Source organism: Micromonospora sp. WMMD723, from assembly GCF_049863385.1.
In the GTDB taxonomy this organism is placed as follows: domain Bacteria; phylum Actinomycetota; class Actinomycetes; order Mycobacteriales; family Micromonosporaceae; genus Micromonospora; species Micromonospora wenchangensis.
This window is the reverse complement of sequence record NZ_JBMKNR010000001.1, coordinates 1091986-1147713: the sequence shown is the minus strand read 5'-3', so window position 1 is coordinate 1147713 and position 55728 is coordinate 1091986. Positions and strand designations below refer to the sequence as shown.

The window sequence follows — 55728 nt, the reverse complement described above, 5'->3', positions numbered from 1 at the left end:
CCGGGAGGTCCGGGACACCTCGCTGAAGGTGCCGCACGGCGAGACCGGCACGGTCATCGGGGTGCGGACCTTCTCCCGCGAGGACGGCGACGAACTGCCGCCGGGCGTCAACGAGCTGGTCCGGGTGTACGTCGCCCAGAAGCGCAAGATCCAGGACGGCGACAAGCTCGCCGGCCGGCACGGCAACAAGGGTGTCATCTCGAAGATCCTGCCGATCGAGGACATGCCGTTCCTGGAGGACGGCACCCCGGTCGACATCGTGCTGAACCCGCTGGGTGTGCCGTCCCGGATGAACATTGGCCAGGTCCTGGAGACCCACCTCGGGTGGGTGGCCAAGACCGGCTGGAGCGTGGACGGCGACGACACCGAGTGGAAGCGTCAGCTCCGCTCGATCGAGGCGCACGAGTCCGAGCCGGACACCAACGTGGCCACGCCGGTCTTCGACGGTGCCCGCGAGGAGGAGATCTCCGGTCTGCTCGCGTCGACCCTGCCCAACCGGGACGGCAAGCAGCTGATCGGTTCCTCCGGCAAGGCGCAGCTGTTCGACGGTCGTTCCGGCGAGCCGCTGCCCGACCCGATCGCGGTCGGCTACATCTACATCCTGAAGCTCAACCACCTGGTCGACGACAAGATCCACGCCCGGTCGACCGGACCGTACTCGATGATCACGCAGCAGCCGCTGGGTGGTAAGGCGCAGTTCGGTGGCCAGCGCTTCGGTGAGATGGAGTGCTGGGCCATGCAGGCGTACGGCGCCGCCTACGCCCTGCAGGAACTGCTGACCATCAAGTCCGATGACGTCCTGGGCCGGGTCAAGGTCTACGAGGCGATCGTCAAGGGCGAGAACATCCCCGAGCCGGGCATCCCGGAGTCGTTCAAGGTGCTGCTCAAGGAGCTCCAGTCGCTGTGCCTGAACGTCGAGGTGCTCAGCAGCGACGGGGTGGCCCTGGAGATGCGCGAGACCGACGACGAGGTGTTCCGGGCCGCGGAGGAGCTGGGCATCGACCTGTCCCGGCGCGAGCCGAGCTCGGTCGAAGAGGTGTAAGTGGTGCGGGTCGGGGGCCGGTTGTCCGGCTCCCGACCCCGCCCGTGATCTAGCTGTAAAGACGACGACATAGGGGACATAGTGCTCGACGTCAACTTCTTCGACGAGCTGCGCATCGGCCTCGCGACCGCGGACGACATCCGTCAGTGGTCGCACGGCGAGGTCAAGAAGCCCGAGACGATCAACTACCGCACCCTCAAGCCGGAGAAGGACGGGCTCTTCTGCGAGAAGATCTTCGGTCCTCAGCGGGACTGGGAGTGCTACTGCGGCAAGTACAAGCGGGTCCGGTTCAAGGGCATCATCTGTGAGCGCTGCGGCGTCGAGGTGACCCGCTCCAAGGTCCGTCGTGAGCGGATGGGGCACATCGAGCTGGCCGCTCCGGTGACCCACATCTGGTACTTCAAGGGCGTGCCGAGCCGGCTGGGCTACCTGCTGGACCTCGCCCCCAAGGATCTCGAAAAGATCATCTACTTCGCCTCGTACGTCGTGACGAGCGTGGACGCCGAGGCGCGTCACCGCGACCTCTCGACGATCGAGAACGAGATCCTCGCCGAGAAGCGGCAGTCCGAGAACAGCCGCGACTCGGAGATCGAGAAGCGGGCCGCCAAGCTGGAGGCCGACCTGGCCGAGCTGGAGGCCGAGGGTGCCAAGGCGGACGTCCGGCGCAAGGTCAAGGAGGGCGGAGAGCGCGAGATGCGCCAGATCCGCGACCGGGCCCAGCGCGAGATCGACCGCCTCGACGAGGTCCTCGACACCTTCCGCAAGCTCGACTCCAAGCAGCTGGTCACCGACGAGCTGCTCTACCGCGAGCTGCGTGACCGGTTCGGCGAGTACTTCACCGGTGGCATGGGCGCCGAGGCGATCAAGGCGCTGGTCCAGAACATGGACCTCGACGCCGAGGCGGAGAGCCTGCGCGAGACCATCCGCTCCGGCAAGGGCCAGCGCAAGATCCGCGCGCTCAAGCGGCTGAAGGTCGTCGCGGCGTTCCTGAACACCCGCAACTCGCCGCTGGGCATGGTGCTGGACTGCGTCCCGGTCATCCCGCCGGACCTGCGCCCGATGGTGCAGCTCGACGGTGGCCGCTTCGCGACCTCCGACCTGAACGACCTGTACCGCCGCGTGATCAACCGGAACAACCGGCTCAAGCGGCTGATCGACCTCGGTGCCCCCGAGATCATCGTCAACAACGAGAAGCGGATGCTCCAGGAGGCCGTCGACGCGCTGTTCGACAACGGCCGTCGCGGCCGGCCGGTCACCGGCCCGGGTAACCGCCCGCTCAAGTCGCTGTCCGACATGCTCAAGGGCAAGCAGGGCCGGTTCCGGCAGAACCTGCTCGGCAAGCGCGTCGACTACTCCGGCCGTTCGGTCATCGTGGTCGGCCCCAAGCTGAAGCTGCACCAGTGCGGCCTGCCCAAGCAGATGGCGCTGGAGCTGTTCAAGCCGTTCGTGATGAAGCGGCTGGTCGACCTCAACCACGCGCAGAACATCAAGTCCGCCAAGCGGATGGTCGAGCGGCAGCGCCCGGTCGTGTGGGACGTGCTGGAAGAGGTCATCGGCGAGCACCCGGTGCTGCTCAACCGCGCGCCGACGCTGCACCGCCTGGGCATCCAGGCCTTCGAGCCGCAGCTGGTCGAGGGCAAGGCGATCCAGATCCACCCGCTGGTCTGCACCGCGTTCAACGCCGACTTCGACGGTGACCAGATGGCGGTGCACGTGCCGCTGTCGGCCGAGGCCCAGGCCGAGGCGCGGATCCTGATGCTGTCGTCGAACAACATCCTCAAGCCGGCCGACGGCAAGCCCGTCACCATGCCCACCCAGGACATGGTCATCGGCCTCTACCACCTCACCCACCTGACCCCGGGCGGGGTCGGCGAGGGCCGGGCGTTCAGCTCGGACGCCGAGGCGCGGATGGCCTTCGACGCGGGCGAGCTGCACCTGCAGACCCCGGTCAAGATCCGGCTGCGGGACGTGATCGGTGTCGACAACGGCAACGGCGCCCAGCCCTGGGTCGCCCCGGAGGGCTGGGTCGAGGGCGAGCCGCTGACCGTGGAGACCACGCTCGGCCGGGTCCTGTTCAACGAGACGCTGCCGCAGGGCTACCGCTTCGTGAACTACGAGATCCGCAAGGGTCAGCTCTCCGCGATCGTCAACGACCTCGCCGAGCGCTTCCCCAAGGTGGCGCTGGCCGCCACCCTGGACGGTCTCAAGGAGGCCGGCTTCCACTGGGCCACCTGGTCCGGCGTCACCATCGGCATGGAGGACGTCATCGCTCCGCCGCGCAAGCGGGAGATCCTGGAGCGGTACGAGAAGGAAGCCGACCGGATCGACAAGCAGTACCAGCGTGGTCTGATGACCGCCGAGGAACGTCGCGGCGAACTCATCGAGATCTGGACCAAGGCGACCAACGAGGTCGCCAAGGAGATGGACACCGCGCTGCCGCAGGAGAACCCGCTGTGGAAGATGATCAACTCGGGCGCCCGCGGTAACCTGCTCCAGCTCCGGCAGATCGCGGCGATCCGTGGTCTGGTGGCCAACCCGAAGGGCGAGATCATCCCGCGACCCATCAAGGCGTCGTACCGGGAGGGTCTGTCCGTGCTGGAGTACTTCATCTCCACGCACGGTGCCCGTAAGGGTCTGGCGGACACCGCGCTGCGGACCGCCGACTCGGGTTACCTGACCCGTCGTCTGGTGGACGTCTCGCAGGACGTCATCATCCGCGAGGAGGACTGCGGCACCGACCGGGCGATCCCGATGCAGATCGGCGAGCGTCTGGAGGGTGGCCGGCTGGTCGTCCACGAGCACGCCGAGACCAGCGTGCACGCCCGTACCCTGGCCGACGACATCAAGGGGCCGGACGGCACCGTGGTGGCCCACCGGGGTCAGGACATCAACTCCATCGGGGTCGACAAGATCGTCGCCGCCGGGGTGGAGACGGTCCGGGTGCGCAGCGTGCTCACCTGCGAGTCGAAGCTGGGCGTCTGCGGTGCGTGCTACGGCCGTTCGCTGCCGACCGGCAAGACCGTGGACGTCGGCGAGGCGGTCGGCATCATCGCCGCCCAGTCGATCGGTGAGCCGGGTACCCAGCTGACGATGCGTACCTTCCACACCGGTGGTGTCGCGGGTGAGGACATCACCCAGGGTCTGCCGCGTGTCCAGGAGATCTTCGAGGCCCGTATCCCGAAGGGCAAGGCGCCCATCGCCGACACCCCGGGCCGGATCCGGATCGAGGACGGCGAGCGGTCCCGGAAGATCATCGTGGTGCCTGACGACGGCAGCGACGAGATCGTCTACGACAAGATCTCCAAGCGGGTCCGGCTGCGGACCCACGACGGGGACCACGTCGAGGTCGGCGAGAAGCTCACCGAGGGCACCATCGACCCGCACGAGCTGCTGCGCATCCTCGGCCCGCGCGCGGTTCAGGTCCACCTGACCCAGGAGGTCCAGGAGGTCTACCGCTCGCAGGGTGTGCTCATCCACGACAAGCACATCGAGATCATCATCCGCCAGATGCTCAAGCGGGTGACGGTCATCGACTCCGGCTCGACCGAGTTCCTGCCGGGTGTGCTGGTCGACCGGGCGCTGTTCGAGTCGGAGAACCGCCGGCTCGTCGGCGAGGGTGGCGAGCCCGCCGCCGGTCGTCCGGTGCTGATGGGTATCACCAAGGCCTCGCTGGCCACCGACTCCTGGCTCTCGGCGGCCTCCTTCCAGGAGACCACCCGGGTGCTGACCGACGCGGCGATCAACTCGCGCAGCGACTCGCTGGTCGGCCTCAAGGAGAACGTGATCATCGGTAAGCTCATCCCGGCCGGTACCGGCATCAGCAAGTACCGCAACGTCCGGGTCGAGCCGACCGAGGAGGCGAAGGCCAAGGTCTACTCGATGACCGGCTACCCGGAGACCGACTACGGCTTCGGGCCGGCCAGCGGCCAGGCGGTTCCGCTGGACGACTTCGACTTCGGGTCGTACCGCTGAGCACCAGCTGACGAGGAAGGCCCCCGGCGTCGTGCCGGGGGCCTTCCTCGTTTCGGGCCGGTGTCCGTCGGCGGCACGTGTCCGGTGCGGCCGGCGGCCGGGCATGATGGTGGGCATGACGACCGCTGCGGGGCAGGTGCCGTCGGCATACCAGCCACCACGTCATCCGCTCGACCCCGACCCGGTACGCGCCACCAAGGCACGGGCCGTCTTTGCGCTCGGGTTGATCGGGGCGCTGACCGGGCTCTTCGTCGGCGGGGTGGTGCCCGCCACGATCGCCCTCCAGTTGGCCCGGCAGGCCCGCCGGGAGGCGTACGCCTCGGGTGGGTTCCTCACCGGCGCGGCCTGGCTGCGGCGGGGGGAGCGGCTGGCCCGGGTGGGCCTGGTGCTGGTGGCGGTCGCGGTGGTGACGCTGGTGGTGATCGGCGTGGTCCGGCTGGCCGGTTCCCCGTATGGGCAGGACTTCGCCCCGAACGTCGACTGACCCGTCGGGGTGATGATCCGGCAGGGGGCACCCGCGGTGCGCGGCGGCGGTAGCCTGGCCGGTGTCCGTCGCGTGACGGTGGACCCACATCGCGACAGGAGGACCCCGTGACGGAACCGGCGCCGCCGTCGGGAGGCGACCCGGGCCGACCGCCCGCCGGCTCCCCGGAGCCGGCCGCGCCCGGCACCGACGCCGGAGCGAACCGCGCACCCGACCCGTGGGCCGCGGGCCCGTGGGGCGCGCCGTCCGAGCCCGGCCCGGTGCACGGTGCCGGCATCCCGCCGGAGGCCACCCCCCTCGGGTACGCCCCACCACCGACGTCCGGGGCCGGCGGCACACCATCGGGTGGCGGGCCGGCCAGCGCTGTTCCGTTCGGTGGTGGGCCGTTCGGCGGTGGGTCGCCGTCGGGTGGCGGGCCGTACGCCGGGGCCGGGGGACCGCCCGCCGGGCCGTCGTCGTATCCCGGCCCGGGTGCGGCGTACCCCGGGACGCCCGGGTCGCACCCGGGGCAGCCGGCGGCCGGGACGGGCTGGCCGGCGCCGTCGGGGCACGGGCACGGGCCGCTGCCCCCACCGCCGCCGGACGCCCCGCGCGCCCCCAAGCGGGTCGACGCCGTGCCGGGCACCCCCTTCGGGGTGGTGCACCTGGACGTGCCGGCGGTCACCTCCGGGCCGGCGGTGGGCTCGTTGATCGCCGGCATCGGGTCGATTCTGGTGTCGTTCCTGGTGATCTGCTTCGGCGTCGGGGGAGCGCAGCTCGGCGGGGCCTGGGCGGCCGGCGCGTTCACGGTGCCGGGGGTGCTGGCCGGTGCGGCGGCGATCGTCGCCGGGCTGCTGGCCCGCCGGCAGATCCGCCGGGCGGCACCACCGCCGGCGGTGCGGTTCACCGGCCGGGGGCTGGCGACGGCCGGGATCAGCTGCGGTGGCGTGGGGCTGGTGCTCAGCCTGCTGGGCCTGGGGCTGGCGTTGTTGGTGCAGTTGGCGTGACCCCCGTCGCCCGGGGGTGACGGGCTGCGGCGCACGGCAGCCGGTACACTGGACAGCCTAGGGGCCCGTCACGGGCGAGCAGGCAGGGCGCACGGCGCGACCGACGGGATCTGAGACCCGGCGGACCAGCCCGTTTTGACCTGCGAGGCTGTGGTAGGTACTCTTTCCCCTTGCGCCCGGGCATGCCCGGGCGACTCGTGCGTGCGCGGGATCCGGATTGATCCGGAGATCGAGCGGCCGTACGACACAGTCGACAGGACCCGGCGGGCGGACGACCACGCGCCGGTGACAGAAACCGGTGCCACCCGCGCGAGCGACGGCACCGGGACCGCGAACCGGGCGACACACCCGACCGCGGGTACCGGGACCGCCGCGAGGTGGATCCGGTCGGAATGTAGGAGAGCCGGCCATCAGGTCGGCTAACGAGCAGACGGCGCGGTCGCGTGACGCGGCCGAAGGGAGCGGAGAAACCCGGTGCCCACCATTCAGCAGCTGGTCCGAAAGGGCCGCCAGGCCAAGACGACCAAGACCAAGACCCCGGCGCTGAAGGGATCCCCTCAGCGGCGCGGTGTGTGCACCCGCGTGTACACCACCACCCCCAAGAAGCCGAACTCGGCGCTCCGCAAGGTCGCGCGTGTCAAGCTCAGCAGCCAGATCGAGGTGACCGCCTACATCCCGGGCGTGGGTCACAACCTCCAGGAGCACTCCATCGTGCTCGTTCGCGGCGGCCGGGTGAAGGACCTCCCCGGCGTGCGTTACAAGATCGTCCGCGGTTCGCTGGACACCCAGGGTGTCCGTAACCGCAAGCAGGCGCGCAGCCGGTACGGCGCGAAGAAGGAGAAGAGCTGACATGCCGCGTAAGGGACCCGCTCCGCGGAAGCCGCTGGTCGCTGACCCGGTGTACAACTCGCCGCTGGTCACCCAGCTGGTCAACAAGATCCTGATGCGCGGTAAGCGTCAGCTCGCCGAGCGCATCGTGTACGCCGCCCTGGAGGGCTGCCGCGAGAAGAGCGGCACCGACCCGGTCGTCACCCTCAAGCGCGCCATGGACAACGTCAAGCCGACCCTGGAGGTGCGCAGCCGCCGGGTCGGTGGCGCCACCTACCAGGTGCCGGTCGAGGTGCGTCCGGCCCGGGCGACCACCCTCGGTCTGCGCTGGCTGGTCACGTACTCCAAGGCCCGCCGCGAGAAGACCATGGTCGAGCGGCTGATGAACGAGCTGCTCGACGCGAGCAACGGTCTGGGCGCCGCCGTCAAGCGACGCGAGGACACCCACAAGATGGCGGAGTCCAACAAGGCCTTCGCGCACTACCGCTGGTAACAGCCTGGTTCCGGCGCCGGACCGGCGCCGGAACCGCCACCGGTCGAGTCGAGACGACGATAAGTAGGGATTGAAGTGGCCGCCGCAGACGCGCTCGCCAACGTACGCAACATCGGCATCATGGCGCACATCGATGCCGGTAAGACCACGACCACCGAGCGGATCCTGTTCTACACCGGTATCACCTACAAGATCGGTGAGGTCCACGAGGGCGCTGCCGTCATGGACTGGATGGAGCAGGAGCAGGAGCGTGGCATCACGATCACCTCCGCTGCCACCAAGTGTGAGTGGAAGGGCCACACGATCCAGATCATCGACACGCCCGGTCACGTCGACTTCACGGTCGAGGTCGAGCGGTCGCTGCGGGTGCTGGATGGTGCGGTCGCGGTCTACGACGGCGTCGCCGGCGTGGAGCCGCAGACGGAGAACGTCTGGCGGCAGGCCGACAAGTACCACGTCCCGCGGATGTGCTTCGTCAACAAGCTCGACCGCACGGGCGCGGACTTCTTCCGCTGCGTGCAGATGATGATCGACCGGCTCAACGCCACCCCGCTGGTGCTCCAGATCCCGATCGGGCTCGAGGGCGACCACATCGGTGTCGTCGACCTGATCGGCATGCGTGCCCTCACCTGGCGCGGGGAGACCCAGAAGGGTGAGGACTACGCGATCGAGGAGATCCCGGCCGACCTGGCCGACTCCGCGGCCGAGTGGCGCGAGAAGCTGATGGAGACCCTGGCCGACGTCGACGACGCGGTGATGGAGAAGTACCTGGAGGGCGAGGAGATCTCCGTCGAGGAGATCAAGGCCGCCATCCGGCGGGCCACCATCGCCAGCAAGGCCAACCCGGTGCTGTGCGGCTCGGCGTTCAAGAACAAGGGCGTGCAGCCCATGCTCGACGCCGTGGTCGACTTCCTGCCGTCGCCGCTGGACGTGCCGGCCATCGAGGGCACCGCGACCGACGGCGAGACGCCGTTGCAGCGCAAGCCGTCGAAGGCGGAGCCGTTCTCCGGCCTGGCCTTCAAGATCCAGACCGACAAGCACCTCGGCAAGCTCACCTACGTCCGGGTCTACTCGGGCGTGGTCGAGACCGGTAACCAGGTGGTGAACTCCACCAAGGACCGCAAGGAACGGATCGGCAAGATCTACCAGATGCACGCCAACAAGCGGGAAGAGCGCGGCTCGGCCCAGGCTGGCGACATCATCGCGGTGCAGGGTCTCAAGCAGACCACCACCGGTGACACCCTCTGCGACCCGGCGAACCCGGTCATCCTGGAGTCGATGACCTTCCCCGAGCCGGTCATCGAGGTCGCGATCGAGCCGAAGACCAAGGCCGACCAGGAGAAGCTCAGCACCGCCATCCAGCGGCTGGCCGAGGAGGACCCGACCTTCCGCGTCAAGCTGGACGAGGAGACCGGTCAGACGGTCATCGCCGGCATGGGCGAGCTGCACCTGGACATCCTGGTCGACCGGATGCGCCGCGAGTTCAACGTCGAGGCGAACATCGGCAAGCCGCAGGTGGCGTACCGTGAGACGATCCGCCGCAAGGTGGACAAGATCGAGTACACCCACAAGAAGCAGACCGGTGGTTCCGGCCAGTACGCCCGCGTCATCGTGAGCATCGAGCCGCTGCCGCTGGACAACGAGTCGCCGACCTACGAGTTCGCCAACGCCGTCACCGGTGGCCGCATCCCCCGGGAGTTCATCCCGTCGGTGGACGCCGGTGCGCAGGACGCCATGCAGTACGGCATCCTGGCGGGCTTCCCGCTGGTCGGTGTCAAGCTGACCCTGCTGGACGGCCAGTACCACGAGGTCGACTCGTCCGAAATGGCATTCAAGATCGCCGGCTCGATGGTGATGAAGGAGGCGGCCCGCAAGGCCGACCCCGCGCTCCTCGAACCGATGATGGCCGTTGAGGTCACCACTCCCGAGGAGAACATGGGTGACGTCATCGGCGACCTCAACTCCCGCCGCGGCATCATCCAGGCGATGGAGGAGCGCAGCGGCGCCCGCATCGTGAGGGCCCTGGTGCCGTTGTCGGAGATGTTCGGCTACGTCGGCGACCTGCGGTCGAAGACCCAGGGCCGGGCAAGCTACAGCATGCAGTTCGACTCCTACGCCGAGGTGCCGCAGAGCGTGGCGAAGGAGATCATCGCCAAGGCGACGGGTGAGTGACGCTCACCTGCTGCTGATCCGGTGAGCCGGGGCCGGTCGCGGACGGGAGTCCCGCCCGCGACCACCTCGGTCGGGTTGTGTGAATCCGGGCCTGTAGGCTTCATCGCCGCAGAACCCACCAAGCTCTCCGGCCGTTGGCCGGAAAGGCTGTCGACAGAGTCCTAAGCGCCGTCCGGCGCGCCGGGGCGCGAAGAACCAAGAAGTCCACAGGAGGACACCAGTGGCGAAGGCGAAGTTCGAGCGGACTAAGCCGCACGTCAACATCGGCACCATTGGTCACATCGACCACGGTAAGACGACGCTGACGGCGGCCATCACGAAGGTCCTGCACGACCAGTACCCGGACCTCAACCCGTACACGCCGTTCGACGAGATCGACAAGGCGCCGGAGGAGAAGGCCCGCGGCATCACGATCTCGATCGCGCACGTCGAGTACCAGACCGAGGCGCGGCACTACGCGCACGTCGACTGCCCCGGGCACGCCGACTACATCAAGAACATGATCACCGGTGCCGCCCAGATGGACGGCGCGATCCTGGTGGTCGCGGCGACCGACGGTCCGATGCCGCAGACCCGCGAGCACGTGCTGCTGGCCCGTCAGGTCGGTGTGCCGTACATCGTCGTGGCGCTCAACAAGAGCGACATGGTCGACGACGAGGAGCTCCTGGAGCTCGTCGAGCTCGAGGTCCGCGAGCTGCTGTCGGCGCAGGAGTACCCGGGTGACGACCTGCCGGTCGTCCGGGTCTCGGCGCTGAAGGCCCTCGAGGGTGACCCCGAGTGGACCGGCCGCCTGCTGGAGCTGATGAACGCGGTCGACACCGCGATCCCGCAGCCCGAGCGGGAGACCGAGAAGCCGTTCCTCATGCCGATCGAGGACGTCTTCACGATCACCGGTCGTGGCACCGTCGTCACCGGCCGCGCCGAGCGTGGCGTGCTCAAGCCGAACGAGGAGGTGGAGATCGTCGGTATCCGCGAGAAGTCGCAGAAGACGGTCTGCACCGGCATCGAGATGTTCCGCAAGCTGCTCGACGAGGCCCGCGCGGGCGAGAACGTCGGTCTGCTGCTGCGTGGCATCAAGCGCGAGGACGTCGAGCGCGGCATGGTGGTCGTCAAGCCGGGCACCAGCACCCCGCACACGGAGTTCGAAGCGACGGTCTACATCCTCTCCAAGGAGGAGGGCGGCCGGCACACCCCGTTCTTCCAGAACTACCGTCCGCAGTTCTACTTCCGCACCACCGACGTCACCGGTGTCGTCACCCTCCCCGAGGGCACCGAGATGGTCATGCCGGGCGACAACACCACGATGGCCGTCAAGCTCATCCAGCCCATCGCGATGGAGGACAACCTCAAGTTCGCGATCCGCGAGGGTGGTCGTACGGTCGGCGCGGGTCGCGTCACCAAGATCATCAAGTGACCCAGGTAACCCCGATTAGCGTCGCCGCCGGTCGTGCGGCATACTAGTCAGGTTGCGTAACGACGGTTAGTCGCCCGTGTCCGGCGAAAGCTGGACCTCCGGGAAGACCAACAGTCGCGCGTAGGGTGGTTGATCGCCCCTGGCGGTCAACCACCCTCGCACGGCGTCCAGATCGCTGTGATGCGATCGGCGCCTTGACCCACCGCGTGGTCAGAGGATCGCTCCGGAGTCCCGGGGCGGAGCCTGGTCCGAGGGCGCGACACGCCCGACCGCGGGGGTCGGCGAAGTGGGCCTGTACCAGCCGGTACAGGTGCCCGCAACACAGCGGCATCGAGAGAAGGAACAGAAGCCACCATGGCGGGACAGAAGATCCGCATCCGGCTCAAGGCCTATGACCACGAGGTCGTCGACTCCTCGGCGCGGAAGATCGTCGAGACGGTGACGCGCACCGGGGCGCAGGTCGCGGGCCCGGTGCCGCTGCCCACGGAGATCAACCGTTTCTGCGTCATCCGCTCGCCGCACAAGTACAAGGACTCGCGCGAGCACTTCGAGATGCGTACGCACAAGCGGCTGATCGACATCATCGACCCGACCCCGAAGACGGTCGACTCGCTCATGCGCCTCGACCTGCCGGCTGGCGTCGACATCGAGATCAAGCTGTAGGGACCGGACAAATGGACAGGCAAGTCAAGGGGATCCTGGGCGCAAAGCTCGGCATGACCCAGGTCTGGGACAACAACAAGGTTGTCCCCGTGACCGTGGTTCAGGCCGGCCCCTGCGTCGTCAGCCAGGTTCGTAGCGCCGAGAAGGACGGTTACTCCGCAGTCCAGCTCGCCTACGGCACGATCGACCCGCGCAAGGCCAAGAAGCCGCTCGCCGGGCACTACGCCAAGGCGGACGTGGCGCCGCGCCGGCACATCGTCGAGCTGCGCACCACCGACGCCGCGGACTACTCGCTCGGCCAGGAGGTCACGGTCGAGGAGTTCCCGGTCGGCGTGGTCATCGACGTCACCGGCAAGACCAAGGGCAAGGGCTACGCCGGCCCGATGAAGCGGCACGGCTTCCACGGTCTGCGCGCCAGCCACGGTGTCGAGCGCAAGCACCGCTCGCCGGGCTCCATCGGCGCCTGCGCGACCCCGGGTCGCGTCTTCAAGGGCACCCGGATGGCGGGTCGGATGGGTGGCGTGCGCTACACCGTTCAGAACCTGACCGTCCAGGCGGTCGACACCGAGAACAACCTCCTGCTCGTCCGTGGTGCCATTCCCGGCCCCAAGGGCGCGCTGGTCCTGGTCCGCACCGCGGCCAAGACGAAGGCGAAGAAGGGCGGTGTGGCCAAGTGACCACCGTTGACGTCCTCAACGTCGAAGGCGCCAAGAGCGGCTCCGTCGAGCTGCCGGCCGACATCTTCGACGTCCAGGCCAACATCGCGCTGATGCACCAGGTCGTGGTGGCTCAGCTCGCGGCGGCCCGGCAGGGCACCCACAAGGCCAAGTCCCGTGGCGAGGTCTCCGGCGGCGGCAAGAAGCCGTACAAGCAGAAGGGCACCGGTCGCGCCCGGCAGGGCTCGATCCGCGCGCCGCAGTTCGCCGGCGGTGGCGTGGTCCACGGCCCGGTGCCGCGCGACTACAGCCAGCGGACCCCGAAGAAGATGAAGGCCGCCGCCCTGCGTGGCGCCCTCTCCGACCGGGCCCGCGCCGGCCAGGTGCACGTCGTCGAGACCTTCGTCTCGGGCGAGAAGCCGTCGACCAAGGCGGCCCTGGCCACCCTGGCCAAGCTGACCGGGGCCCGGCGGGTGCTTGTCGTGCTGAGCAGCACCGACGAGCTGAACTGGGTGTCGCTGCGCAACGAGCCTCGGGTGCACCTGATCGAGTCCGGCCAGCTCAACACGTACGACGTGCTGGTGGCCGACGACGTGGTCTTCAGCAAGGACGCCCTGGACGAGTTCCTGGGCGTGCCCGCGGAGGCCGGCCCCGCGGCCGAGTCCGCCGAGACCACCGAGGAGGGTGGCAAGTGAGCACGATCGCCGACCCGCGGGACGTCATCGTCGCGCCGGTCGTCTCGGAGAAGAGCTACAGCGAGCTGAACCGGAACTGGTACACCTTCCTGGTGCACCCGGACGCGAACAAGACCGAGATCAAGATCGCTATCCAGCAGATCTTCAACGTCCGCGTCCTGACGGTCAACACGCTCAACCGCCAGGGCAAGCGCAAGCGCACCAAGACCGGCTTCGGTCAGCGCAAGGCGACCAAGCGGGCGATCGTGAAGCTGGCTGACGGTGACCGTATCGAGGCCTTCGGCGGCCCGGTCAGCTGAGGGGTGTAGACAATGGCTATCCGTAAGTACAAGCCGACGACGCCGGGCCGACGCGGCTCCAGCGTTGCCGACTTCGCCGAGATCACCCGGTCCACGCCGGAGAAGTCCCTGCTGGCCCCGCTGCCGAAGAAGGGCGGACGCAACGCCCACGGCCGGATCACCGCCCGGCACCACGGCGGCGGCCACAAGCGGCAGTACCGCCTGATCGACTTCAAGCGGGTCGACAAGGACGGCGTGCCGGCGAAGGTCGCGCACATCGAGTACGACCCGAACCGCACCGCGCGCATCGCGCTGCTGCACTACGCCGACGGCGAGAAGCGCTACATCCTCGCGCCGAAGGACCTGAAGCAGGGCGACCGGGTCGAGTCCGGGCCGGGCGCCGACATCAAGCCGGGCAACAACCTGCCGCTGCGCAACATCCCGGTCGGTACCACCGTCCACAACGTGGAGCTGCGTCCGGGCGGCGGCGCCAAGCTGGCCCGTTCGGCAGGCGTCGGCATCCAGCTGCTCGGCCGGGAGGGCGTGTACGCGACCCTGCGTATGCCGTCCGGTGAGATCCGGCGGGTCGACGTGCGCTGCCGCGCCAGCGTCGGCGAGATCGGCAACGCCGACCAGTCGAACATCAACTGGGGCAAGGCCGGCCGGATGCGGTGGAAGGGCAAGCGTCCGACCGTCCGTGGTGTCGCGATGAACCCGGTCGACCACCCGCACGGTGGTGGTGAGGGTAAGACCTCCGGTGGTCGCCACCCGGTGAACCCGCAGGGTAAGCCCGAGGGCCGCACCCGTCGTAAGGGCCAGCCGAGCGACCGGCTGATCGTCCGCCGCCGCTACGCCACGCGTAAGCGCGGCTGAGGGAGATAGAGCATGCCTCGCAGCCTGAAGAAGGGCCCGTTCATCGACGACCACCTGCTCAAGAAGGTGGAGACGCAGAACGACAAGGGCTCGAAGAACGTCATCAAGACCTGGTCGCGCCGCTCGACGATCATCCCCGAGATGCTCGGGCACACGATCGCCGTGCACGACGGACGCAAGCACGTCCCGGTGTTCGTGACCGAGGCCATGGTCGGGCACAAGCTCGGCGAGTTCGCGCTGACCCGCACGTTCAAGGGTCACGAGAAGGACGACCGGAAGAGCCGCCGGCGCTGACGCCGCGGGCATACGGATAGAGGAACAAGGGGTTACAGCGATGCCAGGAAAGGGCGACGCTCCGGTGCTTCCGGGCGCGCGGGCGGTTGCGCGACACGTGCGCATCTCGCCGATGAAGGCGCGCCGGGTGGTCAACCTCGTCCGCGGCCTGCCCGCGAAGGAGGCGCTCACGGTGCTGCAGTTCGCGCCGCAGGCGGCGAGCGAGCAGGTGTACAAGGTGCTCGCGAGCGCGATCGCCAACGCGGAGAACAACGAGCGGCTGGACCCTGACGCGCTGCTCGTCAGCGAGGCGTTCGTCGACGAGGGCCCGACCATGAAGCGGTTCCGGCCGCGGGCGCAGGGCCGGGCCTACCGGATCCGCAAGCGTACCTGCCACATCACCGTGGCGGTCGAGGCGGTCGCGCCGGCCGCGCCGAAGAAGTCCGCGGCGAAGAAGGCGGCACCGGCGCAGCAGGCCGAGCCCGCAGCGACCGAGAGCAAGACGGAGGGTGCCGAGTAATGGGTCAGAAGGTTCACCCCACTGGATTCCGGCTCGGCATCTCGACCGACTGGAAGTCCCGCTGGTTCGCGGACAAGCTCTACAAGGACTACATCGGCGAGGACGTCAAGATCCGCCGGATGATGTCCAAGGGCCTCGAGCGTGCCGGCATCTCCAAGGTCGACATCGAGCGCACCCGGGACCGTGTCCGGGTCGACATCCACACCGCCCGGCCGGGCATCGTCATCGGCCGTAAGGGTGCGGAGGCCGACCGGATCCGCGGCGAGCTGGAGAAGCTCACCGGCAAGCAGGTGCAGCTGAACATCATCGAGGTCAAGAACCCCGAGTCGGACGCGCAGCTGGTCGCCCAGGGCGTCGCCGAGCAGCTCTCCAGCCGGGTCAGCTTCCGTCGGGCCATGCGCAAGTCGATGCAGTCGGCGATGAAGAACCCCGTCTGCAAGGGCATCCGGGTGCAGGTCTCGGGCCGCCTCGGTGGCGCCGAGATGAGCCGGACGGAGTTCTACCGCGAGGGTCGGGTTCCGCTGCACACGCTGCGGGCCAACATCGAGTACGGCTTCTTCGAGGCGCGTACCACCTTCGGCCGGATCGGCGTGAAGGTCTGGATCTACAAGGGCGACGCCGTGCCGGGCCGGGAGGCTCCGGCCGAGGCCGGTCCGTCCCGCCCGCGTCGTGGTGAGCGCGGCGACCGGCCCGAGCGGCCGCGTCGTGGCCGGTCGGGTTCGTCGGGTACGACCGCCGGTGGTACCGAGGCCGGCCGGGCTGCCGCGACCACCATCGCGCAGCAGGCCGAGACGCCGAGTGGCGAGCCGGTCGACAGCTCCGCTGTCGCCGCGGCCGCCACCCAGCCGGCAGAAACGCAGCAGGAGGGCTGACAGATGCTGATGCCGCGCAAGCCCCCGAAGGGCTTCCGCAAGCCGCACCACCCGGACCGCCACGGCGCGTCCAAGGGCGGTAACCGGGTGGTGTTCGGCGAGTTCGGAATCCAGGCTCTCGAGCCGGCGTACGTGACCAACCGGCAGATCGAGTCGGCACGTATCGCCATGACCCGGCACATCAAGCGTGGCGGCAAGGTGTGGATCACGGTCTTCCCGGACCAGGCCCTCACCAAGAAGCCGGCCGAGACCCGGATGGGTTCCGGCAAGGGCTCGCCCGAGTGGTGGGTCGCGAACGTCAAGCCGGGGCGGGTTCTCTTCGAGATGTCCTTCCCCAACGAGCAGATCGCGCGAGAGGCGATGCGTCGCGCGATCCACAAGCTCCCGATGAAGTGCCGCATTGTTACGCGCGAAGTGGGTGAATCCTGATGGCAGCGGGCGTCAAGCCCTCCGAGCTGCGTGAACTCTCCGAGGAGGAGCTGGTCACGAAGCTGCGCGAGGCCAAGGCGGAGCTGTTCAACCTCCGCGTGCAGGCCGCGACCGGTCAGCTGGACAACAACCGGCGGCTGCAGGTCATCCGTCGGGAGATCGCCCGGATCTACACGATCATGCGTGAGCGCGAGCTGGGTCTCTCGGCCGCGCCGACTGAGGTGACTGCATCATGAGTGAGACCGAGAACACCGCCACCACCGTGCGGGCCCGCCGTAAGGTCCGTGAGGGCCTGGTGGTCAGCGACAAGATGGACAAGACCGTCGTGGTCGAGGTCGAGGACCGGGTCAAGCACGCGCTGTACGGCAAGATCATGCGCCGTACCAGCAAGCTGAAGGTCCACGACGAGCAGAACGCTGCAGGCATCGGTGACCGGGTCCTGATCATGGAGACCCGGCCGCTGTCCGCCACCAAGCGTTGGCGGATCGTGGAGATCCTCGAGAAGGCCAAGTAGCGAAGGCTCGAGCTCGGCCGGTTTCGGTCGGGCGCAGGTTCCGCCAGGCTCCGGCCGTCCGCGAGGGCGGCCGGAGAACCGGCAGACATAGGAGATAGACGTGATTCAGCAGGAGTCGCGACTGCGCGTCGCCGACAACACGGGTGCCCGGGAGATCCTGTGCATCCGGGTTCTCGGTGGCTCCGGTCGGCGCTACGCGAGCATCGGCGACGTCATCGTGGCCACCGTCAAGGACGCGATCCCGGGCGCCGGTGTCAAGAAGGGCGACGTCGTCAAGGCCGTCGTCGTCCGCACCGCCAAGGAGAAGCGGCGGCCGGACGGCTCGTACATCCGTTTCGACGAGAACGCCGCCGTCATCATCAAGGACGGCGGGGACCCGCGCGGGACCCGCATCTTCGGCCCGGTGGGCCGCGAGCTGCGGGACAAGCGGTTCATGAAGATCATTTCCCTCGCGCCGGAGGTGTTGTGACCGTGAAGGTCAAGAAGGGCGACACGGTCATCGTCATCGCCGGCAAGGACAAGGGTGCCAAGGGCAAGGTCATCGCGGCCTACCCGCGGCAGGACAAGGTCCTCGTCGAAGGCGTGAACCGGGTCAAGAAGCACACCCGAGTCAGCACCACCCAGCGCGGCGCCAAGACCGGTGGCATCGTCACCCAGGAGGCCCCGATCCACGTCTCGAACGTGCAGGTCCTGGACTCCGACGGGAACCCGACCCGGGTCGGCTACCGGTTCGACGACAACGGCCAGAAGGTCCGCATCGCGCGTAGCACCGGTAAGGACCTGTGATGACCACGGCTACCGAAACCAAGACCCTGCCGCGCCTCAAGGAGCGGTACCGCAACGAGATCGTGGCCAAGCTGCAGGAGCAGCACAGCTACGGCAACCCCATGCAGGTGCCGCGGCTGGTCAAGATCGTCGTCAACATGGGCGTGGGCGAGGCTGCCCGCGACGCCAAGCTGATCGACGGCGCCGTCCGCGACCTGGCCACGATCACCGGCCAGAAGCCGCAGGTGCGTCGGGCCACCAAGTCGATCGCGCAGTTCAAGCTGCGTGAGGGCATGCCGATCGGCGCGAAGGTGACCCTGCGCGGCGACCGGATGTGGGAGTTCCTGGACCGGCTGCTGTCGATCGCGCTGCCGCGTATCCGTGACTTCCGCGGTCTGGACGGACGCAAGCTCGACGGGCACGGCAACTACACGTTCGGCCTGACCGAGCAGTCGGTGTTCCACGAGATCGACCAGGACAGGATCGATCGCCAGCGGGGCATGGACATCACGGTGGTCACGACCGCCACGACCGACGACGAGGGCCGGGCGCTGCTCAAGCTCCTGGGCTTCCCGTTCAAGGAGAACTGAGATGGCCAAGAAGGCGCTGATCCTCAAGGCCGCCGCGAAGCCGAAGTTCTCGGTTCGCGCGTACACCCGCTGCCAGCGGTGCGGGCGTCCGAAGGCGGTCTACCGCAAGTTCGGCCTCTGCCGGGTGTGCATCCGGGAGATGGCCCACCGCGGTGAGCTGCCCGGCGTGTCCAAGGCTTCCTGGTAATAGCCCGGCGCGCTCCGCGCGTCAGCTGAACTGTCTCTTCGCCGTAGGCCCCGGGCCGTGCCCGGGGAACCCCGGCGAGAAAGGTTGACGAATTTCATGACGATGACCGACCCGATCGCAGACATGCTCACGCGTCTGCGGAACGCCAACCAGGCGTACCACGACCGGGTGACGATGCCCTACTCGAAGATCAAGGCGAACATCGCCGAGGTCCTCAAGGCCGAGGGTTACATCGCCACCTGGTTGGTCGAGGAGCCCGAGGAGGGCGCCGTCGGCAAGCGACTGGTCGTCGAGCTGAAGTACGGCCAGAACCGGGAGCGGAGCCTGGCCGGCATCAAGCGCGTGTCCAAGCCCGGTCTCCGGGTGTACGCCAAGTCGGACGGGCTCCCGCGGGTGCTCGGCGGGCTGGGCGTGGCGATCATTTCGACGTCCCAGGGGCTGCTCACCGACCGGCAGGCCCGCAAGCGGAGCGTTGGCGGGGAAGTCCTCGCCTTCGTCTGGTAACGGGAGACAGGTAGAAATGTCGCGTATTGGACGTAAGTCGATCCCGGTGCCTTCCGGCGTCGACATCACGATCGAGGGCCAGACCGTCAAGGTCAAGGGCCCCAAGGGCGAGCTGTCCCACACGCTCGCCGAGCCGATCTCCGCGGAGCGGGGCGAGGACGGCCAGCTGCACGTCAACCGGCCGAACGACGAGCGCAAGGCCAAGGAGCTGCACGGCCTCAGCCGTACCCTGGTCGCCAACATGATCGTCGGGGTCACCGAGGGCTACCGCAAGAGCCTGGAGATCGCCGGCACCGGTTACCGGGTCACGGCCAAGGGCAAGGACCTGGAGTTCGCGCTCGGGTTCTCGCACCCGGTCCTGGTCCCCGCGCCGGACGGCATCACCTTCACGGTGGAGCGGCCGACGCTGTTCCACGTGGCCGGCATCGACAAGCAGCAGGTCGGTGAGGTCGCCGCCAACATCCGGAAGATCCGCCCGCCGGAGCCCTACAAGGGCAAGGGTGTCAAGTACCAGGGCGAGGTCATCCGCCGCAAGGCCGGAAAGGCAGGTAAGAAGTGAGCGCCACGCTGCTCAAGCGCCGCCGCGGCGTCGCCGCCAAGCGCGCCGTCGGCCGTGCGCGTCGACACTTCCGGGTCCGCAAGAACGTCAGCGGCACCGCCGAGCGTCCCCGCCTGGTGGTCACCCGCTCGCTGCGGCACATCGTCGCCCAGATCGTCGACGACACCAAGGGTCACACCCTGGCGTCGGCCTCGACCCTGGACGCGTCGCTGCGCGGTGCGGAGGGCGACAAGAGCGCCCTGGCCGGCAAGGTCGGCAGCCTGCTCGCCGAGCGGGCCAAGGCCGCCGGTGTGTCCAAGGTCGTCTTCGACCGTGGTGGCAACCGGTACGCGGGGCGGGTCGCCGCGCTTGCCGACGCCGCCCGCGAAGCCGGGCTCGAGTTCTAGAAACCCCGTCACGAGAGATAAGGAAGGCTGCTGATGCCAGGTCAACAGCGCCGTGGCGGCGGGTCCGGTGGCAACGAGGGTGGTCGCCGCGACAACCGCCGTGAGGGCGGCCGCGGAAACGCGCCCGTCGAGAAGACCCCGCACCTCGAGCGGGTCGTCGCGATCAACCGCGTCGCCAAGGTCGTGAAGGGTGGTCGTCGCTTCAGCTTCACCGCCCTGGTGATCGTGGGCGACGGCGACGGCACGGTCGGCGTGGGCTACGGAAAGGCCAAGGAGGTGCCCGCGGCGATCGCCAAGGGCGTCGAGGAGGCCAAGAAGCACTTCTTCAAGGTGCCGCGGATCGGCCAGTCGATCCCGCACCCGATCCAGGGTGAGGCCGCGGCCGGTGTGGTGCTGCTCAAGCCGGCGTCCGCCGGTACGGGCGTCATCGCCGGTGGCCCGGTGCGTGCCGTGCTGGAGTGCGCGGGCATCCACGACGTGCTCTCCAAGAGCCTCGGCTCGTCCAACCCGATCAACATCGTGCACGCCACGGTGGCGGCGCTGAAGGGGCTCGAGTCCCCGGAGGCCGTCGCGGCCCGTCGTGGCCTGCCGGTCGAGGACGTGGCGCCGGCCGCCATGCTGGCGTCGCGGGCGGGGGTGGCGTCCTGATGGCACGCCTGAAGGTCACCCAGATCCGGTCCGAGATCGGGAGGAAGCAGAACCAGCGGCACTCGCTGCGTTCGCTCGGCCTGAAGCGGATCAATGACGTGGTGGTCAAGGAGGACCGTCCCGAGATTCGGGGCATGATCTTCACGGTCAGCCACCTCGTGAAGGTCGAGGAGGTCGAGTAATGACGATCAAGGTTCACCATCTGCGTCCGGCCCCGGGCGCCAAGACCGCGAAGACCCGGGTGGGTCGCGGTGAGGGCTCCAAGGGCAAGACCGCCGGTCGCGGCACCAAGGGCTCCAAGGCCCGCAAGAACATCTCGGCGGCGTTCGAGGGTGGGCAGATGCCCATCCACATGCGCCTGCCGAAGATGAAGGGCTTCAAGAACAAGTTCAAGGTCGTCTTCCAGGTGGTCAACCTGGACCGGCTGGCCGAACTGTTCCCCAACGGCGGCCAGGTCGGCCCGCTGGAGCTGGTCGAGGCCGGCGCGGTCCGCAAGGGCCACCCGGTCAAGATCCTCGGCACCGGCGACCTCGGCGGCGTGACCCTCCAGGTGTCGGCGCAGGCGTTCAGCGCGTCGGCCAAGGAGAAGATCACCGCTGCCGGCGGCTCGGTCACCGAGCTGTAGGTCAGGCAGACCATGGCGCCCGCTCAGTTCTTCGTGACTGGGCGGGCGCCCTGGTCTACCCGGAGCGTGTGCGCCGGGTAACATCGGATTCGGTTTATGTAGCCGGGCACACCTGCCCGGAGCGGGATCGGGCTGTTAGAGTCCCTTCCCAGCCATGGATATCGGGCACTTGCCCGGCACCCACCCCACCCGCCAGGGACCACCACCGGGCGGCCCGCGCGCAGGAGGAAGAAGTTGCTGTCCGCCTTTCTCAGTGCGTTCCGTACGCCTGACCTGCGCAAGAAGCTGCTGTTCACAGTAGGCATCATCGCGGTCTACCGGCTCGGCGCCACTCTGCCCAGCCCCGGCGTCTCGTACGGCAACGTGCAGAAGTGTCTCGACAGTCTGCAGGGCCAGAACACGGGCGTGCTCAACCTGCTCGACCTGTTCTCCGGCGGCGCCCTGTTGCAGCTCTCGGTCTTCGCGCTGGGCATCATGCCCTACATCACCGCGTCGATCATCCTGCAACTGCTGACGGTGGTCATCCCCCGGCTGGAGCAGCTCCGCAAGGAGGGCCAGGCCGGCCAGGCGAAGATCACCCAGTACACCCGCTACCTGACCCTCGGCCTGGGCATCCTCCAGTCCTCGGCGTTCGTGGCGCTGGCCCGTTCCGGCCAGCTGTTCCAGAACCGCTGCGACCAGTTCCCGATCGTGCCCGAGGGCACCGGCATCCCGGACTGGCTGACCCTCAGCATCCTGGTCATGACGATGACCGCCGGCACCGGCATGGTGATGTGGCTCGGCGAGCTGATCACCGACCGGGGCGTCGGCAACGGCATGTCCGTCCTGATCTTCACCTCGATCGCGGCCCGGCTCCCCAGCGAGGGCTGGAAGATCAAGACCAACGAGGGCTGGGGCAAGTTCGCCCTGGTGCTCGCGCTGGTCCTGGTGGTCATCACCGCGGTCTGCTTCATCGAGCAGGCGCAGCGCCGGATCCCGGTGCAGTACGCCAAGCGGATGATCGGCCGGCGGATGTACGGCGGCACCTCCACCTACATCCCGCTGAAGGTGAACCAGGCCGGTGTCATCCCGGTCATCTTCGCCTCGTCGCTGCTCTACCTGCCGCAGCTGGCGCTCCAGTTCTTCGACCAGACCGACCCGGGCAAGACCCAGGCCTGGATCCAGAACAACATCGTGCAGGCCGACGCGCCGCTGCACATCGTGATCTACTTCCTGCTGATCATCTTCTTCACGTACTTCTACGTCTCGATCACGTTCAACCCGACCGAGGTCGCGGACAACATGAAGAAGTACGGCGGCTTCGTGCCGGGCATCCGCCCCGGCAAGCCGACCGCCGACTACCTCGACTTCATCCTCAGCCGGATCACTCTGCCGGGCGCGCTCTACCTGGGTATCGTGGCGGTCCTGCCGAACTTCTTCTTCATCTGGCTGAACAGCCAGCAGTTCCAGAACTTCCCGTTCGGCGGCACCGCTGTGCTCATCATGGTCGGCGTCGGTCTGGAGACCGTGAAGCAGATCGAGAGCCAACTCATGCAGCGGAACTACGAAGGGTTCCTGCGGTAGATGCGACTCGTTCTGGTTGGCCCGCCGGGCGCGGGCAAGGGCACACAGGCGGAGTTCATCGCCGCACACCTCTCGGTGCCGAAGATCTCGACCGGTGACATCTTCCGGGCCAACGTCTCCCAGGGGACGCCCCTGGGAGTCGAGGCGAAGCGGTACATGGACGCGGGCAAGCTGGTCCCGGACGAGGTGACCATCAACATGGTCCGGGACCGGCTCGCCGAGCCGGACGCCTCCGAGGGCTTCCTGCTCGACGGGTTCCCGCGCACCACCCCGCAGGCCGCCGCGCTGGACAAGCTCCTCGCCGACCTGGGCACCGCGCTGGATCTGGTGCTGGAGCTGGTCGTCGACGACGACGAGGTGATCCGGCGGCTCTCCGGCCGGCGCACCTGCCGGGGCTGCGGCAAGATCTGGCACGTCGAGTTCGACGCCCCCAGCCGGGAGGGTGTCTGCGACCGGTGCGGCGCCGAGCTGTTCCAGCGCGACGACGACAAGCCGGAGACCATCGCCGCCCGCCTCCGGGAGTACGCCGACAAGACCGCTCCGCTGGTCGACTACTACGGCGCGCAGAACAAGCTGGTCGGGATCGACGCCACCGGCCCGGTGGAGGACGTCACCGTCCGCGCGATCGACGCGCTGCGCTCGTACGGCGGCTGACCTCCCGCCGGGGCCCGGCGGATAGAGTGCGAACAGCGGGGTACGCGACGTGCCCCGCTGTTTCGCTGTGCAGAGCAACGAAAGGTGACCGCTCCATGCGCCGTGCCCAGCTGGACATCCAGCTGAAGACCCCTGACCAGATCCAGAAGATGCGGGCCGCCGGCCTGGTGGTCGCCGAGGCCCTACGCCGGATGAGCGCAGCGGTCGCCCCCGGGGTGAGTACGGCAGACCTCGACGCCATCGCCGAGGCGACCATCCGCGAGGCGGGCGCGATCCCGTCCTTCAAGGGCTACCACGGTTTCCCCGCCTCGATCTGCTCGTCGGTCAACGAGCAGGTGGTGCACGCGATCCCCGCCGCCGACCAGGTGCTCAGGGAGGGTGACCTGATCTCGATCGACTGCGGCGCGGTGCTGGACGGCTGGCACGGCGACGCGGCGGTCACCGTCGGGGTGGGCGAGGTCGACCCGGCGCTGTTGAAGATGGCCTCGGTCGCCGAGGACGCCATGTGGGCCGGGATCGCCGCCGCCGCGCGGGGTGCCGCGAACGGCCGAGGCCGGCTCACCGACATCTCGCACGCCGTCGAGACAGCCGTGCGCCGGGGCGGCCGGTACGGCATCGTCGACGGCTACGGCGGCCACGGCATCGGCACCGAGATGCACCAGGATCCGCACGTGCTCAACCACGGCCGGCCCGGCAAAGGGCCACGTCTGGTGCCGGGCATGGCGCTGGCGATCGAGCCGATGATCACGATGGGTTCCCCACGTACCGTCGAGTTGTCCGACGGGTGGACGGTGGTCACCCGGGACCGGTCGATGGCGGTACACGTCGAGCATTCGATGGCGCTGCTGGAGGACGGGGTGTGGGTGTTGACCGCGTTCGACGGCGGGCGGGCGCGGCTCGGTGACCTGGTGACCGCCCGGCAGCCGGCCGACTCCCCGGCGACCTGACCCGTCACCACGGCTCCCGAACCCACGGCCACCTGCCCCATGGCTACCCGACCCGCGGCCCCACCTGCCCTACCGCTACACCCGCACGAAGCCCCCTGAGCTACGGTTCCGGCCCCCTGCCGGCCGATGTCCGCCGCACCCGTGTCTCCCGTCGCCGCCGGCCCGGCCGAAGCATGTCCCGGGCGGGGTGGTTCCCGGGCGGGCGGTGTCCGGGTTGGGGCGTGTCCGGGCTGTCCGGTGTCCGTTTGGGGCAGTGTCCGGTTCGGGCGTCCGGGCGGTGAGGTGTCCCAGTGGTGCGGTCTCCAGGCGTGCTCTCGGGTGGTTCACGCCGTCGCGTGCCGTTTCCGGCGGCGCGAACCACCGAGACCAGTGGCCCACCCCAGGTCCTTTCGAGCTGATGACGTCGGCGACTCAACCCGCCGGCCGGGGAGTGGACGTGCTCCCCACCGTCGGCGGAGGAGAGCGTCGGCGGAGTGCAGGCGTGAAGCTCACCCGGGGACGGGGAGAGGGACGTGAATCGCTGATGTCATCAGGTCGAAAGGACCCGAGGGCGGATGTGGTGGGGGAGGCGCGGTCACCGGTGAGAGGAGGCGGGTGGGCCCTCGTGGAAAGCGCCGAAGCGGCCCGACGACCCCTTGGGGGCTGTCACCGGGAGGAACCGCCCGGTAGCCGAGGGCCGGGCTGGCCGAGGCCGGTGGCGGTGCCGTTGCGCCAGCTCGGCGGGGCCACCCAGCCGGGCCAGCCCAGCGGGGCCAGCTCAGCCGGGCCAGCGTCGCCGGCCAGGTCAGTCGGGGTCAGCGTCGGGCAGCGGTGGCGGTGTGCCCCCGGTCCGGCGGTCGCCCTGTGGCCCGGTGGGCGATCAGGGTTCGGCGGCGGTGGACCGGTGGTGTCATGCTTGCCGGCATGGAGGGGCGGGCTGGCATGCCGGGGCGGGAACGGATGCGGGCGGCGGACGCCGACCGGGAGGCGACGGCGGAGCGGCTCCGGGTCGCCCTGGAAGAGGGCCGGCTGGACCTGCACGAGTACGACGAGCGCCTGCAACAGACGTACGGGGCGAAGACGTACGCCGAACTCGACACCGTCCTGGCTGATCTGCCGGCACCGGCGTCCGCGCAGCGCTCCGCGCTGGCCCCGCTCGACCCGCAGGCCCCGCCGGTGTCCGGTTCAGGGGAGTCGGTGCCCGACCGGGAGGTGACGCCGGAGCCGCCGGTGACCGGGGGCTCCGTGGTGGGCGAGCCGGTGCCCGTGGGTGCCGGCTCCGGCCGGTGGCCGGTCGAGGTGTGGATGCCCTGGCTGCGGGTGGCGGCCCTGCTCACCGTGATCTGGGCGATCTCCTCGGTCGGTAGCCGGGAACTGCTGTTCTACTGGCCGGTATGGGCGCTCGGCCCGTGGGGGGTTCTGCTGTTCCTGCGTACCACGGGCGGGGTTGCCGGCGGCGCTCCCGCCCGGCGGGACCGCCGGCGGTCGGCGCGCGACACGCGGCGGCGCAAGCGTCGCAAGTAGCGCCGCAACGCCCGCCGACAGCTGGGCGTTGCGGGGGAGGGTGCCCGGTTTCGTCCGGGTGGGTGACACCACTGGTGGCCGGTTTGGCGACCACCAGTGGGCGGGCGTACACTTTCAGATCGGCGCACAGCGTCCACTCCGGCATGCCCACCACGCGCTTCGGTGGGAGTGCGGAGCCGCGGCTGGCGCGGGTCCCCGATGACCATCGGAAGGCCCGTGTAAGACGTTGTGGGTCGTCCGGAACAACCGACGTCAGGACAGCGGAGTACATGCCGAAAAAAGACGGAGCCATCGAGATCGAGGGTCGGGTCATCGAGCCTCTGCCGAACGCCATGTTCCGGGTGGAACTCGCGAACGGCCACAAGGTGCTGGCTCACATCAGCGGCAAGATGCGGCAGCACTACATCCGCATCCTGCCGGAGGACCGGGTCGTCGTCGAACTCTCGCCGTACGACCTGACCCGCGGGCGCATCGTCTACCGCTACAAGTAAAGCCTGACGGCGGCCGGGAAGTCCCCGTGTCCGTCTTCGACGTCCGGAGTCGCGGTCACCGCGTCACCGGGCCGGATGGGAAGTAAGGCAACCGTGAAGGTCAAGCCGAGCGTCAAGAGGATCTGCAACAAGTGCCGGGTTATCCGCCGGCACGGCCGGGTCATGGTGATCTGCACCGACCCGCGCCACAAGCAGCGCCAGGGCTGATCCGCGCCCGCTCTCCGCGTGACGGAGGGCGGCGGACCGGTCCGGGTCGCGCAGATCCGACGACAACACGTCACCAGCTCGTCCCAGCCGCGGAACGTACGCATGCGTACCTTCTCGTGGCCAACCCCCGGTCGGAGGCCGGGGCCCGCTCGGGCAGCGGCCGTCCGGTCGCCGGCGCACGACGCGCCGGAGCCGGAACTGGTCGGTAGCGGGGTGGGACGGGTCCACACCTCCGCCACACATCACGAGGAGTACGCCCGCACATGGCACGTCTAGTCGGCGTGGACCTCCCCCGCGAGAAGCGGATGGAGATCGCGCTCACCTACATCTTCGGGGTCGGTCGCACCCGTGCCCAGGAGACGCTCGCCGCTACCGGCATCTCGCCGGACAAGCGCGCTCGGGACCTCACGGACGAGGAGCTGGTCCAGCTCCGCGACCACATCGAGTCGAACTACAAGGTTGAAGGCGACCTGCGCCGCGAGGTCGCCGCCGACATCCGCCGCAAGGTCGAGATCGGCTGCTACGCCGGCATCCGGCACCGCCGGGGCCTGCCCGTGCGTGGCCAGCGGACGCGGACCAACGCCCGCACCCGCAAGGGCCCGAAGCGGACCGTGGCCGGCAAGAAGAAGCCCGGCAAGAAGTAAGTCCCACGCCGGCGCCCAGGCGAAGAGCCAGCAGCCGATCGAGAACCCATACAGGAGCGCAGAAGACTTATGCCACCGAAGGCTCGTGCCGGAGCCGCAGTCAAGAAGGTCCGGCGCAAGGAACGCAAGAACGTCGCCCACGGGCAGGCGCACATCAAGAGCACGTTCAACAACACCATCGTGTCCATCACGGACCCGACCGGTGCGGTCATCTCCTGGGCCTCCGCCGGCCAGGTTGGCTTCAAGGGCTCCCGCAAGTCGACCCCGTTCGCCGCGCAGCTGGCCGCCGAGGCCGCCGCGCGCCGGGCGATGGAGCACGGCATGCGCAAGGTCGACGTGTTCGTCAAGGGTCCCGGCTCCGGCCGGGAGACCGCCATCCGTTCGCTGCAGGCCGTCGGGCTCGAGGTCGGCCAGATCGCCGACGTCACCCCGCAGCCGCACAACGGGTGCCGTCCGCCGAAGCGTCGCCGGGTCTGAGAGGTTAGAGAGAGATGGCTCGTTACACCGGTGCTGACTGCCGCCGTTGCCGGCGGGAGAAGATGAAGCTGTTCCTCAAGGGCAGCAAGTGCGATGGCCCGAAGTGCCCGTTCGAGTCCCGGCCGTTCCCGCCCGGACAGCACGGCCGTGGCCGCACGAAGGAGACGGAGTACCTGCTCCAGCTCCGCGAGAAGCAGAAGGCCCGCCGCGTGTACGGCGTGCTGGAGAAGCAGTTCCGCGGGTACTACGAGGAGGCCGTGGCCAAGCAGGCCAAGACCGGTGAGGTCCTCCTGCAGATCCTCGAGTCGCGGCTCGACAACGTGGTCTACCGGGCCGGGTACGCGCACTCCCGGGACATGGCCCGCCAGCTTGTCAAGCACGGTCACTTCACCGTGAACGGCAAGAAGGTCGACATCCCGTCGTACCGCGTCAAGGAGCACGACATCATCGAGGTCCGGGGCAAGAGCAAGGAACTCACCCCGTTCATCGTGGCGCAGGCCCAGGCCGGCTCCAAGACCGTTCCGGCGTGGCTGGAGGCGATCCCGAGCCAGATGAAGGTCCTGGTGCACTCGCTCCCGGCCCGCCAGGTGATCGACACCCAGGTCCAGGAGCAGCTGATCGTCGAGCTCTACTCCAAGTAGGGCCCGTTGCGGTGGCCCGTCCTGCGGGGCGGGCCACCGGAACAGTTTGTGTCGTGGACGTCATATAGCGGGCGTCCCGGAAGAGAAGAGAAGAAATGCTCATCAGCCAGCGACCGTCTCTCTCCGAAGAGTCGATCAACGAGACCCGCTCCCGGTTCACCATCGAGCCGCTGGAGCCCGGCTTCGGCTACACCCTGGGCAACTCGCTGCGGCGTACGCTGCTGTCGTCCATCCCGGGTGCCGCGGTCACCTCGATCAAGATCGACGGTGTGCTGCACGAGTTCACCACGATCCCCGGGGTCAAGGAGGACGTGGTCGAGCTCGTCATGAACATCAAGGAGCTCTGCGTCAGCTCCGAGCACGACGAGCCGGTCAGCATGTACCTGCGCAAGCAGGGGCCGGGCGACGTGACCGCCGGTGACATCCAGCCCCCGGCCGGTGTCTCGGTGCACAACCCCGACCTCAAGCTCGCCACCCTCAACGGCAAGGGCCGGCTCGACATGGAGCTGACCGTCGAGCGGGGTCGCGGCTACGTGACGGCGGCGCAGAACAAGCAGGCCGGCGCCGAGATCGGCCGGATCCCGGTCGACTCGATCTACTCGCCGGTGCTGAAGGTGACGTACCGCGTCGAGGCGACCCGTGTCGAGCAGCGGACCGACTTCGACCGGCTGATCATCGACGTCGAGACCAAGCCGTCGATGGGCCCGCGTACCGCGCTGGCCTCCGCCGGTTCGACGCTGGTGGAGCTGTTCGGGCTGGCCCGGGAGCTGGACGAGACCGCCGAGGGCATCGACATCGGGCCGTCCCCGCAGGACGCCCAGCTCGCGGCCGACCTCGCCCTGCCGATCGAGGAGCTGGACCTCACCGTCCGCTCCTACAACTGCCTCAAGCGCGAGGGCATCAACTCCGTTGGTGAGCTGATCGGGCGTACCGAGGCCGACCTCCTCGACATCCGCAACTTCGGTCAGAAGTCGATCGACGAGGTCAAGATGAAGCTCGCCGGGATGGGGCTGGGGCTGAAGGACTCGGCTCCGAACTTCGACCCGGCACACGTCGTGGACGCCTTCGGCGAGGCCGACTACGACACCGACGACTATCGCGAGACCGAGCAGCTCTAGTCCGCGCTGCCGCCACACCTGAGGAGCACCAAGCATGCCCACGCCCACCAAGGGCCCCCGCCTCGGCGGCAGCCCCGCGCACGAGCGGCTGATGCTGGCCAATCTGGCCACCGCGCTGTTCCAGCACGGCAAGATCCAGACCACCGAGACGAAGGCCCGGCGGCTGCGCCCGCTGGCCGAGCAGCTCATCACCAAGGCCAAGCGGGGCGACCTCGCCTCGCGGCGGCGGGTGCTGGGCGTCGTCAAGGACAAGGACGTGGTCTACTCCCTGTTCGACCAGATCGCGCCCCGGTACGCCAACCGCAACGGTGGCTACACCCGGATCGTGAAGACCGGCCCGCGCAAGGGTGACGCCGCTCCGATGGCGATCATCGAGCTGGTGGAGGAGCTTCAGGTCGCCGAGCCGAAGGCGAACAAGAAGACCGCCGCCCGCAAGGCCGCCCAGCAGGACAAGGTCGAGGCGCTCGCCCCGGCCGAGGAGACCCCGGCGGCCCCGGCCGACCAGGACTCCGAGGCGCCGGTTTCGGCGTCCGGTGACACCGCCGCCGCCCGCGAGGACAGCGACGAGGCCACCGAGACCGAGGCCACCGAGAAGAAGGCCTGAGCAACGGCAGCACCGTCGGGCCCGGCATCCCTTCCTGGGGTGCCGGGCCCGACGTCGTGAACGGGAGGTACGAGGTGGACGAGCGGACCCGGCTGCGGCTGGACGTCTCGTACGACGGCACCGACTTCTCCGGCTGGGCCGCCCAGCCGACCCGGCGCACGGTGGCCGGGGTGCTGGTCGCGACGCTGGACCTGGTGCTCGGGGCGGGCACCGTGACGGGCCTGACCGTGGCCGGGCGGACCGACGCCGGGGTGCACGCCACCGGGCAGGTCTGCCACCTCGACCTGCCCGCCGCCGTCTGGGCGGAGCACCGGGAGCGGCTGCTGCGCCGGCTGGCCCGGCTGCTCCCCGGTGACGTCCGGGTCCGGGCGATGACGGAGGTGCCCGCCGACTTCGACGCCCGTTTCTCGGCCACCTTCCGCCGGTACGAGTACCGGGTGACCGACGCCCCCTGGGGTGCCGAGCCGCTGCGGCGGTGGGACACCCTCGCCTGGCCCCGGGCGTTGGACCCGGCCGCCCTGAACGTCGCGGCGGCCGGCCTGGTCGGGGAGCACGACTTCGCCGCGTACTGCCGGCGCAAGGAGAACGCCACGACGGTGCGTGAGGTGACCCGGCTGGACTGGCGACGGGACCCGGACGGCATCCTGGTCGCCACCGTGCAGGCCGACGCGTTCTGCCAGGCGATGGTGCGCAGCCTGGTGGGGGCGATGCTGACCGCCGGGGACGGTCGACGTCCGGTCGGGTGGCCGGCGGGGCTGCTCGCCCGGCGCGAACGGTCCAGCGAGGTGACGGTCGCACCGGCGCACGGGTTGACCCTGGTGGCCGTCGGCTATCCGGCCGATCCGGCCGACTACGCCGACCGCGCCGACCGGACCCGCCGGTTGCGGCTGCCGGTGGAGTCCTGACCCGGTGCTACCGGCGGGCGGCGGCGCTGCGCTGGCGTGCCGACTCGTAGAGCACGACGGTCGCGGCGGCCGCCGCGTTCAGGGAGCTGGCGGCCCCGGACATCGGCACCCGGACGAGCTGGTCGCAGGCGTCCCGCCAGCCGACGCTGAGACCTGTGGTCTCGTTGCCGATCAGGGTCAGCGTGGGTCGTGTGAAGTCGTAGTCGGCGGCATCCAGGGTGGCGTGCTCGTCGGCACCAGCGATGCCGATGTGGACACCGCCGGCCCGCACGTCGGCGACCCAGGACAGCACCGCCTGGTGCGAGGGCACCCGGACCACGGGCAGCGCGAACAGCGAGCCGGTGCTCGCCCGCACCGCCTTCGGGTCGTACACGTCGGCGGCATGGCCGGTGACGACGACGCCGGACGCGCCGAAGGCGTCCGCGGAGCGGATGAGGGTCCCGATGTTGCCGGGGCTGCCGGGCCTGTCGAACACGACGGTGAGCATGGTCGGTCCGACCGGGATGCGGTGCAGGTCGTCCTCGGGTAGGGCGACCACGGCCAGCAGCTCCGGCACCGTGTCCGCCTTGCCGCCCAGCTCGTGCATCAGGTCGGGGGCGACGGCGTACCGCTCGGCCCGGACGCTGTCCAGCGTCGTGCGGGCCCACTCGGACAGCCGGACGTCGGCGTCGTAGAGCAGCTCCCGGACCTGCCAGCCGTGTTCGACGGCCATCGCGATCGGGCGTACGCCCTGCACGAGGAACTCGCCGCGACGTTGCCGCTTGGTCCGGTTGCGCAGCAGGGCCTCCCACTGCTGGAACCGCGCGTTGCGGCCGCTCACCCGCCCCCTCACCGGTGCTCCCGCCTCCCGGGTGCCTCGGGACCGGGAGTGTCCTGTCCGAGTCCCCGGCGGATCGCGATCTCCACGGGCGAGTACGCACCGTCGGGCCGTTCCAGTTCGTACGGTGCCGCCGGCATCAGCGGCGGCTGGGCCATGAAGCGCGGTCGCGTCCCGTGGTGCGGCTGCGCCGCGTGCACCAGGAACGGGTGGCAGAGGAAGACGTCGCCCGGGGACCCGGTGGCCAGGGCGACCGGCCGGTGGTCCGACGCCGCCACCAGGTCGGGCGCGAGGTCGAGCCCGCTCGCCCCGTCCTCCCCGTACTTCTCGAGCACCTTCGGCACGTCGAGGTGGGAGCCGACCCTGATCCGGGTCGGGGCGTCCTCGTCGCCGACCTCGCTGAACAGGAACAGCATCAGCAGTGCCCGACCCCGGGAGCGGACGTTCGTGAAGTACCAGTTCGCGCCCTCCGGAAGGTAGCTGCCCTCGACGTGCCAGCCCGCGTCGTCCGGCTCGTCGGGGTGCGGGAAGCGCAACGGGAACGTGCCCAGTGAGTAGCGCGGCTCCCAGCGTCCCGCGCCGACGAGCAGGTCGTAGGCGTGGTGGAGGGCCGGGGAGTTGGGTGCGGCGGCGAACGGCCCCTGCGCCATGCCGGGCACCCAGCGCACGGGTTTCGTCCAGGTGGCGGGGTCGTCCGGGTCGCAGCCGGTCTCCCGCCACAGCAGCCGTGCGCAGTCCGTGGCCACGCGCGGCGCGACGGCGCCCGCCAGCTTCACGAAACCGTCGTGAAGGAACCGGGATACCAGTGTCGTGTCGTCCATGCGCCCCATCGTGGGGCGGCGACCGTTCCGATCGCCCGACACTTCCCGCTCCGCTTCTGTCGGGTGTGTCGCCTGCGCGCCGGCCCACGATACGAAAGGCCGGGTCGCCGGGCACCACGGCTCAGGTTCCGCCGCAGCGCCGAAGGGAACGAACGCATGGAAACCCGTATCGTCGGCCGTCCCGCATTCCGGCTCGTGGGGCACGCCATCCGGGTTCCCCTGATCCACCGGGGCGTCAACCCGTACATCCAGCGGCACGTCGCGGCGCTGCCGGCGCAGGAGCACCTGCGCCTGAAGACACTCGGTGACGCCGAGCCGGCCGGTCTGCTCGCGGTCTGCGACGACCTCGACGCGGACTACGACGAGGGCAGCGAGCTGACGTACCTGCACGGGGTGGCCGTGTCCCGGTGCACGCCGGTCCCGGCCGACCTGGACGTGATCGAGGTCCCGGCGGGCCGTTGGGTGGTCATCCGGGTCGTGGGGCCGTATCCGCAGATCCTGCAGCGGACCTGGGCGGCTGCCGCGACCGGGTGGTTCCCCTTCAACCCGTGGCGTCTGCGGCCGGGCCCGGAGATCGTCGCGGTGCCCGAGCCGACGGACGACCCCGGCAGTCCGACCCGCGAACTCTGGTTGCCCGTCGAACCGGCGTAGCGACCGGGCACGCCGCCGGCCAGTCCCAGGCCGGCTCCTCAGACGCAGGCCCGGCCGCTCCGGCCGGGCCTGCGTCGCCGGCGGTCAGTCGCCGGGCAGTTCGTCGGTGTCCGGGTCGTCGCCGCGCGGGGAGGCGGTGGGCGTCCGGCGGGTCCCGGCGGACGGGGTGGCCGAGGCGCCGGTGGCCCTGGCGGTGGGCTGGTCCACGCTGACGCCGGCCGCGCGCCGGTCCAGCACCCCCTTGTCCAGGTGCAGCTCGATCAGGTCGTAGATGATCTCGCGGACGTCGCGGTCACCGGCCGGGACGGCACCGGCGTCGTCCCGGGTGACCAGGCAGTAGGCGACGTAGTGGCCGCGTACCTGCCAGGCGACGCGGGCGGCGGCGGTGGCGACCGACTCGGTGTCCTCCCCGGCGGGCATGCCCCGGAACCGGCCACGCCGGTCGTCGAGCAGCGGCCTGATCCGTTCCCGGACGCGTTGCGCGGTGGCCAGGTCGGTCAGGTTGAGCAGGCCGGCGGTGAGCAGGTGGTCGCCGTCGGGGGAGCGCAGGGTGGCCCGGACCACCTGGCTGCAGCCGAGGGTGACCAGCAGGTCGGCGATCTCACCGGTGGCGGCCACGGCGCAGTTCGTGCCGGCCTGGGTCTTGAGCACCTGGTACTCGTGCCGGTCGACGCCGACGACCAGGGTCTTGTCGGGAAAGACCTCCTTGACGGTCAACGGCTGCCGGTCGACGTCCCGGGAGTCCAGCGGACCGGTGGCGGCCTGGTCGGTCGGGGCGGTGCTCGCCGTCGCCGTCGGCGCGGCCCCGCTCTGCGCCGGGTCGTCGGTGGCGGTGCGGTCGATGAGCAGCAGGGCGCCGCCGATGCCGCAGAGGCCGAGCAGCATCAGCACCGCCGCCCCGCCGACGGCGATCTGCCAGAGCCGGCCGCCGCGGGCGTCGCCGGAGCGGCGGGACCGGGACCGCTGCGGCGTGGACGTCGGGGCGGGCACCTGGACGGCGGAGCGGATCGGGACGGGATCGGCCTCCGGCGGCGTCGACCGGGTGGTCCGGGGCAGGGAGGGGGCCGGGAAGCGGGACGGGGAGGGCCCGGCCGGTGCGGTCGGGCCGGGTTGCACCAGCGGCAGGTCCGCCCCGGGCCGCGGGTTCTCCTCAAACGCGTCCTCAGCGGACTCGTACCGATATACCATGTCGCCCAGAGTAGGGTTCATTGCCCCTTTAGGGGATAAAACTAGGAAATACCGCCATGGCGCGTCGGGTCCACCGGACCGTCCACCCCGGTGGCCCGCCGGGCACACCGACCGCCGACGACGGGACCGGTCCGGGCCGGTGGAAGAATGCCCCGGTGACCGGCGACCACTACTTCACCCCGGAGCCCAGTGCCCCGGCCCACCCCCGCGAGGTCGAGTTCCACGTCGCCGGGCGCGACTACACGCTCGTCTCCGCCAGTGGGGTCTTCTCCGCCGCCCGGCTCGACCCCGGCACCGCCGTACTCCTGCGTAAGGCCGAGCTGCCGACCGCCGACACCGGCGGCCACCTGCTCGACATCGGCTCCGGGTTCGGGCCGATCAGCTGCGTGCTGGCCGACCTCGCGCCGGCCGCCACCGTGTGGGCGGTCGACGTCAACGCGCGGGCCCGCGAGCTGACCGCCGCGAACGCCGCCCGTGTCGACGCCGCCGACCGGGTGCACGCGGTCGCCCCGGACGGGGTGCCGGCCGAGGTCACCTTCACCCAGATCTGGTCCAACCCGCCGATCCACATCGGCAAGCCCGAACTGCACGCGCTGCTGCGCCGCTGGCTGCCCCGGCTCGCCCCGGACGGCGTCGGCTGGCTGGTGGTGGCCCGGCACCTCGGCGGCGACTCGCTGCACCGCTGGCTGGGCGACGAGGGATTCACCGTCGTGCGGCAGGCCAGCCAGCGGGGCTACCGGGTGCTGCGGGTCACCAGGTAATCGAGTGTCGCCCGGCCGCACGCCTCGGGCAGGATGCCGACGTGGGATACGTGGACGTGGCAGCGGTCGGGTACATCCTCCCGGACGGTCGGGAACTCTTCGCCGACGTGTCGTTCCGGGTCGGTGAGGGCGCCAAGGTCGCCCTGGTCGGGCCGAACGGCGCCGGCAAGACGACGCTGCTGCGGATGGTCGCCGGTGACCTGCCGGTGCGTACCGGCGTGATCGCCCGATCCGGTGGGCTCGGCGTGATGCGGCAGTTCATCGGCATGATCGGCGACGAGTCGACGCTTGCCGACCTGGCCCTGTCGCTGGCCCCACCGGCGCTGCGCGCGGCCGGCCACCGGCTCGCCGACACCGAACGGGCCATGCGCGAGGCCGAACTGCGCGGCAAGTACAGCACCGCCGCCGGCAAGGCCCAACTGGCGTACGCCGACGCGCTGGCCGCCTGGGGCGAGGCCGGCGGGTACGACGCCGAGGTGCTCTTCGACACCGTCACCACCACCGTGCTCGACCTGCCCTGGGACGCCTCCCGGGACCGCCCGGTGCGCACCCTGTCGGGCGGGCAGCAGAAGCGCTTCGCCCTGGAGCTGCTGCTGCGTGGCCCCGACGAGGTGCTGCTGCTCGACGAGCCGGACAACTTCCTCGACGTGCCCGGCAAACGCTGGCTGGAGCGACGGCTGCGCGAGTCCACCAAGTCGGTGCTCTACGTCTCGCACGACCGGGAACTGCTCGCGCACACCGCCGACCGGGTGGTCGCCGTCGAAGGGGGCAGCGCCTGGGTGCACCCGGGCGGCTTCGCGAGCTGGCACGAAGCCCGTACGGCCCGGCACGCCCGCCTCGACGAGCTGCGCCGCCGCTGGGACGAGGAACACCAGAAGCTGCGCGAGCTGATGCTGATGTACAAGCAGAAGGCCGCGTACAACGACGGTCTCGCCTCCCGCTACCAGGCGGCACAGACCCGGCTGCGCAAGTTCGAGGAGGCCGGGCCGCCGCCCGTACCGCCGAAGGACCAGGACATCCGGATGCGGCTGGCCGGCGGGCGGACCGGCAAGCGCGCGGTGATCTGCGAGCAGCTGGAGCTGGACGGCCTGACCTACCCCTTCGACCTGGAGCTGTGGTACGGCGACCGGGTGGCGGTGCTCGGGGCCAACGGCACCGGCAAGTCGCACTTCCTGCGCCTGCTGGCCCGGGGCGGCACCGACCCCGACCCGGCCAACGGCCCGGTGGACGGGGCCGCCGCGCTGGCCCCGGTGGCGCACGCCGGGGTGGTCCGGCTGGGTGCCCGGGTCCGGCCGGGGCACTTCTCGCAGACCCACGACCGGCCGGAGCTGATGGCGAAGACCCTGGTCGAGGTGCTGTGGCGCGGTGACGAGCACCGGGACGGGATGGACCGGCACGCGGCGATGGCGGCGCTGAGCCGCTACGAGCTGGCCGGCCAGGGCGACCAGCGGTTCGGCACCCTCTCCGGCGGCCAGCAGGCCCGGTTCCTGGTGCTGCTGCTGGAGCTGTCCGGGGCCACCCTGCTGCTGCTCGACGAGCCGACCGACAACCTCGACCTGGCCTCGGCGGAGGCGTTGGAGGCGGGACTGACCGCGTTCGCCGGGACGGTGGTGGCGGTCACCCACGACCGCTGGTTCACCCGCTCGTTCGACAGGTTCGTGCTGTTCCGGGGCGACGGCGACGTGGTGGAGACCCCGGAGCCGGTCTGGGACGTCGGCTGAGCCGGTCGCGCTCACCGTGCGGCGACGACCGCACCCGGTAACCGGGCGCGGTCGTCGCCGGCCGGGGCCGCTCCCGGCGGCATAGGGTGGATCTCGTGACTGAGATGACCTACCGCCGGCTGGGCGACTCCGGGCTCGTGGTGTCCGTGGTCGGCATCGGCTGCAACAACTTCGGCCGCAAGCTCGACATCGACGGCACCCGGGCGGTGGTCGACGCCGCGCTCGACGCCGGGATCACCTTCTTCGACACCGCCGACATCTACGGCGAGCCGCCGGGCGGTTCGGAGGAACTGCTCGGGCAGGCCCTCAAGGGGCGGCGCGACGACGTGGTGCTGGCCACCAAGTTCGGCATGTCGATGGGTGGGCGCAACGGCCGCGACTTCGGGGTGCGCGGCTCCCGGCGGTACGTGGTGCGGGCCGTCGAGGCGTCGCTGCGCCGGCTCGGCACCGACCACATCGACCTGTACCAGCTGCACGAGCCCGACCCGGACACCCCGGTCGACGAGACGCTCGCCGCCCTCGACGACCTGGTCCGTGCCGGCAAGGTGCGCTACCTGGGCAACTCCAACTTCTCCGGCTGGCAGATCGCCGACGCCGACTGGACGGCGAAGACCCGGGGGCTGACCCGGTTCATCAGCGCGCAGAACCACTACAACCTGCTCCACCGGGACGCCGAGGTCGAGATCATCCCGGCCTGCGAGCGGTTCGGCCTCGGACTGCTGCCGTTCTTCCCGCTGGCCAACGGGCTGCTCACCGGCAAGTACCGGCGGGACAGCGCCCCGCCCGCCGGCAGCCGCCTCGCCGGTGGCGGCCGGTACGCCGAGCGGCTCGCCGCCGCCCGCTGGGACACCATCGAGGCGCTGGAGGCGTTTGCCGCGCAGCGGGGGCTGACGTTGCTCCAGGTGGCCATCGGCGGGCTGGCCGCCCGCCCGGCGGTGGCCTCGGTCATCGCCGGTGCCACCACCGCCGAGCAGGTCCGGGCGAACGCCGCCGCCGGCGGTTGGCAGCCCACCGACGACGACCTCGACGCGCTGGACGCCCTGCTCTGAGCAGACCGGCCGGACGCGGTCGGGCCCGGACACCGTCGCGGTGTCCGGGCCCGACCGGTGACGCGGTGCTCAGCCGTCCAGGCCGGCCGGTTCGCCGGGCCCGGGGTGCGCCCGGCGACGCCACCACAGCAGCGCCGACCCGGCGACGACCACCACGGCGAGGCCGCCGGCCAACCACCGCCACCAGACCGTTCCGGCCTCCCGTGCCCCGGCCGCCGGGCGTTCGACGGCGACCGGCGACGGCGACTGGGCCACCCGGGCCTGCACCTGCGCGGTCGCCGTGCTGCCGTACGGCGCGGGGGCGCTGACCGTCACCCGCCAGTCGCCGGGGGAGAGCAGCGGGCCGCTGCTGTAGAAGCCCTGCCCCTCCCCGGACGGCTCGATCTGCACCGGCCCGGCCGTCCGGCCACCCTCGCCCTCGGCGGTCAGGGTGAGCCGGACCGGCTGGTCCAGCCGGTGCCCGTCGGCGTACACGGCCATCACGGTCACCCCGCCGGCACCGTCACCGGCCACCGTAAGCTTGACCTTCCCGCCGTGCGCCGCCGCCGGCCCCGCCGGCAGGGCCACCAGGGCCGCCACGACCAGCGCGGCGAGGGCTCTCAAGCTACGCATCGACGTCTCCCTTCCGATGTGGAGGGGCCGCCCCCACCGTCGGTGTCGACGGTGGGAGCGGCCCCGTGGTGCTCCTTACAGCGAACCGCCCTTGGCGATCCGGGTGGGGTCGGCACCGAGCCGGCCGGCCCCGTCGACCGACTTGTTGTTGTTCGCCTTGACGCCGGCCTTGGTGGCCGCGCCACCGAGCCGGACGATCATGGCGTCGGCGTCACGGACCAGCACGTCCCGCACGTCGGTGTCGGTCACCACCGCGGTGTCGGTGGCCAACGCCTTGAAGGCGGTCAACTGCTGCACCGCCCGCTTGTCGTTGCCCGCCGCCTCGGACTCCCGCACCGCGTCCAGCTTGTTGGACAGCTGACGGTGCGCCTTGGTGGTGAGTCGTCCGGTCGCCTTGAACCGGTCCAGCAGGTTCTGCATGTCCCGGAACGAGGTGGTGACGAAGAACCGGACCGTCGAGGTGGTGGAGTTGCCCGCCTTGTCGGTCGCGGTCACCGTCAGCTCGTGCAGGCCGAGCGGCAGCTCGTACAGCGCCTGCAGGGTGCCGCTGGTGTACGCCCGGCCGTCCAGCACGCCGGAGGTCGTCTTGATGCCGGAGGTCGGGTCGACCGCCTGCCACGAGATCCGGACGTCCTGGCTGTCACCGTAGAGCTGGCCGTCGGCGATGCCGGAGACCAGCAGCGTCGGCTTGGTGCCGTCGATCTTCACGACCGCCGACTTCAGCGCCTCGACGTTGCCGGCGGCGTCGGTGGCCCGGTACAGCAGCTCGTGCGTGCCGTCCCCGGTCACCTCGACCGGCGTGGTGTACGCCGTCCAGGCACCGCCGTCGAGCGACCACTCCAGCTTCTTCACCCCGGAACCGGCGTCGGTGGAGGTGATGACCACCGGGACGGTGCCGTTGTGCCAGCCGTCGTCGTTGGCCGGGGCGAACGACGCCGAGCTGACCGGCGCGGTGGCGTCGATCTTCACGGCGACCTTCTTCGTCGCCTCCACGTTGCCGGCGGCGTCGGTCGAGCGGAACCGCACCTCGTGGGTGCCGTCCCCGGTGACCTGCACCGGCTCGGTGTACGCGGTCCACGTGGTGGCCCCGTCGAGCTGGTACTCGGTGCTCGCCACCCCGCTACCGCCGGCCTCGTCGGTCGCCGCCAGCGTCACGGTGACCGGGCCGGTGTACCAGCCCTCGGTCGGGGTGCCGGAGACGGTGGCCGTGGTCACCGGGGCGGTCGTGTCGGCCGCCTTGGTGGAGAGCCGGAAGTAGTCGAACGAGGCCGTCTTGGAGGTGGCCGCGTTCGCGCCGAGGGTGAACAGACCGATCTTCGGGGTGGCCCCGACGGCGGTGTTCGTCACCGTCTCGAACGTGGTCCACTCCTGCCCGTCCGCCGAGTAGGACCCGGTGAAGACGTCACCGGCCCGGGCGAGGCGCAGGTACCACACCCCCGAGGTCAGGTTGGAGACCTGGGGCTGCGGGTTCTGCGTCACCCCGGCGAGTTCGCCGCGGAACTCGATCCGCCGCGACGGCGTCTGACCCGCCTGGTTGTCCACGATGAAGTCCAACTTGACGTAGTTGTCGTCGTCGGCGTGGACGATCAGACCGGCCTGCTGGTACTGCTCGGCCAGCGCGCTGCCGTCGACCTTCGTCTCCAGGGTCCAGTCGCCGCTCGGCGCGGTCTGGAGGATGAAGTTCGTCGGCCCGGTGTTGCTGGTGCCGTAGATGTCACCCTTCGGCACGTCGATCTTCAGTGCGCCGTCGGCGACCCGGTAGGCGGCCGGGTCCTCCCGGAGCACCGCGTTCCACCGGCACTTGTCGAGCGTGGTGCCGGTGAACTCGTCCGACGGGCTGACCGGGCCGGCCGGGGCGTCCGGCGAGACCAGGAACGAGTCGAACACCGCGTCCACCACCGGGGCGGTGGTGCCGCCGTTGAGGGCGAGCAGACCGATCCGCGGGTTGGTGATGCCGGCCAGCGCGGCGGACCGGCCGACCGGGGTGAACGTGGCACCGTCGGTCGAGAACTGCGCGGTAAGGTTGGTGCCGTCGCTGATCAGCCGCAGCCAGATGGTGTCACCGGCCGGGGCGGCCACGGCGTCCGCCGCGTCGTTGCGCGGAGTCCCGGCGGTCTCCCGGATGAACTCCACCTTGCGCGACCCGCCGTAGAGCAGGTCCACCTTGGCGTAGTTGTCGTCGTCGCCGTAGATCAGCAGGCCGGCCTGCTGGTAGTCGGCGGTGACGGGCACGGTGACCTTCGTGGTGGCCTGCCAGGCCCCGCTGGGTGCGGGCTGGAGCACCAGGTTGGTCGCGTCGTTGCGGGAGCCGTACAGGTCACCGGAGGAGGTGGGCAGCCGCAGCGACCCGCCGGAGACCGAGTAGAGCTGGTTCTCCCGGACCACCGACCAGCGGTCCTTGTCGAGGCTGTTGCCGAGGAACTCGTCCGACCGCGCGCCGAGGCACGTGTTGGTCGGCGCGTCCACCTTGACCGGGACGGTCGCGTAGGACTTCGCGCCCCGCTTGTCCGTCACCGTCAGGGTGGCGGTGAAGGTGCCCGGGGTGGTGTAGGTGTGGGTGGCGTTCAGAGTCGTCGCCGTCCCGCCGTCACCGAAGTCCCAGGCGTACGTCAGCGGGGTGTCACCCTCGGTGTCGGTGGCCGTGCCGGTGAAGGTCACGGTGACCGGCGCGGTGCCGGTCGCCGGGGTGGCGGTGGCCGTCACCTGCGGCGGAGCGTTGTCGGTGACGCCCCGTCCGATGAAGTCCATCCAGTTGACGTTGAACAGCGAACCGGTGCCACCGGCCGGGTCCTTGGCGACGAAGTACAGCGCGCCCTCCGCACCGGCCGTCACCGGCGCGGTCACGTCGACGAACTGCTGCCAGCCGCCCGTGCCGGGCACGGTGGCCGTGGCCACGACCGGTCCGTCGACGGCACCGGCGTGCACGTCGATCCGGCCGCCCTGGACCTCGGAGGCCACCCGGAACCGGATCTGCTCGACCCCGGTCAGGTTGGCCGGGACGAGCGACCACCAGTCGCCGTCCTCGATGAAGCCGATGTTCTGGCCGCCACCGGCGGGGTCGGTGGTGGTCTCCTTCTGCACGCCCGGGTCACCGCCGCCGGTGCTGCCCGGGGCCCGCCCGGTGGCCGTGTAGTACTCGGCCTGCTTGCGCTTGGGCTGGAGGATCTCGATCGCCCGACCGGTCAGCGGGCCGGCGCCGCCGGTGCCGCCGTCGTCGGTGTAGGTGGCCTCGAAGACCGCGAAGACGTTGGCCTCCGCGCCGTGCCCGGACGCCAGCGAGGTCTGCACGGTGCCGGTGCAGCCGGTGTGCTGCTCCAGCGGGTGGGCGTGCTCGTCGTGGCCGAGCAGCACCTGCAGCTGCACCCGGTCACAGTCGACGGTGCCGTCCTCCGGGTCGGTCACCTTGATCGTGTACTTGACCTGGTCGCCCCAGTCGAAGAAACCGCCGCTGGGCGGGAACTCGATGGTCACCGTCGGGGCGGTGTTGCCGACCGTCACCGGCACGTTCGCCACGGCGGTACGGCCCTTGGGGTTGGTCACGGTGAGCTGGGCGGTGTAGTTGCCGGCCGTGGTGTAGGTGTGGGTGGGGTTCGCCTCGGTGGAGGTCTGCCCGTCACCGAACTTCCACGCGTAGGTCAGCGTGCCGCCGTCCGGGTCACGCGACCCGGCGCTGGAGAACGTCACGGTCAGCGGGGCGGCCCCGGAGGTGGGGTCGGCGCTGGCCTCGGCGATGGGCGCCCGGTCACCGGCGGTGTAGTCGATCCGGTAGACCCCGGAGTCGTCGTTGTTGCCGCCGAAGCCGGTGCCCCACTCGATCATGTAGAGCGCGCCGTCCGGACCGAACTCGAAGTCCATCGGGCGGATCATCGGCATGCCGGTGAGCAGCTGGTTGATGTCGATCAGCGTCTTGCCGTCCGCGCTGACCTGCATCGTGTACATCTTCGACTGGTTCCACTCGCCGAGCAGCGCCTTGCCGTCGTAGTACGCCGGCCACTTGCGGGTGGAGTTGCTGTCGGCGTCGTAGCGGTAGACCGGGCCGCCCATCGGGGCGCCACCGCCACCGATCTCGGGGAAGCGCGGGTCGCCCGCGTAGCCGTAGTCCACCGTCGCCGGGACGACCGGCGGCAGGTTGGTCAGGCCGGTGTTGTTCGGCGAGTCGTTGACCGGTGCGGCGCAGTCGAACTTCGCCCCGCTCGGCCCGGACGGGAAGGTGTAGTCGTTGTACGCCCGGTTGTTGCCGACGCAGTACGGCCAGCCGTAGTTGCCGGCCGTGGCGACGATGTTCCACTCCACCAGGCCCTCGGGGCCACGGTTCGGGTTGGCCGCCGAGGCGTCCGGCCCGTAGTCGGCGACGTAGAGGGTGTCGGTCTTCTGGTCGACGCCGATCCGGAACGGGTTACGGAAGCCCATGCCGAAGATCTCGGGACGGGTCTTCGCGGTGCCCGGGGCGAACAGGTTGCCCGCCGGGACGGTGTAGGTGCCGTCGTCCTCCGGGTGGATCCGGATCACCTTGCCGCGCAGGTCGTTGGTGTTGCCGGCGCTGCGCTGCGCGTCGTAGTCCTGGCGACCGGGGCGTTCGTCGATCGGGGTGAACGCGTTCGACTCGAACGGGTTGGTGTTGTCGCCGGTGGCGAGGTAGAGGTTGCCCTGCGAGTCGAAGGTCATGCTGCCGCCGGCGTGGCAGCAGGTGTTGCGCTGGGTGTCGACCTGCAGCACGACCTTCTCGGTGGCCTTGTCGATGGTGTCACCGTTGACGGTGAACCGGGACAGGTAGTTGCGCGGGGCGCCACCGGCCGGTGCGTAGTACAGGTAGATCCACTTGTTGGTGGCGAAGTCCGGGTCGAGGCGCAACCCGAGCAGGCCGTCCTCGTTGCCGGTGAACACGTCCAGCCGGGTCGCGGTGACCGTGTTGCCGGTGTCCGGCTTGACGATCTGCACCCGGCCGTCGCGCTCGGCGTAGAACACCCGGCCGTCCGGAGCGATGTCCAGCTCCATCGGGTTGTTGGTGTTGCTGTCGAGGGTGACCTTCTCGAAGTTCGAGGTCTTGGTGGCGCCGCAGTCGGCGTTCTCGACCCCGGCCGCGGTGCGGATGCCGCCGAGCAGGTGGCTGAGGAACTCCGGCTCGGTGTACGACGCCTGGGTGTGACCGCCGCCGGTGTACCAGGAGCGACCGCCGTCGTAGTCCTGGCACCAGGCGGTGGGGTGGTCCGCGCCCATCGCGCCGGCACCCGGGCTGTAGGACTTCTCGTCCAGGCTGGCCAGCACGTGCACCTTGGAGCGCGGGTTGGTGCGGAAGTTGTACCACTCGTCGAACCGGGACCAGCGGTCCGGCAGGTCGGCCGTCGACGGGTGCGCGTGGTCCTCGACCTTGACGGTGGCCTGCTGGTTGGCCGGGTGGCCGGAGAAGTACGCACCGACCAGGTTGCCGTACCAGGCCCAGTCGTACTCGGTGTCGGAGGCGGCGTGCACGCCCGCGTAGCCGCCGCCGGCCTTGATGTAGCGCTCGAACGCGGCCTGCTGGGTGGCGTCGAGCACGTCACCGGTGGTGGAGAGCCAGATGACCGCCTGGTACTTGGCCAGGTTGGTGTCGTTGAAGGCGGCTCCGTCCTCGGTGGTGTCGACGGTGAAGCCGTTCTCGGTGCCGAGCTTCTGGATCGCGGCGATGCCGGCCGGGATGGCGTCGTGCCGGAATCCGGCGGTCTTGGAGAAGACCAGGACCGAGAACGGTTCGGCGGCGGCTGCCGCTGCCGGCGCGGGTGCGGCCTGGGGCCGGGCCTGCGCGACGGGAGCGGCCTGGGCGGCGGTGCCGCCGATCAGGCCGCTGGCGAGTAGGGAGAGGGCCAGTAGACCGGCACCCAGTGGACCGCGACGTGCGCGGCGATGGCGGGATGGAGACACTCCATGCTCCTTTTGTCCGCGTTGGACAGTGGTGGGGGCATGGGGACGACTCGCCGCAGACCGTCCCCGGTCGGATCGGTGTGGGCCCGCCGAGGTCCGCACCGGTGGCGATCAGGTACGGGCCACGCCGAGGCTCCGCACCGGAATAATGTCGATCGGTTGAACAAATTAGCGCCGCTGGATTGGTTTCCGGCAAGGCATGAGCATGTAACGATTCGGTATCGGCGACTCGCTTTTCCGGCTTATGTGGATACAAGCCCAAAACAGTAGGCATCGATGGTCCTGGATCAATCTAACACCCCTTGGCGGATCAGCGGATCTGTCGTACGGTCACAGGCACGTGACCCACGGGAGCCCGGTACACCGGGCTGAGAGGGGGGCTGGGAGCCCCCGACCGTCGAACCTGATCCGGGTAATGCCGGCGCAGGGAGGAGAGTTGCCGTGCCGTCCCTCGGCCGACTGCATCTGATCACCGACACCCGCCCCGGGTGCGACCCGCTCGCCGTCGTACGGGCCGCCCTCCCGGTGGCCCGCGCCGACCTCGTCGTCCAGGTCCGGGTGACCGACCACACCACCGACCGGCAGGCGTACGACCTGGCCCGACGGGTGCGCGAGCAGTGTGCCCCGTACGGGGCCACCTGCCTGGTCAACGACCGGCTGCACGTCGCCCTCGCGGTGGACGCCCACGGCGGCCACGTCGGCGCGGACGACCTGCCCGTCGCGGCGGCCCGCCGGGTCCTCGGCCACGCCGCCGTGCTCGGCGCGACCGCCCGGGAACCGGTCGCCGCCGCCCGGGCCGTCGCCGCCGGGGCCAGCTACCTGGGCGTCGGCCCGTGCCACCCGACCGCCACCAAGACCGGCCTGCCCGACCCGATCGGCCCCGCCGGCATCCGCGCCGTCGTCGCGGCCGTCGACGTGCCGGTCATCGCCATCGGCGGGGTCACCGTCGCCACGGTGCCGGCGCTGCGGGCCGCCGGGGCGTACGGGGTGGCGGTGGTCGGGGCGCTGTCCACCGCCGCCGACCCGGGCCGGGCCACCGCCGAACTGATCGCGGCGCTGACGTGCTGACCCGGCCCGACGTCGCCATCGTGGGCGCGGGGCCGGTCGGATTGGCGATCGCCTGGCGCTGCGCCACCCGGGGCCTGCGGGTGGCCGTGCACGACCCGGCCCCCGGCTCCGGCGCGTCCCGGGTCGCCGCCGGAATGCTCGCCCCCGTCGCCGAGGCGTACTTCGGGGAACGGGAACTGACCGGGCTGCTCACCGCGTCCGCCGCCCGCTGGCCGGGCTTCGCCGCCGAACTGACCGAAGCCACCGGAACGGAGTTCGGCTACCGCACCGACGGCACCCTCGTCGTCGGGCTGACCGGGGACGACCTGGCCGAGGCACGCCGGCTCTGGTCGTACCAGCAGGGGTTGGGGCTGCCGATCAGCGCGCTGCGCCCGTCGCAGCTACGGGAGCGCGAACCGGCGCTGACCCCCCGGCTGCGCGGCGGGGCGGTCGCCCCCGGCGACCACCAGGTCGACCCGCGCCGGCTGGTCGACGCGCTACGGGCCGCCGCCGGACGGGCCGGCGCGACCCTGCTGCCCGGCGCGGTGACCCGACTGGCCGAGGTGGACGCGCCGGTCGTCGTGGTCGCCGCCGGCTGCGGCGCCGCCGCGCTGACCGGGCTACCGGTCCGCCCGGTCAAGGGCCAGGTGCTGCGGCTGCGCGCGCCCGACCACCGCCCGCCCGGCTTCCGGCACGTCATCCGGGGGTACGCCGACGGCGAGTCGGTCTACCTCGTCCCCCGTGACGACGGCGAGGTGGTGCTCGGGGCGACCGTCGAGGAACGCACCGACACCGAGGTGACCACCGGGGCGGTGCTGCGGCTGCTCCGGGCCGCCGTCGACCTCGTCCCCGAACTCGCCGAGTACGCGCTGACCGAGGCGACCGCCGGGCTGCGCCCCGGCACCCCGGACAACGCGCCGATCCTCGGCCCGCTGCCCGGCCGGCCCGGCGTGCTCGCCGCCACCGGCCACCACCGGCACGGCATCGTGCTCACCCCGGTCACCGCCGACCTGATCACCGACCTGATCGTCACCGGTCAGCCGGACCCCCTGCTCACCCCCTTCACCGCCGACCGGTTCCACTGAGGAGGAAGACGTGCGACTGATCGTCAACGGCGTCGGACGCGAGCTGGCCGGCGGCACGACCGTCGCGGACCTGGTCGCCACGGTCACCGGGCAGCGGCGCGGCCTCGCCGTCGCGGTCAACGGCGAGGTGGTCCCCCGGGGCGGCTGGCCGGCGACCGAGCTGCGCGACGGCGACCGGGTCGAGGTGCTCAGCGCTGCCCAGGGCGGGTGACCCGGATGCCCCTCACCATCGCCGGACGGACCTTCACCTCCCGGCTCATCCTCGGCACCGGCGGCGCGGCCAACCTGCACGTGCTGGAGCAGGCGATCCGGGCCTCCGGCACCGGACTGGTCACCCTCGCCCTGCGCCGGGTCGACACCGCGCCCGGCACCGCCGGTGGCCTGCTCGACCTGCTCGACCGGTGCGCGGTGCGGCTGCTGCCCAACACCGCCGGCTGCTACACCGCCGCCGAGGCGGTCAAGGTCGCCAGGCTGGCCCGGGAGGCGTTCGACACCGACTGGGTCAAGCTGGAGGTGATCGGCGACGAACGCACCCTGCTCCCGGACGGGGTGGAGCTGCTGCGGGCGGCCGAGGAACTCGTCGCCGACGGGTTCGTCGTGCTGCCGTACACCTCCGACGACCCGGTGCTGGCCCGCCGGCTGGCCGACGTCGGCTGCGCGGCGGTGATGCCGGCCGGTGCGCCGATCGGTTCCGGACTGGGCATCACCAACCCGCACCACATCCGGCTGATCCGGCAGGGCGTCGACGTGCCGGTGATCCTCGACGCCGGGATCGGCACCGCCTCCGACGCGGCGCTCGCCATGGAACTGGGCTGCGACGGGGTGCTGCTGGCCAGCGCCGTCACCCGGGCCGCCGACCCGACGGCGATGGCCACCGCCATGCGGTACGGCGTACGGGCCGGGCGGCTCGCGTACACCGCCGGTCGCATTCCCCGCCGCTTCCACGCCCTCGCCTCCACCCCCGACGACGGAAGACCCGACCTGTGACCCGCCCCGCCGCCCCACCCCTCCTCCGGCCGGACGGGGTGGTGCTGCTGACCGACCGGCTGGTGGCGCGCGGCGACCTCGTCGACGTCGTCGCGGGGGCGGTACGCGGTGGCGTGCGGTGGGTGGTGCTGCGGGAGCGGGACCTGCCCCGCGCCGAGCGGGCCGCGCTCGCCGTCGACCTGCGGGCCGTCCTGGCGCAGGTCGGCGGCACCCTCGTCGTGGCCGGCCCCGACCCGCTGGACGGGGACGCCGTCCACCTGCCCGCCGCCGGGCCGTACCCGCCGCCGGCCGTCGGACTGGTCGGCCGGTCCTGCCACGACGTGGCGGAGCTGGCCCGACTGACCACCGAGGACTACGTGACGCTCTCGCCGGTCTGGACCACCCGCAGCAAACCCGGTTACGGCCCACCGCTGCGCCCGGACGGGCTGCGCGACCTGATCCGACGCAGCCCGGTGCCCGTGCTCGCCCTGGGCGGGATCGAGACACCCGAGCAGGTGACGGCGTGCGTCGAGGCGGGCGCGGTCGGGGTGGCGGTGCTCGGCGCGATCATGCGGGCCGCCGACCCGACCGGGGCCGCGACGACCCTCACCAGCGCCTTCCCCCGTACCCCGAGCACCGATGCGTGCCCCGAGGAGACGACATGACGCCGACGACCGTGCTCACCATCGCCGGATCCGACTCCGGCGGCGGTGCCGGCATCCAGGCCGACCTGAAGGTCTTCGCCGCCCTCGGCGCGTACGGGACCAGCGTGCTGACCGCCGTCACCGCGCAGAACACCCGGGGCGTGGACGCCGTGCTGCCGCTGCCGCCGCGCACCGTCACCGAACAGCTCGACAGCGTGCTCGGCGACTTCGCGGTCCGGGCGGTGAAGACCGGGATGCTCGGCACCCCGGCGGTCGCCGACGCGGTGGCCGAGGCGGCGAAGGCGGGACGGCTGCCGCACCTCGTCGTCGACCCGGTGCTCGTCGCCACCAGCGGACACCGGCTCGGTGTGGTGGCGGCGGTCGAGCGGCTGCTGCCGTACGCCCGGGTGGCGACGCCGAACTGCGCGGAGGCCGCCGCCCTCACCGGACGCCCGGTGACCACGGTCGAGGAGATGGTCGCGGCGGCGCAGGCCCTGGCGGCCGGCGGCCCGGAGTACGTGGTGGTCACCGGCGGCGACGTCGACGCGGCCGGCGAGTCGGTCGACGTGCTGGCCGGCGGTGCGACGACCACCCTGCTCCGTGCGCCCCGGGTGGACACCCGGCACAGCCACGGCACCGGCTGCTCGTTCTCGGCGGCGATCGCCGTCCGGCTGGCCGCCGGCGACCCGGTGCCGGTCGCGGTCGCCACCGCCAAGGAGTACGTCACCCGCGCGCTGACCGGCGCGCGGGGTTGGGAACTGGGCGCGGGACGCGGCCCGCTGGACCACTTCGGCTGGTCCCGATGACCATCAGGGAGGCTGTCATGCAGGCACGTCGCAAGGTCTACGTCGAGGGGTCCCGGCCGGACGTCCGGGTGCCGTTCGCCGAGGTGGAGCTGGCCGGGGACAACCCGCCGGTCCGCCTCTACGACACCTCCGGCCCCGGCTCGGACCCGGAGGTCGGGCTGCCGCCGCTGCGCGGGCCGTGGATCGCCGAGCGGGGCGACGTCGCCCCGGTCCGGGGTGCCGGCACCCCGCTGGCCGGCGTCGACGCCAGGCGACCCACCCAGCTCTGGTACGCCCGCGCCGGGATGATCACCCCGGAGATGGAGTTCGTGGCGATCCGGGAGGGGCTGCCGCCGGAGGTGGTCCGCGACGAGATCGCCGCCGGCCGGGCGGTGCTGCCGCTCAACGTCAACCACCCCGAGTGCGAGCCGGCGATCATCGGCAGGGCGTTCCTGGTGAAGGTCAACGCCAACATCGGCACCTCGGCGGTGACCTCGTCGGTCGCCGAGGAGGTGGAGAAGCTGACCTGGGCCACCCGGTGGGGCGCGGACACCGTGATGGACCTGTCGACGGGCAAGCGCATCCACGAGACCCGGGAGGCGATCGTCCGCAACTCACCGGTGCCGATCGGCACCGTGCCGATCTACCAGGCGCTGGAGAAGGTGGGCGGCGACCCGGTCAAGCTGAGCTGGGAGGTGTTCCGCGATACCGTCGTCGAGCAGGCCGAGCAGGGCGTCGACTACATGACCGTGCACGCGGGGGTGCTGCTGCCGTACGTGCCGCTGGCCGTCGACCGGGTCACCGGCATCGTCTCCCGGGGTGGTTCGATCATGGCGGCCTGGTGCCTGGCGCACCACGAGGAGAACTTCCTCTACACCAACTTCCGGGAGCTGTGCGCGATCCTCGCCCGCTACGACGTGACGTTCTCCCTCGGCGACGGGCTGCGGCCCGGCTCGATCGCCGACGCCAACGACGAGGCCCAGTTCGCCGAGCTGCGCACCCTCGGCGAGCTGACGACCATCGCCTGGGAGTACGACGTGCAGGTGATGATCGAGGGGCCCGGTCACGTGCCCATGCACAAGATCAAGGAGAACGTGGACCTCCAGCAGGAGTGGTGCCACGAGGCCCCGTTCTACACCCTCGGCCCGCTGACCACCGACATCGCCCCCGCGTACGACCACATCACCTCGGCGATCGGGGCCGCCATGATCGGCATGTTTGGCACCGCGATGCTCTGCTACGTCACCCCGAAGGAGCACCTCGGCCTGCCCGACCGGGACGACGTGAAGGCCGGCGTGATCGCCTACAAGATCGCGGCGCACGCGGCCGACCTGGCCAAGGGGCACCCCGGCGCGCAGGCCTGGGACGACGCGCTGTCCAAGGCGCGGTTCGAGTTCCGCTGGGAAGACCAGTTCAACCTGTCGCTGGACCCGGAGACCGCGCGGTCCTACCACGACGCGACCCTGCCGGCGGAGCCGGCGAAGACCGCCCACTTCTGCTCCATGTGCGGCCCGAAGTTCTGTTCCATGAAGATCACCCAGGAGCTGAAGGAGTACGCCGCCCAGGGCATGCAGGCCAAGTCGGCGGAGTTCCGTTCCACCGGCAACCGCGTCTACCTCCCCCTCGCCTGACCGGTTCTGCCCCGGTGATCAAGAGGTTCGCGTCAGTTTCCGCGCGGCGGATGACGCAAAGCTCTTGATCACCGCGCCCCACCGACCGCCCGCCGTCTTGCCCGCTTCGTCCCGATTGTTGTCTGGTGATCAAGAGGTTTGCGTCAGGTTTTGCCGGGCGGGATGACGCAAACCTCTTGATCAACCGATGCAGACCGGGGGCAGGGCGGGGGTGGGGAGGGGTGGGTGGGGGGCGGGTGGGGGTTAGTCGCGGTGGTGGCGGCCGCTGGTGCGCAGTGAGCGTCGGCCGCTGTCCCGGTCCGGTTCGTTGTCGGCCAGGGGCTTGCCCAGGCCGGTGACCCAGTCGACGTACTCGTCGTCGGGCGTCGCCGACTTCGGGTCGGCTTCGTCCGCCGGGGCGTCCTGCGGGGAGCGGTTACGCCGGAACAGTCCCCGTCGGCCCTTGGCCCTGCCGGTCTGCTCCGGCGTGCTGCCGTCCTCCGGAGCGGGGTCGGCCTGGTCGGGTTCGACGGGTGGCCCGTCCACCGGTGCGGTGCCGGGGGACCCGTCCGGCTCCCAGCGGAGACTGACGGGCTTCGGGGCGTCCGTCTGCCCGGTGTCGCCCGGTTCGGGAAACGGCAGGGCTGCCCGGGTCGGTGCGGGTCGGTGGGTATCGGCCGGGCCACCCGTACCGCCGGGGGCCGGCAGGTGGTGGCGGGGGCGGGGGGTGCCCTCGACGCCACCCGGCGCGACGTGCCGTACGCCGGCCACCGGCACGTCGACGCCCTCCGGCGCGACCCGGTCGGCACCACCCCGCCCGGTGGCCTCCGGTGCCGTCGTGCCGACCGGGGCGATGGCGTCGGCATCCGGTGTCGCGGTGCCGGTCGGGCCGATGCCGGTCGGGCCGGTGCCGGTCGGCCGGTCGTCCCCGATGCCACCAGCCCCGGCATCGGGCGAGGGCCCGGGTGGACCGGCGGGGACCACCCCGGTGCCGGTCGCGGTGGACCGGGCACGGCTGGCCCGCTTCGCCCGGGGCTTGGGTGTGGCGACGGGCCCGTCCCCGGTGGCCGGACCGGTGTCCGCCGCCTGGTCCACCCCGACCTCGCTGCCGGTCTGCTCGGCCGGTGCCGTCTTCCGCTGTCCCGAACGGCTTCGCGGCGACCCGGCCCGGCCCGATCCTGCCCCGGCGGGCGACGCCGCACCCGGCGTGTCCCCGGCTGGCCCGGTCGGAGCCGGCCCGGTCGGAGCCGGCTCGGTCGGGGTCGAGCCGGGCAGGACGGCCCCGGTCGGGGACGGGGTGGTGCGGGGGGCGTGCCGGTCGGCGACCGTGGCGGCGGGGTCAGGCCAGTCCCAGTGGGCCGGGTGACGACCGGTGCCCGGCACGTCGGGCGACGGCCACCCCGGACCGGTGCCGGCCTCCGGTCGGGCGGCGGCACGGGAGCGGGCGGTGTCCGGCTGCTCGCGGTGGAGGGAACCCGCGGTGGCGCTCAGGTCCACGGTGACCGGCTCGTCCGCGCCGCGGTCGGCCGGGCCCGTGCCGGCCGGGCCCGTGCCGGCCGGGCCCGTGCCGGCCGGGCCCGTGCCGGCCTGGTCGGGGCCGGTCAGGGTGGCCCGGTCCGGTCCGGAGCCGGCTGTGGCGGTGCGGGTCGGGTCGGACACGGCCGGCAGCGGGGCGAGGATGTCGGTCGGCTCGATCGCCGCCCCGCCGTCGCGGCGGGCGGCGCGGGCGGGCAGCAGCGGCCAGCGTGCCAGGGTGGCGGCGGCCGAGCCGAGCGCGCCGGTGACGACCGCGATCACCGCACCGTAGTACGGGGCGAGCTGGTACCGGTCCACCTGGTCACCCGGCCCGGCGGTCAGGTAGGCGAAGGCGAGCAGCACCGGCCCGGCGACTCCGGTCGCCCCGCCGGTCAGCGGGGGGTGTCCCCGCCGCCGGGCCACCCCGCCGGTCACCGCGCCGGCCACCAGCGCGATCACGGGCAGCAGCAGCATCGCCAGCCGCTGTGCCCGGTCCGGCCCGAGCCAGGAGGGTTCCAGCACCCCCAGGCGTACGGTGCGCAGCGGCTCGCTGGACAGCACCGCCGATGCGACCGACAGGAGCGCGACCAGCCAGATCGTCCCGCCCAGCAGGGCGACGTTCCAGCCCAGCGGGGGGCGTAGCAGGACGGCCGAGGCGGCTCCCGCGCCGACCACCGCCCCGGCGACCGCGCAGATGCCGACCGCCCAGACCGGGTCGACGGCGTTCAGGTCGGCGGCCCGTGCGGGCTGCATGCAGAGCGGGGCGACGACCAGCGCGCCGAGCGCGGCGACACCGGAGATCGCGAGCTGGACGGGGGTGCCCTCCGGTAGACCCTCGCGCCGGGCGAGCCGGCCGGTGAGGACCGCGCCGACCACGGCGGCGGTCACCGCGAACCAGCCGACCCAGGCGAGCTGGGCCGGCCAGCGGTTGACGTCGGTGAAGTCGCCGGTGAGTCGGACGATGCCGAAGCCGTACGCGATGCCGAGTTGGCCGGCCCCGGCCAACATGCTCACCCCGAGTGAGGTGAGCAGCAGTTTGCCCCACGTCCGAAAGGCCATGTGGCGCACGTTACGGCCCGGTGCGCCCGATCGCCACTGCGGCGCGGCGCGGCCGTGACGACCTGTTACCCAAGCTCTACCAGCGACTACTTCAACTCGACCAGGCGGGCCAGATAGGTCGTGTCCCCGACGTTGGTGAGCATGTGGACGGCGCCCGGGTCCCGGTAGACCACCCCGCCGGTGGGTTCGTCGGCGTCGATCCGGGTGCCGTCGATCGTCTGCACCACGTTCTTCGCGCCCTCGATCGCCACCACCAGGTACGGGTGGTCGTGCCGGTGCAGCGGCTGCCGCTCGCCCGGGGCCAGCCGGATGTGCCAGACCCGCACCCGGTCGTTCTCGAAGACGATCTCTTGGCCGACCGGGCCGAGTTCGAGGTCGTGCGTCACGTCGGTCATCGGGTTCCGTCCAGCTGGGGGAGCACCTCGGCGGCGATGAGCTCCAGGTGGTCGAGGTCGTCGAGTTCGATCAGTCGCAGGTGCACCCGGGTGGCGCCGATCGCGGCGAACTCGCCGATCCGGTCGACCAGTTGGGTGGGGGAGCCGACCACCGGGTCCTCCGGCGGCAGGGCGCTCTTGACGTGCAGCGGCGCGGCCCGGCGGTGGGCCTCGGCGTCGGTACGCCCGATCGCCACCACGATCCCGGCGGAGAGCACCAGCGGCGCCCGCCCCGACTCGGCCCGGCCGGCCCGGTCGCAGGCTTCCCGTACCCGGTCGTACGCCTCGGCGGTCTCCTCGACCGACGTGAACGGCATGTTGAACTCGTCGGCGTACCGGGCGGCGAGGTCGGGGGTGCGCTTCGGTCCCCGGCCGCCGACGATGACCGGTGGGCCGGGCTGCTGGACCGGCTTGGGCAGGGCCGGGGCGTCGACGAGCCGGTAGTGCTCACCGGCCCAGTTGTACGTCTCGCCGACCGGGGTGCGCCACAGCCCGGTGACGATCTCCAACTGCTCGGCGAGCCGGTCGAAGCGTTCGCCGACGCCGGGGAAGGGGATGCCGTAGGCGGTGTGTTCCCGCTCGAACCAGCCGGCGCCGATGCCCAGCTCGACCCGTCCGCCGCTCATCTGGTCGACCTGGGCGACCATCAAGGCCAGCGGGCCGGGCAGCCGGAACGTGGCCGAGGTGACCAGGGTGCCGAGCCGGATGCGGGAGGTCTCGCGGGCGAGCGCGGCCAGGGTCAGCCAGGCGTCGGTGGGGCCGGGCAGTCCGGGTTCGTCGCCCATCGCCCGGTAGTGGTCGGCCCGGAGGAACCCGTCGAAGCCGCCGGCCTCGCAGAGCTGGGCGAACCGGAGCTGATCGTCGTAGCTGGCACCCCGGTGGGGTTCGGTGAAGACGGCCACCCGCACGGTCATCGTCCCTCCACCCCGGCTGTCGCCGGCAGGTCCCGTTCCATCAGCAGTTCGTGCAGGTCGGCGCTGACCCGGGCGACGTCGGCCAGGTGCGCGTTGCGGCCGAGGGTACGGGGCCGGGGGATGTCCACGTCGACGATCTTGCGGATCCGGCCGGGGCGGGGGCTGAGCACGACCACCCGGTCGGCCAGCAGCACCGCCTCGTCGATGGAGTGGGTGACGAAGACGACTGTCGCGCCGGTCTCCATGTGCACCCGTTGCAGTTCCCCGGAGAGTTCCTCGCGGGTCAGCGCGTCCAGGGCGGAGAAGGGTTCGTCCATCAGCATCACCCGGGGCTCGCCGATCAGCGACCGGCACAGCGACACCCGCTGCTGCATGCCGCCGGACAGTTCGTGCGGCAGCCGCTTCTCGAAGCCGGCCAGGCCGGAGAGTTCCAGCAGTTGGCGGGCGCGGTCGCGGTGCTTGGCGCGGCTCCAGCCGAAGATCTCGGCCGGCAGCAGCACGTTGTCGAGCACGGTGCGCCAGGGGAGCAGGGCCGGCTTCTGGAAGAGCATCGCGACGTCCCGGCGGGGCCTGGTGATCCGGCTGCCGGCTACAGTGATCTCGCCACCGCTGACCGGCAGCAGCCCGGCGATCATCCGGAGCAGGGTCGACTTGCCACATCCGGAGCGGCCGAGCACGGCGACGAACTCGCCCTCGGCCACGTCGAGGTTGATCCCGCGCAACGCCTCGACCCGCCCGGAACGGCCGTCGAACGTACGCGACACATCGGACAGTCGGATCATCGCCGTCGGTCTCCCCTGATTCGGCGGTCAGGAATCCGACAAGGATATCCCCAGCGTGCTGGCCGCTCACTGTCCGGGGTGGAACGCAGTTGTTTCCGTTCCGCAACCCGATCCGCCTGGTGTGGTGACGGTAAGTGTCTCGTACTCTGTGCCAGCGAAGAGTCCCTTCACGACGGCGGCTCGGTGC

Annotated in this window: 61 protein-coding genes and 1 riboswitch (1 of these 62 only partly in view); of the genes, 52 read left to right on the top strand and 9 right to left on the bottom strand. The window is 71.0% G+C overall.

What is annotated here, in order from left to right:
• The 41 genes from ACN261_RS05190 to truA form a co-directional block, all read left to right on the top strand.
• Positions 1–1042, top strand: the final stretch of a protein-coding gene (locus ACN261_RS05190; protein WP_421484182.1) for a DNA-directed RNA polymerase subunit beta. 2390 nt of this gene lie to the left of the window's left edge; the window shows 1042 of its 3432 coding nt (coding positions 2391–3432); its start codon lies beyond the left edge, outside the window; its stop codon occupies positions 1040–1042.
• 81 nt (positions 1043–1123) lie between these two features.
• On the top strand, positions 1124–5014 hold the full coding sequence (locus tag ACN261_RS05185; RefSeq protein WP_421484180.1) for a DNA-directed RNA polymerase subunit beta': 3891 nt from the start codon (positions 1124–1126) through the stop codon (positions 5012–5014).
• A 115-nt stretch (positions 5015–5129) separates the two neighbouring features.
• A complete protein-coding gene (locus ACN261_RS05180) occupies positions 5130–5498 on the top strand; it encodes a hypothetical protein (protein ID WP_421484178.1) in 369 nt (122 codons plus the stop codon).
• Positions 5499–6112: 614 nt separating this feature from the next.
• On the top strand, positions 6113–6484 hold the full coding sequence (locus tag ACN261_RS05175; RefSeq protein WP_204925021.1) for a DUF4190 domain-containing protein: 372 nt from the start codon (positions 6113–6115) through the stop codon (positions 6482–6484).
• 474 nt (positions 6485–6958) lie between these two features.
• Positions 6959–7333: a 30S ribosomal protein S12 gene (gene rpsL, locus ACN261_RS05170; protein WP_007465318.1), complete on the top strand. Its 375-nt coding sequence runs from the start codon at positions 6959–6961 to the stop codon at positions 7331–7333.
• Position 7334: 1 nt separating this feature from the next.
• Complete coding sequence (rpsG, locus tag ACN261_RS05165; protein ID WP_088647009.1) at positions 7335–7805, top strand: 30S ribosomal protein S7; 471 nt, start codon at positions 7335–7337, stop codon at positions 7803–7805.
• A gap of 75 nt (positions 7806–7880) precedes the next feature.
• On the top strand, positions 7881–9977 hold the full coding sequence (fusA, locus tag ACN261_RS05160) for an elongation factor G (RefSeq protein WP_204924854.1): 2097 nt from the start codon (positions 7881–7883) through the stop codon (positions 9975–9977).
• Positions 9978–10197: 220 nt separating this feature from the next.
• On the top strand, positions 10198–11391 hold the full coding sequence (gene tuf, locus ACN261_RS05155) for an elongation factor Tu (RefSeq protein WP_088647007.1): 1194 nt from the start codon (positions 10198–10200) through the stop codon (positions 11389–11391).
• 354 nt (positions 11392–11745) lie between these two features.
• Positions 11746–12054: a 30S ribosomal protein S10 gene (gene rpsJ / locus ACN261_RS05150; RefSeq protein WP_007073037.1), complete on the top strand. Its 309-nt coding sequence runs from the start codon at positions 11746–11748 to the stop codon at positions 12052–12054.
• 11 nt (positions 12055–12065) lie between these two features.
• On the top strand, positions 12066–12731 hold the full coding sequence (gene rplC, locus ACN261_RS05145; protein WP_088647006.1) for a 50S ribosomal protein L3: 666 nt from the start codon (positions 12066–12068) through the stop codon (positions 12729–12731).
• The gene (gene rplD, locus ACN261_RS05140) at positions 12728–13405 is read left to right on the top strand and encodes a 50S ribosomal protein L4 (RefSeq protein WP_421484176.1); all 678 of its coding nucleotides are present in this window, start codon (positions 12728–12730) and stop codon (positions 13403–13405) included. The genes rplC and rplD overlap by 4 nt, the downstream gene beginning before the upstream one ends.
• Complete coding sequence (gene rplW, locus ACN261_RS05135; protein WP_067301418.1) at positions 13402–13704, top strand: 50S ribosomal protein L23; 303 nt, start codon at positions 13402–13404, stop codon at positions 13702–13704. Before rplD ends, rplW begins: the two co-directional genes overlap by 4 nt.
• Positions 13705–13716: 12 nt before the next feature.
• Positions 13717–14556, top strand: a complete 840-nt coding sequence (gene rplB / locus ACN261_RS05130) for a 50S ribosomal protein L2 (protein WP_204924858.1) — start codon at positions 13717–13719, stop codon at positions 14554–14556.
• 12 nt (positions 14557–14568) lie between these two features.
• Positions 14569–14850: a 30S ribosomal protein S19 gene (rpsS, locus tag ACN261_RS05125; protein ID WP_088647003.1), complete on the top strand. Its 282-nt coding sequence runs from the start codon at positions 14569–14571 to the stop codon at positions 14848–14850.
• 40 nt (positions 14851–14890) lie between these two features.
• A complete protein-coding gene (rplV, locus tag ACN261_RS05120) occupies positions 14891–15349 on the top strand; it encodes a 50S ribosomal protein L22 (protein WP_088647002.1) in 459 nt (152 codons plus the stop codon).
• Entirely contained in the window at positions 15349–16221 is an 873-nt protein-coding gene (rpsC, locus tag ACN261_RS05115; RefSeq protein ID WP_088647001.1) for a 30S ribosomal protein S3, read from the top strand. The genes rplV and rpsC overlap by 1 nt, the downstream gene beginning before the upstream one ends.
• A 3-nt stretch (positions 16222–16224) precedes the next feature.
• On the top strand, positions 16225–16650 hold the full coding sequence (gene rplP / locus ACN261_RS05110) for a 50S ribosomal protein L16 (protein ID WP_088647000.1): 426 nt from the start codon (positions 16225–16227) through the stop codon (positions 16648–16650).
• Positions 16650–16886, top strand: a complete 237-nt coding sequence (gene rpmC, locus ACN261_RS05105) for a 50S ribosomal protein L29 (RefSeq protein ID WP_013288628.1) — start codon at positions 16650–16652, stop codon at positions 16884–16886. The genes rplP and rpmC overlap by 1 nt, the downstream gene beginning before the upstream one ends.
• Positions 16883–17164, top strand: coding sequence for a 30S ribosomal protein S17 (rpsQ, locus tag ACN261_RS05100; RefSeq protein ID WP_088646999.1), 282 nt, complete (start codon positions 16883–16885; stop codon positions 17162–17164). Before rpmC ends, rpsQ begins: the two co-directional genes overlap by 4 nt.
• A gap of 100 nt (positions 17165–17264) precedes the next feature.
• Positions 17265–17633, top strand: coding sequence for a 50S ribosomal protein L14 (rplN, locus tag ACN261_RS05095; protein ID WP_007073026.1), 369 nt, complete (start codon positions 17265–17267; stop codon positions 17631–17633).
• A complete protein-coding gene (rplX, locus tag ACN261_RS05090; RefSeq protein ID WP_194821781.1) occupies positions 17630–17950 on the top strand; it encodes a 50S ribosomal protein L24 in 321 nt (106 codons plus the stop codon). Before rplN ends, rplX begins: the two co-directional genes overlap by 4 nt.
• On the top strand, positions 17950–18519 hold the full coding sequence (gene rplE, locus ACN261_RS05085) for a 50S ribosomal protein L5 (RefSeq protein ID WP_067301437.1): 570 nt from the start codon (positions 17950–17952) through the stop codon (positions 18517–18519). Before rplX ends, rplE begins: the two co-directional genes overlap by 1 nt.
• Position 18520: 1 nt before the next feature.
• A complete protein-coding gene (locus ACN261_RS05080) occupies positions 18521–18706 on the top strand; it encodes a type Z 30S ribosomal protein S14 (protein ID WP_007073023.1) in 186 nt (61 codons plus the stop codon).
• 96 nt (positions 18707–18802) lie between these two features.
• On the top strand, positions 18803–19210 hold the full coding sequence (rpsH, locus tag ACN261_RS05075; RefSeq protein ID WP_067301438.1) for a 30S ribosomal protein S8: 408 nt from the start codon (positions 18803–18805) through the stop codon (positions 19208–19210).
• 16 nt (positions 19211–19226) lie between these two features.
• On the top strand, positions 19227–19769 hold the full coding sequence (rplF, locus tag ACN261_RS05070) for a 50S ribosomal protein L6 (RefSeq protein ID WP_204924859.1): 543 nt from the start codon (positions 19227–19229) through the stop codon (positions 19767–19769).
• On the top strand, positions 19766–20155 hold the full coding sequence (rplR, locus tag ACN261_RS05065) for a 50S ribosomal protein L18 (RefSeq protein ID WP_088646997.1): 390 nt from the start codon (positions 19766–19768) through the stop codon (positions 20153–20155). The genes rplF and rplR overlap by 4 nt, the downstream gene beginning before the upstream one ends.
• Before the next feature lie 33 nt (positions 20156–20188).
• A complete protein-coding gene (rpsE, locus tag ACN261_RS05060) occupies positions 20189–20803 on the top strand; it encodes a 30S ribosomal protein S5 (protein ID WP_088646996.1) in 615 nt (204 codons plus the stop codon).
• Complete coding sequence (gene rpmD, locus ACN261_RS05055; protein ID WP_088646995.1) at positions 20803–20985, top strand: 50S ribosomal protein L30; 183 nt, start codon at positions 20803–20805, stop codon at positions 20983–20985. Before rpsE ends, rpmD begins: the two co-directional genes overlap by 1 nt.
• On the top strand, positions 20985–21428 hold the full coding sequence (rplO, locus tag ACN261_RS05050; RefSeq protein WP_088646994.1) for a 50S ribosomal protein L15: 444 nt from the start codon (positions 20985–20987) through the stop codon (positions 21426–21428). The genes rpmD and rplO overlap by 1 nt, the downstream gene beginning before the upstream one ends.
• Before the next feature lie 234 nt (positions 21429–21662).
• On the top strand, positions 21663–22991 hold the full coding sequence (gene secY, locus ACN261_RS05045) for a preprotein translocase subunit SecY (protein WP_208568320.1): 1329 nt from the start codon (positions 21663–21665) through the stop codon (positions 22989–22991).
• Positions 22992–23645 (top strand): adenylate kinase, encoded by a 654-nt coding sequence (locus ACN261_RS05040; protein WP_088646992.1) that lies wholly within the window; start codon positions 22992–22994, stop codon positions 23643–23645.
• 95 nt (positions 23646–23740) lie between these two features.
• The gene (map, locus tag ACN261_RS05035; protein ID WP_145921748.1) at positions 23741–24592 is read left to right on the top strand and encodes a type I methionyl aminopeptidase; all 852 of its coding nucleotides are present in this window, start codon (positions 23741–23743) and stop codon (positions 24590–24592) included.
• A gap of 903 nt (positions 24593–25495) precedes the next feature.
• Entirely contained in the window at positions 25496–26095 is a 600-nt protein-coding gene (locus ACN261_RS05030; protein ID WP_425848654.1) for a DUF1707 SHOCT-like domain-containing protein, read from the top strand.
• Positions 26096–26364: 269 nt separating this feature from the next.
• Positions 26365–26586 carry a translation initiation factor IF-1 gene (gene infA, locus ACN261_RS05025; RefSeq protein WP_007073013.1) on the top strand — a complete coding sequence of 74 codons (222 nt, stop codon included), beginning with the start codon at positions 26365–26367 and terminating at the stop codon, positions 26584–26586.
• 93 nt (positions 26587–26679) lie between these two features.
• Positions 26680–26793 carry a 50S ribosomal protein L36 gene (rpmJ, locus tag ACN261_RS05020; RefSeq protein WP_012184307.1) on the top strand — a complete coding sequence of 38 codons (114 nt, stop codon included), beginning with the start codon at positions 26680–26682 and terminating at the stop codon, positions 26791–26793.
• Positions 26794–27056: 263 nt separating this feature from the next.
• Positions 27057–27437 carry a 30S ribosomal protein S13 gene (gene rpsM / locus ACN261_RS05015; RefSeq protein WP_091241981.1) on the top strand — a complete coding sequence of 127 codons (381 nt, stop codon included), beginning with the start codon at positions 27057–27059 and terminating at the stop codon, positions 27435–27437.
• A 69-nt stretch (positions 27438–27506) separates the two neighbouring features.
• The gene (gene rpsK, locus ACN261_RS05010) at positions 27507–27914 is read left to right on the top strand and encodes a 30S ribosomal protein S11 (protein ID WP_030329919.1); all 408 of its coding nucleotides are present in this window, start codon (positions 27507–27509) and stop codon (positions 27912–27914) included.
• 14 nt (positions 27915–27928) lie between these two features.
• Positions 27929–28555 (top strand): 30S ribosomal protein S4, encoded by a 627-nt coding sequence (gene rpsD / locus ACN261_RS05005; RefSeq protein ID WP_067301470.1) that lies wholly within the window; start codon positions 27929–27931, stop codon positions 28553–28555.
• A gap of 95 nt (positions 28556–28650) precedes the next feature.
• Positions 28651–29673 (top strand): DNA-directed RNA polymerase subunit alpha, encoded by a 1023-nt coding sequence (locus tag ACN261_RS05000; RefSeq protein WP_007073009.1) that lies wholly within the window; start codon positions 28651–28653, stop codon positions 29671–29673.
• Positions 29674–29707: 34 nt separating this feature from the next.
• The gene (gene rplQ, locus ACN261_RS04995) at positions 29708–30277 is read left to right on the top strand and encodes a 50S ribosomal protein L17 (protein WP_208568198.1); all 570 of its coding nucleotides are present in this window, start codon (positions 29708–29710) and stop codon (positions 30275–30277) included.
• Positions 30278–30351: 74 nt separating this feature from the next.
• Positions 30352–31182: a tRNA pseudouridine(38-40) synthase TruA gene (gene truA, locus ACN261_RS04990; RefSeq protein ID WP_357926400.1), complete on the top strand. Its 831-nt coding sequence runs from the start codon at positions 30352–30354 to the stop codon at positions 31180–31182.
• Positions 31183–31189: 7 nt separating this feature from the next.
• Here truA and ACN261_RS04985 read toward each other — a convergent pair whose 3' ends face one another.
• A complete protein-coding gene (locus tag ACN261_RS04985; RefSeq protein WP_421484171.1) occupies positions 31190–32014 on the bottom strand; it encodes a TrmH family RNA methyltransferase in 825 nt (274 codons plus the stop codon).
• On the bottom strand, positions 32011–32820 hold the full coding sequence (locus ACN261_RS04980; RefSeq protein WP_421484170.1) for a phytanoyl-CoA dioxygenase family protein: 810 nt from the start codon (positions 32818–32820) through the stop codon (positions 32011–32013). Before ACN261_RS04980 ends, ACN261_RS04985 begins: the two co-directional genes overlap by 4 nt.
• 156 nt (positions 32821–32976) lie before the next feature.
• On the opposite strand from ACN261_RS04980, the gene ACN261_RS04975 reads away from it, so the two are divergent.
• The gene (locus ACN261_RS04975) at positions 32977–33471 is read left to right on the top strand and encodes a GyrI-like domain-containing protein (RefSeq protein WP_425848644.1); all 495 of its coding nucleotides are present in this window, start codon (positions 32977–32979) and stop codon (positions 33469–33471) included.
• An 84-nt stretch (positions 33472–33555) separates the two neighbouring features.
• Here ACN261_RS04975 and ACN261_RS04970 read toward each other — a convergent pair whose 3' ends face one another.
• Complete coding sequence (locus ACN261_RS04970; protein WP_421484167.1) at positions 33556–34659, bottom strand: hypothetical protein; 1104 nt, start codon at positions 34657–34659, stop codon at positions 33556–33558.
• A gap of 155 nt (positions 34660–34814) precedes the next feature.
• On the opposite strand from ACN261_RS04970, the gene ACN261_RS04965 reads away from it, so the two are divergent.
• The 3 genes from ACN261_RS04965 (at position 34815) to ACN261_RS04955 (ending at position 38190) form a co-directional block, all read left to right on the top strand.
• Positions 34815–35420, top strand: coding sequence for a class I SAM-dependent methyltransferase (locus tag ACN261_RS04965; RefSeq protein WP_421486928.1), 606 nt, complete (start codon positions 34815–34817; stop codon positions 35418–35420).
• Positions 35421–35461: 41 nt separating this feature from the next.
• Positions 35462–37141: an ABC-F family ATP-binding cassette domain-containing protein gene (locus ACN261_RS04960; protein ID WP_421484165.1), complete on the top strand. Its 1680-nt coding sequence runs from the start codon at positions 35462–35464 to the stop codon at positions 37139–37141.
• Between the two features lie 86 nt (positions 37142–37227).
• Positions 37228–38190: an aldo/keto reductase gene (locus ACN261_RS04955; RefSeq protein WP_421484164.1), complete on the top strand. Its 963-nt coding sequence runs from the start codon at positions 37228–37230 to the stop codon at positions 38188–38190.
• Between the two features lie 69 nt (positions 38191–38259).
• On the opposite strand, the gene ACN261_RS04950 is transcribed toward ACN261_RS04955, so the two are convergent.
• Together ACN261_RS04950 and ACN261_RS04945 are read right to left on the bottom strand one after the other, a co-directional pair.
• Entirely contained in the window at positions 38260–38802 is a 543-nt protein-coding gene (locus ACN261_RS04950; RefSeq protein ID WP_425848640.1) for a hypothetical protein, read from the bottom strand.
• Positions 38803–38877: 75 nt separating this feature from the next.
• Complete coding sequence (locus ACN261_RS04945) at positions 38878–44700, bottom strand: ThuA domain-containing protein (protein WP_425848638.1); 5823 nt, start codon at positions 44698–44700, stop codon at positions 38878–38880.
• Positions 44701–45037: 337 nt separating this feature from the next.
• Positions 45038–45147, top strand: a riboswitch (TPP riboswitch).
• On the opposite strand from ACN261_RS04945, the gene thiE reads away from it, so the two are divergent.
• The 7 genes from thiE (at position 45142) to thiC (ending at position 50858) form a co-directional block, all read left to right on the top strand.
• Complete coding sequence (gene thiE / locus ACN261_RS04940) at positions 45142–45768, top strand: thiamine phosphate synthase (RefSeq protein WP_421484159.1); 627 nt, start codon at positions 45142–45144, stop codon at positions 45766–45768. Its footprint overlaps the riboswitch before it by 6 nt.
• Positions 45762–46832, top strand: a complete 1071-nt coding sequence (thiO, locus tag ACN261_RS04935; RefSeq protein WP_425848636.1) for a glycine oxidase ThiO — start codon at positions 45762–45764, stop codon at positions 46830–46832. Before thiE ends, thiO begins: the two co-directional genes overlap by 7 nt.
• Before the next feature lie 10 nt (positions 46833–46842).
• Positions 46843–47043 carry a sulfur carrier protein ThiS gene (thiS, locus tag ACN261_RS04930; RefSeq protein ID WP_421484156.1) on the top strand — a complete coding sequence of 67 codons (201 nt, stop codon included), beginning with the start codon at positions 46843–46845 and terminating at the stop codon, positions 47041–47043.
• 5 nt (positions 47044–47048) lie between these two features.
• Entirely contained in the window at positions 47049–47819 is a 771-nt protein-coding gene (locus tag ACN261_RS04925) for a thiazole synthase (protein ID WP_421484154.1), read from the top strand.
• Positions 47816–48463 carry a thiamine phosphate synthase gene (locus ACN261_RS04920; protein ID WP_421484152.1) on the top strand — a complete coding sequence of 216 codons (648 nt, stop codon included), beginning with the start codon at positions 47816–47818 and terminating at the stop codon, positions 48461–48463. The genes ACN261_RS04925 and ACN261_RS04920 overlap by 4 nt, the downstream gene beginning before the upstream one ends.
• Positions 48460–49248, top strand: a complete 789-nt coding sequence (gene thiD, locus ACN261_RS04915; protein ID WP_204924876.1) for a bifunctional hydroxymethylpyrimidine kinase/phosphomethylpyrimidine kinase — start codon at positions 48460–48462, stop codon at positions 49246–49248. The genes ACN261_RS04920 and thiD overlap by 4 nt, the downstream gene beginning before the upstream one ends.
• Before the next feature lie 17 nt (positions 49249–49265).
• The gene (gene thiC, locus ACN261_RS04910; RefSeq protein ID WP_425848631.1) at positions 49266–50858 is read left to right on the top strand and encodes a phosphomethylpyrimidine synthase ThiC; all 1593 of its coding nucleotides are present in this window, start codon (positions 49266–49268) and stop codon (positions 50856–50858) included.
• A gap of 243 nt (positions 50859–51101) precedes the next feature.
• Here thiC and ACN261_RS04905 read toward each other — a convergent pair whose 3' ends face one another.
• The 4 genes from ACN261_RS04905 to ACN261_RS04890 form a co-directional block, all read right to left on the bottom strand.
• Positions 51102–53411, bottom strand: a complete 2310-nt coding sequence (locus ACN261_RS04905; RefSeq protein WP_425848628.1) for a hypothetical protein — start codon at positions 53409–53411, stop codon at positions 51102–51104.
• 86 nt (positions 53412–53497) lie between these two features.
• On the bottom strand, positions 53498–53806 hold the full coding sequence (locus ACN261_RS04900) for a cupin (protein ID WP_145921730.1): 309 nt from the start codon (positions 53804–53806) through the stop codon (positions 53498–53500).
• Positions 53803–54753, bottom strand: a complete 951-nt coding sequence (locus ACN261_RS04895) for an LLM class F420-dependent oxidoreductase (RefSeq protein WP_421486927.1) — start codon at positions 54751–54753, stop codon at positions 53803–53805. The genes ACN261_RS04900 and ACN261_RS04895 overlap by 4 nt, the downstream gene beginning before the upstream one ends.
• Positions 54754–54755: 2 nt before the next feature.
• Positions 54756–55541 carry an ABC transporter ATP-binding protein gene (locus tag ACN261_RS04890; RefSeq protein ID WP_377683748.1) on the bottom strand — a complete coding sequence of 262 codons (786 nt, stop codon included), beginning with the start codon at positions 55539–55541 and terminating at the stop codon, positions 54756–54758.
• Between the last annotated feature and the right edge of the window lie 187 nt (positions 55542–55728).

What these genes read in the sequence shown, in the direction of transcription:
- rpmC (WP_013288628.1), top strand. Translation starts at nt 16,650, where the DNA reads ATGGCAGCGGGCGTCAAGCCCTCCGAGCTGCGTGAACTCTCCGAGGAG.
- ACN261_RS05180 (WP_421484178.1), top strand. Translation starts at nt 5,130, where the DNA reads ATGACGACCGCTGCGGGGCAGGTGCCGTCGGCATACCAGCCACCACGT.
- ACN261_RS04925 (WP_421484154.1), top strand. Translation starts at nt 47,049, where the DNA reads ATGCCCCTCACCATCGCCGGACGGACCTTCACCTCCCGGCTCATCCTC.
- rpmD (WP_088646995.1), top strand. Translation starts at nt 20,803, where the DNA reads ATGGCACGCCTGAAGGTCACCCAGATCCGGTCCGAGATCGGGAGGAAG.
- rpsD (WP_067301470.1), top strand. Translation starts at nt 27,929, where the DNA reads ATGGCTCGTTACACCGGTGCTGACTGCCGCCGTTGCCGGCGGGAGAAG.
- ACN261_RS04980 (WP_421484170.1), bottom strand. Translation starts at nt 32,820, where the DNA reads ATGGACGACACGACACTGGTATCCCGGTTCCTTCACGACGGTTTCGTG.
- ACN261_RS05030 (WP_425848654.1), top strand. Translation starts at nt 25,496, where the DNA reads ATGGAGGGGCGGGCTGGCATGCCGGGGCGGGAACGGATGCGGGCGGCG.
- rplF (WP_204924859.1), top strand. Translation starts at nt 19,227, where the DNA reads ATGTCGCGTATTGGACGTAAGTCGATCCCGGTGCCTTCCGGCGTCGAC.
- rpsH (WP_067301438.1), top strand. Translation starts at nt 18,803, where the DNA reads ATGACGATGACCGACCCGATCGCAGACATGCTCACGCGTCTGCGGAAC.
- thiC (WP_425848631.1), top strand. Translation starts at nt 49,266, where the DNA reads ATGCAGGCACGTCGCAAGGTCTACGTCGAGGGGTCCCGGCCGGACGTC.
- rpsQ (WP_088646999.1), top strand. Translation starts at nt 16,883, where the DNA reads ATGAGTGAGACCGAGAACACCGCCACCACCGTGCGGGCCCGCCGTAAG.
- ACN261_RS04900 (WP_145921730.1), bottom strand. Translation starts at nt 53,806, where the DNA reads ATGACCGACGTGACGCACGACCTCGAACTCGGCCCGGTCGGCCAAGAG.
- ACN261_RS05040 (WP_088646992.1), top strand. Translation starts at nt 22,992, where the DNA reads ATGCGACTCGTTCTGGTTGGCCCGCCGGGCGCGGGCAAGGGCACACAG.
- thiD (WP_204924876.1), top strand. Translation starts at nt 48,460, where the DNA reads ATGACGCCGACGACCGTGCTCACCATCGCCGGATCCGACTCCGGCGGC.
- ACN261_RS04950 (WP_425848640.1), bottom strand. Translation starts at nt 38,802, where the DNA reads ATGCGTAGCTTGAGAGCCCTCGCCGCGCTGGTCGTGGCGGCCCTGGTG.
- map (WP_145921748.1), top strand. Translation starts at nt 23,741, where the DNA reads ATGCGCCGTGCCCAGCTGGACATCCAGCTGAAGACCCCTGACCAGATC.
- rplO (WP_088646994.1), top strand. Translation starts at nt 20,985, where the DNA reads ATGACGATCAAGGTTCACCATCTGCGTCCGGCCCCGGGCGCCAAGACC.
- ACN261_RS04975 (WP_425848644.1), top strand. Translation starts at nt 32,977, where the DNA reads ATGGAAACCCGTATCGTCGGCCGTCCCGCATTCCGGCTCGTGGGGCAC.
- ACN261_RS04905 (WP_425848628.1), bottom strand. Translation starts at nt 53,411, where the DNA reads ATGGCCTTTCGGACGTGGGGCAAACTGCTGCTCACCTCACTCGGGGTG.
- ACN261_RS05000 (WP_007073009.1), top strand. Translation starts at nt 28,651, where the DNA reads ATGCTCATCAGCCAGCGACCGTCTCTCTCCGAAGAGTCGATCAACGAG.
- rpsS (WP_088647003.1), top strand. Translation starts at nt 14,569, where the DNA reads ATGCCTCGCAGCCTGAAGAAGGGCCCGTTCATCGACGACCACCTGCTC.
- rplE (WP_067301437.1), top strand. Translation starts at nt 17,950, where the DNA reads ATGACCACGGCTACCGAAACCAAGACCCTGCCGCGCCTCAAGGAGCGG.
- rpsM (WP_091241981.1), top strand. Translation starts at nt 27,057, where the DNA reads ATGGCACGTCTAGTCGGCGTGGACCTCCCCCGCGAGAAGCGGATGGAG.
- rpsG (WP_088647009.1), top strand. Translation starts at nt 7,335, where the DNA reads ATGCCGCGTAAGGGACCCGCTCCGCGGAAGCCGCTGGTCGCTGACCCG.
- rpsJ (WP_007073037.1), top strand. Translation starts at nt 11,746, where the DNA reads ATGGCGGGACAGAAGATCCGCATCCGGCTCAAGGCCTATGACCACGAG.
- rplV (WP_088647002.1), top strand. Translation starts at nt 14,891, where the DNA reads ATGCCAGGAAAGGGCGACGCTCCGGTGCTTCCGGGCGCGCGGGCGGTT.
- rplP (WP_088647000.1), top strand. Translation starts at nt 16,225, where the DNA reads ATGCTGATGCCGCGCAAGCCCCCGAAGGGCTTCCGCAAGCCGCACCAC.
- ACN261_RS04890 (WP_377683748.1), bottom strand. Translation starts at nt 55,541, where the DNA reads ATGATCCGACTGTCCGATGTGTCGCGTACGTTCGACGGCCGTTCCGGG.
- rplQ (WP_208568198.1), top strand. Translation starts at nt 29,708, where the DNA reads ATGCCCACGCCCACCAAGGGCCCCCGCCTCGGCGGCAGCCCCGCGCAC.
- rpsE (WP_088646996.1), top strand. Translation starts at nt 20,189, where the DNA reads ATGCCAGGTCAACAGCGCCGTGGCGGCGGGTCCGGTGGCAACGAGGGT.
- ACN261_RS04970 (WP_421484167.1), bottom strand. Translation starts at nt 34,659, where the DNA reads ATGGTATATCGGTACGAGTCCGCTGAGGACGCGTTTGAGGAGAACCCG.
- infA (WP_007073013.1), top strand. Translation starts at nt 26,365, where the DNA reads ATGCCGAAAAAAGACGGAGCCATCGAGATCGAGGGTCGGGTCATCGAG.
- ACN261_RS05080 (WP_007073023.1), top strand. Translation starts at nt 18,521, where the DNA reads ATGGCCAAGAAGGCGCTGATCCTCAAGGCCGCCGCGAAGCCGAAGTTC.
- rpsK (WP_030329919.1), top strand. Translation starts at nt 27,507, where the DNA reads ATGCCACCGAAGGCTCGTGCCGGAGCCGCAGTCAAGAAGGTCCGGCGC.
- rpsC (WP_088647001.1), top strand. Translation starts at nt 15,349, where the DNA reads ATGGGTCAGAAGGTTCACCCCACTGGATTCCGGCTCGGCATCTCGACC.
- rplC (WP_088647006.1), top strand. Translation starts at nt 12,066, where the DNA reads ATGGACAGGCAAGTCAAGGGGATCCTGGGCGCAAAGCTCGGCATGACC.
- rplB (WP_204924858.1), top strand. Translation starts at nt 13,717, where the DNA reads ATGGCTATCCGTAAGTACAAGCCGACGACGCCGGGCCGACGCGGCTCC.